Source organism: Mycoplana azooxidifex (assembly GCF_014196765.1).
GTDB classification, from domain to species: Bacteria; Pseudomonadota; Alphaproteobacteria; order Rhizobiales; family Rhizobiaceae; genus Mycoplana; species Mycoplana azooxidifex.
Genome location: NZ_JACIEE010000002.1, coordinates 166,612 through 223,733, shown reverse-complemented (window position 1 = coordinate 223,733; position 57,122 = coordinate 166,612). Strand labels below are relative to the sequence as shown.

48 protein-coding genes and 1 pseudogene (2 of these 49 only partly in view) are annotated in these 57,122 nt (G+C 65.7%); 23 read left to right on the top strand and 26 right to left on the bottom strand.

The genetic code is table 11. The annotated features are described in order from the left end of the window. Positions 1-748 carry the 5' portion of a fumarylacetoacetate hydrolase family protein gene (locus tag GGQ64_RS04500; protein ID WP_183799737.1) on the bottom strand. It extends 410 nt beyond the left edge of the window, so 748 of the gene's 1,158 nt are visible here — the first part of the coding sequence; it begins with the start codon at positions 746-748; the stop codon falls past the left edge of the window. A gap of 130 nt (positions 749-878) precedes the next feature. Here GGQ64_RS04500 and GGQ64_RS04495 point away from each other — a divergent pair, with 130 nt between their 5' ends. After that, the gene (locus tag GGQ64_RS04495; RefSeq protein ID WP_183799734.1) at positions 879-1,166 is read left to right on the top strand and encodes a hypothetical protein; all 288 of its coding nucleotides are present in this window, start codon (positions 879-881) and stop codon (positions 1,164-1,166) included. Between the two features lie 285 nt (positions 1,167-1,451). Here GGQ64_RS04495 and GGQ64_RS04490 read toward each other — a convergent pair whose 3' ends face one another. The 6 genes from GGQ64_RS04490 to GGQ64_RS04465 form a co-directional block, all read right to left on the bottom strand. Then, the gene (locus tag GGQ64_RS04490) at positions 1,452-2,543 is read right to left on the bottom strand and encodes an ABC transporter ATP-binding protein (protein ID WP_183799731.1); all 1,092 of its coding nucleotides are present in this window, start codon (positions 2,541-2,543) and stop codon (positions 1,452-1,454) included. Between the two features lie 5 nt (positions 2,544-2,548). Beyond that, on the bottom strand, positions 2,549-3,382 hold the full coding sequence (locus GGQ64_RS04485) for a carbohydrate ABC transporter permease (protein WP_183799728.1): 834 nt from the start codon (positions 3,380-3,382) through the stop codon (positions 2,549-2,551). 4 nt (positions 3,383-3,386) lie between these two features. Beyond that, a complete protein-coding gene (locus tag GGQ64_RS04480; RefSeq protein WP_183799725.1) occupies positions 3,387-4,310 on the bottom strand; it encodes a carbohydrate ABC transporter permease in 924 nt (307 codons plus the stop codon). A 297-nt stretch (positions 4,311-4,607) separates the two neighbouring features. After that, entirely contained in the window at positions 4,608-5,867 is a 1,260-nt protein-coding gene (locus tag GGQ64_RS04475; RefSeq protein ID WP_183799722.1) for an ABC transporter substrate-binding protein, read from the bottom strand. A gap of 36 nt (positions 5,868-5,903) precedes the next feature. After that, complete coding sequence (locus GGQ64_RS04470) at positions 5,904-7,076, bottom strand: PLP-dependent transferase (protein WP_183799719.1); 1,173 nt, start codon at positions 7,074-7,076, stop codon at positions 5,904-5,906. Continuing rightward, positions 7,073-7,795: a FadR/GntR family transcriptional regulator gene (locus GGQ64_RS04465; protein WP_183799716.1), complete on the bottom strand. Its 723-nt coding sequence runs from the start codon at positions 7,793-7,795 to the stop codon at positions 7,073-7,075. Before GGQ64_RS04465 ends, GGQ64_RS04470 begins: the two co-directional genes overlap by 4 nt. Before the next feature lie 239 nt (positions 7,796-8,034). On the opposite strand from GGQ64_RS04465, the gene GGQ64_RS04460 reads away from it, so the two are divergent. From GGQ64_RS04460 to GGQ64_RS04450, 3 genes are all read left to right on the top strand, one after another. Then, positions 8,035-9,402, top strand: a complete 1,368-nt coding sequence (locus tag GGQ64_RS04460; RefSeq protein WP_183799714.1) for an FAD-binding oxidoreductase — start codon at positions 8,035-8,037, stop codon at positions 9,400-9,402. A 97-nt stretch (positions 9,403-9,499) separates the two neighbouring features. Next, entirely contained in the window at positions 9,500-9,655 is a 156-nt protein-coding gene (locus GGQ64_RS04455) for a hypothetical protein (protein WP_183799711.1), read from the top strand. 141 nt (positions 9,656-9,796) lie between these two features. Further along, the gene (locus GGQ64_RS04450) at positions 9,797-10,543 is read left to right on the top strand and encodes an SDR family NAD(P)-dependent oxidoreductase (protein ID WP_183799708.1); all 747 of its coding nucleotides are present in this window, start codon (positions 9,797-9,799) and stop codon (positions 10,541-10,543) included. A 10-nt stretch (positions 10,544-10,553) separates the two neighbouring features. Here the strand turns inward: GGQ64_RS04450 and tsaA are convergent, their stop codons facing one another. Beyond that, a complete protein-coding gene (tsaA, locus tag GGQ64_RS04445; RefSeq protein ID WP_183799705.1) occupies positions 10,554-11,078 on the bottom strand; it encodes a tRNA (N6-threonylcarbamoyladenosine(37)-N6)-methyltransferase TrmO in 525 nt (174 codons plus the stop codon). A gap of 168 nt (positions 11,079-11,246) precedes the next feature. Here tsaA and modA point away from each other — a divergent pair, with 168 nt between their 5' ends. The 3 genes from modA to modC all read left to right on the top strand — a co-directional run bounded on the left by modA (position 11,247) and on the right by modC (position 13,950). Beyond that, entirely contained in the window at positions 11,247-12,041 is a 795-nt protein-coding gene (gene modA, locus GGQ64_RS04440) for a molybdate ABC transporter substrate-binding protein (RefSeq protein ID WP_183799702.1), read from the top strand. 134 nt (positions 12,042-12,175) lie between these two features. Then, complete coding sequence (gene modB / locus GGQ64_RS04435) at positions 12,176-12,877, top strand: molybdate ABC transporter permease subunit (protein ID WP_183799699.1); 702 nt, start codon at positions 12,176-12,178, stop codon at positions 12,875-12,877. Then, on the top strand, positions 12,874-13,950 hold the full coding sequence (modC, locus tag GGQ64_RS04430) for a molybdenum ABC transporter ATP-binding protein (RefSeq protein ID WP_183799696.1): 1,077 nt from the start codon (positions 12,874-12,876) through the stop codon (positions 13,948-13,950). The genes modB and modC overlap by 4 nt, the downstream gene beginning before the upstream one ends. Here the strand turns inward: modC and GGQ64_RS04425 are convergent. Continuing rightward, positions 13,922-14,332: a winged helix-turn-helix domain-containing protein gene (locus GGQ64_RS04425; protein ID WP_183799693.1), complete on the bottom strand. Its 411-nt coding sequence runs from the start codon at positions 14,330-14,332 to the stop codon at positions 13,922-13,924. The genes modC and GGQ64_RS04425 overlap by 29 nt on opposite strands. A 245-nt stretch (positions 14,333-14,577) precedes the next feature. Between GGQ64_RS04425 and GGQ64_RS04420 the strand changes: the two are divergent. Further along, positions 14,578-15,794: pseudogene (locus tag GGQ64_RS04420) on the top strand (TIGR03862 family flavoprotein). Between the two features lie 242 nt (positions 15,795-16,036). Then, positions 16,037-16,741, top strand: coding sequence for a helix-turn-helix domain-containing protein (locus GGQ64_RS28165; protein WP_183799690.1), 705 nt, complete (start codon positions 16,037-16,039; stop codon positions 16,739-16,741). 33 nt (positions 16,742-16,774) lie between these two features. Here the strand turns inward: GGQ64_RS28165 and GGQ64_RS04410 are convergent, their stop codons facing one another. The 5 genes from GGQ64_RS04410 to GGQ64_RS04390 all read right to left on the bottom strand — a co-directional run bounded on the left by GGQ64_RS04410 (position 16,775) and on the right by GGQ64_RS04390 (position 25,883). After that, on the bottom strand, positions 16,775-18,106 hold the full coding sequence (locus GGQ64_RS04410; RefSeq protein ID WP_183799688.1) for an NAD(P)/FAD-dependent oxidoreductase: 1,332 nt from the start codon (positions 18,104-18,106) through the stop codon (positions 16,775-16,777). Between the two features lie 387 nt (positions 18,107-18,493). Further along, positions 18,494-20,881, bottom strand: a complete 2,388-nt coding sequence (locus tag GGQ64_RS04405; RefSeq protein ID WP_183799685.1) for a phosphoketolase family protein — start codon at positions 20,879-20,881, stop codon at positions 18,494-18,496. A gap of 61 nt (positions 20,882-20,942) precedes the next feature. Next, positions 20,943-22,055, bottom strand: a complete 1,113-nt coding sequence (locus tag GGQ64_RS04400) for an ABC transporter permease (RefSeq protein ID WP_183799682.1) — start codon at positions 22,053-22,055, stop codon at positions 20,943-20,945. A gap of 1 nt (position 22,056) precedes the next feature. Further along, positions 22,057-24,825: a ribosome-associated ATPase/putative transporter RbbA gene (gene rbbA / locus GGQ64_RS04395; protein WP_183799679.1), complete on the bottom strand. Its 2,769-nt coding sequence runs from the start codon at positions 24,823-24,825 to the stop codon at positions 22,057-22,059. Next, the gene (locus tag GGQ64_RS04390; protein WP_183799676.1) at positions 24,822-25,883 is read right to left on the bottom strand and encodes an HlyD family secretion protein; all 1,062 of its coding nucleotides are present in this window, start codon (positions 25,881-25,883) and stop codon (positions 24,822-24,824) included. The genes rbbA and GGQ64_RS04390 overlap by 4 nt, the downstream gene beginning before the upstream one ends. 290 nt (positions 25,884-26,173) lie before the next feature. On the opposite strand from GGQ64_RS04390, the gene GGQ64_RS04385 reads away from it, so the two are divergent. Next, positions 26,174-26,554, top strand: a complete 381-nt coding sequence (locus tag GGQ64_RS04385; RefSeq protein WP_183799672.1) for a hypothetical protein — start codon at positions 26,174-26,176, stop codon at positions 26,552-26,554. A 96-nt stretch (positions 26,555-26,650) separates the two neighbouring features. Here the strand turns inward: GGQ64_RS04385 and GGQ64_RS04380 are convergent, their stop codons facing one another. Then, positions 26,651-26,911 carry a hypothetical protein gene (locus GGQ64_RS04380; RefSeq protein ID WP_183799669.1) on the bottom strand — a complete coding sequence of 87 codons (261 nt, stop codon included), beginning with the start codon at positions 26,909-26,911 and terminating at the stop codon, positions 26,651-26,653. A 507-nt stretch (positions 26,912-27,418) separates the two neighbouring features. On the opposite strand from GGQ64_RS04380, the gene GGQ64_RS04375 reads away from it, so the two are divergent. The 3 genes from GGQ64_RS04375 (at position 27,419) to GGQ64_RS04365 (ending at position 32,537) form a co-directional block, all read left to right on the top strand. Next, positions 27,419-29,368: a PrkA family serine protein kinase gene (locus GGQ64_RS04375; protein WP_183799667.1), complete on the top strand. Its 1,950-nt coding sequence runs from the start codon at positions 27,419-27,421 to the stop codon at positions 29,366-29,368. Between the two features lie 299 nt (positions 29,369-29,667). Further along, positions 29,668-30,981 (top strand): YeaH/YhbH family protein, encoded by a 1,314-nt coding sequence (locus GGQ64_RS04370; RefSeq protein ID WP_183799665.1) that lies wholly within the window; start codon positions 29,668-29,670, stop codon positions 30,979-30,981. Positions 30,982-30,992: 11 nt separating this feature from the next. After that, a complete protein-coding gene (locus GGQ64_RS04365; RefSeq protein ID WP_183799663.1) occupies positions 30,993-32,537 on the top strand; it encodes a SpoVR family protein in 1,545 nt (514 codons plus the stop codon). Between the two features lie 117 nt (positions 32,538-32,654). Here the strand turns inward: GGQ64_RS04365 and GGQ64_RS04360 are convergent, their stop codons facing one another. From GGQ64_RS04360 to xdhC, 6 genes are all read right to left on the bottom strand, one after another. Continuing rightward, on the bottom strand, positions 32,655-33,242 hold the full coding sequence (locus GGQ64_RS04360; RefSeq protein WP_183799661.1) for a DnaJ domain-containing protein: 588 nt from the start codon (positions 33,240-33,242) through the stop codon (positions 32,655-32,657). A 286-nt stretch (positions 33,243-33,528) separates the two neighbouring features. Then, positions 33,529-35,742, bottom strand: a complete 2,214-nt coding sequence (locus tag GGQ64_RS04355) for a cellulose synthase (RefSeq protein WP_210300142.1) — start codon at positions 35,740-35,742, stop codon at positions 33,529-33,531. A gap of 155 nt (positions 35,743-35,897) precedes the next feature. Continuing rightward, the gene (locus GGQ64_RS04350) at positions 35,898-38,297 is read right to left on the bottom strand and encodes a cellulose biosynthesis cyclic di-GMP-binding regulatory protein BcsB (protein ID WP_183799659.1); all 2,400 of its coding nucleotides are present in this window, start codon (positions 38,295-38,297) and stop codon (positions 35,898-35,900) included. Continuing rightward, a complete protein-coding gene (gene bcsA, locus GGQ64_RS04345) occupies positions 38,294-40,504 on the bottom strand; it encodes a UDP-forming cellulose synthase catalytic subunit (RefSeq protein ID WP_183799656.1) in 2,211 nt (736 codons plus the stop codon). Before bcsA ends, GGQ64_RS04350 begins: the two co-directional genes overlap by 4 nt. An 88-nt stretch (positions 40,505-40,592) precedes the next feature. Beyond that, positions 40,593-41,552, bottom strand: a complete 960-nt coding sequence (bcsN, locus tag GGQ64_RS04340) for a cellulose biosynthesis protein BcsN (protein ID WP_183799653.1) — start codon at positions 41,550-41,552, stop codon at positions 40,593-40,595. Positions 41,553-41,670: 118 nt separating this feature from the next. After that, entirely contained in the window at positions 41,671-42,534 is an 864-nt protein-coding gene (xdhC, locus tag GGQ64_RS04335) for a xanthine dehydrogenase accessory protein XdhC (protein ID WP_183799650.1), read from the bottom strand. Between the two features lie 175 nt (positions 42,535-42,709). Here xdhC and GGQ64_RS04330 point away from each other — a divergent pair, with 175 nt between their 5' ends. The 7 genes from GGQ64_RS04330 (at position 42,710) to mnhG (ending at position 49,798) form a co-directional block, all read left to right on the top strand. Then, the gene (locus GGQ64_RS04330; protein WP_183799647.1) at positions 42,710-43,534 is read left to right on the top strand and encodes a bifunctional allantoicase/(S)-ureidoglycine aminohydrolase; all 825 of its coding nucleotides are present in this window, start codon (positions 42,710-42,712) and stop codon (positions 43,532-43,534) included. Between the two features lie 230 nt (positions 43,535-43,764). Then, positions 43,765-46,674, top strand: coding sequence for a monovalent cation/H+ antiporter subunit A (locus GGQ64_RS04325; RefSeq protein WP_183799644.1), 2,910 nt, complete (start codon positions 43,765-43,767; stop codon positions 46,672-46,674). Beyond that, positions 46,674-47,012: a Na+/H+ antiporter subunit C gene (locus GGQ64_RS04320; protein WP_183799642.1), complete on the top strand. Its 339-nt coding sequence runs from the start codon at positions 46,674-46,676 to the stop codon at positions 47,010-47,012. Before GGQ64_RS04325 ends, GGQ64_RS04320 begins: the two co-directional genes overlap by 1 nt. Next, a complete protein-coding gene (locus tag GGQ64_RS04315) occupies positions 47,009-48,649 on the top strand; it encodes a monovalent cation/H+ antiporter subunit D (RefSeq protein ID WP_183799639.1) in 1,641 nt (546 codons plus the stop codon). Before GGQ64_RS04320 ends, GGQ64_RS04315 begins: the two co-directional genes overlap by 4 nt. A gap of 2 nt (positions 48,650-48,651) precedes the next feature. Next, complete coding sequence (locus GGQ64_RS04310) at positions 48,652-49,128, top strand: Na+/H+ antiporter subunit E (protein WP_183800832.1); 477 nt, start codon at positions 48,652-48,654, stop codon at positions 49,126-49,128. Next, complete coding sequence (locus GGQ64_RS04305; protein ID WP_183799636.1) at positions 49,125-49,406, top strand: K+/H+ antiporter subunit F; 282 nt, start codon at positions 49,125-49,127, stop codon at positions 49,404-49,406. The genes GGQ64_RS04310 and GGQ64_RS04305 overlap by 4 nt, the downstream gene beginning before the upstream one ends. Then, positions 49,403-49,798 (top strand): monovalent cation/H(+) antiporter subunit G, encoded by a 396-nt coding sequence (gene mnhG, locus GGQ64_RS04300; protein ID WP_183799633.1) that lies wholly within the window; start codon positions 49,403-49,405, stop codon positions 49,796-49,798. The genes GGQ64_RS04305 and mnhG overlap by 4 nt, the downstream gene beginning before the upstream one ends. 26 nt (positions 49,799-49,824) lie before the next feature. On the opposite strand, the gene GGQ64_RS04295 is transcribed toward mnhG, so the two are convergent. From GGQ64_RS04295 to rfbF, 5 genes are read right to left on the bottom strand one after another with little or no spacing between them, the layout of a single operon-like run. Next, positions 49,825-51,075, bottom strand: a complete 1,251-nt coding sequence (locus tag GGQ64_RS04295; RefSeq protein ID WP_183799630.1) for a glycosyltransferase family 2 protein — start codon at positions 51,073-51,075, stop codon at positions 49,825-49,827. Then, entirely contained in the window at positions 51,072-51,614 is a 543-nt protein-coding gene (rfbC, locus tag GGQ64_RS04290; RefSeq protein WP_183799628.1) for a dTDP-4-dehydrorhamnose 3,5-epimerase, read from the bottom strand. The genes GGQ64_RS04295 and rfbC overlap by 4 nt, the downstream gene beginning before the upstream one ends. After that, positions 51,611-52,843, bottom strand: a complete 1,233-nt coding sequence (locus GGQ64_RS04285; protein ID WP_183799625.1) for a class I SAM-dependent methyltransferase — start codon at positions 52,841-52,843, stop codon at positions 51,611-51,613. Before GGQ64_RS04285 ends, rfbC begins: the two co-directional genes overlap by 4 nt. Beyond that, a complete protein-coding gene (rfbG, locus tag GGQ64_RS04280) occupies positions 52,840-53,901 on the bottom strand; it encodes a CDP-glucose 4,6-dehydratase (protein ID WP_183800827.1) in 1,062 nt (353 codons plus the stop codon). The genes GGQ64_RS04285 and rfbG overlap by 4 nt, the downstream gene beginning before the upstream one ends. Next, positions 53,892-54,665 (bottom strand): glucose-1-phosphate cytidylyltransferase, encoded by a 774-nt coding sequence (rfbF, locus tag GGQ64_RS04275; RefSeq protein ID WP_183799622.1) that lies wholly within the window; start codon positions 54,663-54,665, stop codon positions 53,892-53,894. Before rfbF ends, rfbG begins: the two co-directional genes overlap by 10 nt. A 253-nt stretch (positions 54,666-54,918) precedes the next feature. On the opposite strand from rfbF, the gene GGQ64_RS04270 reads away from it, so the two are divergent. The 3 genes in view from GGQ64_RS04270 to GGQ64_RS04265 are tightly spaced (at most 5 nt apart) and all read left to right on the top strand, a layout consistent with a single transcriptional unit that may run on beyond the window. Next, a complete protein-coding gene (locus GGQ64_RS04270) occupies positions 54,919-55,950 on the top strand; it encodes a class I SAM-dependent methyltransferase (RefSeq protein ID WP_183799618.1) in 1,032 nt (343 codons plus the stop codon). Between the two features lie 2 nt (positions 55,951-55,952). Beyond that, positions 55,953-56,720, top strand: coding sequence for a cephalosporin hydroxylase family protein (locus GGQ64_RS27550; protein WP_210300141.1), 768 nt, complete (start codon positions 55,953-55,955; stop codon positions 56,718-56,720). A 5-nt stretch (positions 56,721-56,725) separates the two neighbouring features. Beyond that, positions 56,726-57,122 carry the 5' portion of an NAD-dependent epimerase/dehydratase family protein gene (locus GGQ64_RS04265; protein WP_343059413.1) on the top strand. The gene runs 458 nt beyond the window's last position, so the window shows 397 of its 855 coding nt (coding positions 1-397); its start codon is at positions 56,726-56,728; the stop codon falls past the right edge of the window.

Here is a 57,122-nt window from a genome sequence, read left to right as displayed (position 1 = left end):
CAGAGGCGTTGTTGTCCTTCGCCTTGCCGAGCAGCAGCGCCGAGCGGCCCTCGATGTCGCGCAGGTTGACGTCGTTGCCAAGCGTTGCCCCCTTGACCTGGCCATGGCTGTCGACCGCGAGTACGATCTCCGGCTCGGGATTGTTCCACCTGGAGACCGGATGCAGCCCGACCGAGGCGCCCCAGCCGACGGCGGAGAGCACCGGCGCCTTGGTGAAGACTTCGGCGTCCGGGCCGATGCCGACCTCAAGATACTGCGACCAGACGCCCTCCTCGATCAGCGCCGCCTTGACCTTGACGGCGGCGTCCGAGCCGGCCTTGAGATCGCGCAGGCTGTCGCCGATGATGGCGGTGACGCGCTCGCGGATCTTGAGCGCCAACGCCGGATTGCCGGCGGCCTTCTCCTCGATGACGCGCTCGATCATCGAGCGGGCAAAGGTGACGCCGCAGGCCTTGACCGCCTGAAGGTCGCACGGGGCGAGAAGGTGGACGCGCGAAAGTTCGCCGGCGCCTTCGACGGACTGCTCGAGCACCGCTGCCAGCGGTGCCACGGCCTCGCCGGCCGCGGCGCGGGCATGGGCGACCGGATCGTCCATTTCCAGAAGATCGCGCATCGTCGGCACCGCCTTGGTGGTGATGTCGAACAGCGTGCCGTCACGGACGACGAAGAGCGACGGGCCCATGTGTTCCGGCCGCCAGACCCGCCCGACGAAGGTGCCACGATCGAAGGTGCCTGCGGATGTCGCCATGTTGCTCTCCTCCCTGATTGCGGCTTCCTTTGTGCCGAAGAGGGGCGCGAGGGGCAAGAGGCGTAGCAGACAGATTGCAACTCATCGCCAAACTGCTTGTACTGACACCATCCATGGATAAATTCACAGCATGATCGAAAACAACAGGATTGAAGTTCTCGCCTTGCGTCAGATTGGTTGGGACCATTGGGACCCGATCGGCATTCGGCAATTTGGGGATCTGGCTTGGCAAAATGAAGCTGCCGACGAGTACGACCATTATTTGCTCCACGCCGCGCGCATGATCCAGGCCGGTTCGACACTGGAAGCGGCGACGGAGTATCTTGAGCGGATCATCACCGAACATATGGGGTTGGGAGCCCATCGCAACGCTTCACTTCAAACGATCGATGCCATCGCTGCATATTTGCGATCCTGACTTAGCTCAAGGGTGACGAATTGCAAAACCTCGCGCGTGATCGCCCCTCACCCTGACACACCGCACAAGCGGGGCGAGGGAATGGTAAGGGCGCAACGGCCTCCCTTCTTCTCTCCTCGGGGAGAAGGTGGCGCGTAGCGCCGGATGAGTGGGCATTGGGGCACGGTGCGTGCGCCCCCCTCATCGCCTCACTGCGTTCGGCACTTCTCCCCGGTGGGGAGAAGAGGGCGTGTGCGGTGACGATTGCGGCCTACAGTCTCCGCTCGATGGCGACGATGCGGTTCTTCAATCCGCCCGGTCGCCCTTTTCATCGAACACATGCAGGTACTTCCGCGGGAAATCGACGCGCACCTTCGGGCCGGCGGAGAGCGCGTCGCGGTCGAGCGTGAATATCTTGAAGGGCAGGCCGTGCAGGGACAGGTGGAGGATGATGCCGAAGCCTGTCGGTTCGACCAGGTCGACGCTCGCCTCCAGCATGCCGGTGTCGCTGATGACGACGTGTTCGGGGCGGATGCCGAGCGTGACGGCTGCGTCCGGCTGGATGTCGGTGCGCCTGGCGACCGGGACGACGGTGCCGTCGGAGAGGCGGATGCCGGCGCCCTCGCTTGCGCCCTTTCCATCGCCCTCAGCCGACACGACATAGCGGCCCTCGAGGAAATTCATGCCCGGCGAGCCGATGAAGCCGGCAACGAAGAGGTTGGCGGGGGTGTCGTAGAGCTCCAGCGGCGAGCCGACCTGCTGGACGATACCGCCATGCATGGCGACGATGCGGTCGGCGAGCGTCATCGCCTCGATCTGGTCATGCGTGACGTAGATCGAGGTGGCCTTGAGGTCGGCGTGCAGCTTCTTGATCTCGGCGCGCATCTGCTCGCGCAGGCGGGCGTCGAGGTTGGAGAGCGGCTCGTCGAACAGGAAGGCCTTCGGCTGGCGGACGATGGCGCGGCCCATGGCGACGCGCTGGCGCTGGCCGCCGGACAGCGCCTTCGGGCGCCGCTCCAGCAGCGGATCGAGGCCGAGCTTGGTGGCGGCAGCGCCGACGGCGCTGGCGATCTTCTCCTTCGCCGTCTTCCTGAGGCGCAGGCTGTAGCTCATGTTGTCGGCGACAGACATGTGCGGGTAGAGCGCATAGGACTGGAACACCATGGCGATGTCGCGGTCCTTCGGCGCCAGATCGTTGACGCGGTTGCCGGAGATGCGGATCTCGCCGGAGGTCACCTCCTCCAGTCCCGCGATCATGCGCAACAGCGTGGACTTGCCGCAGCCGGACGGGCCGACGAGGACGATGAATTCTCCGTCCTTGATGGTGAGGTCAACACCGTGCAGGACGGGGAACGGTCCGTAGCTCTTGCGGACGCTTTCGATATCGATGGAAGCCATGGCCATTATCCCTTGACCGCGCCGGCCGTGAGGCCCTGCACGAGATAGCGCTGGATGAGAAGGAAGAAGAGGCAGGCCGGGATCAGCGCGAGCACGCCGGCAGCCATCATCTGCCCGAAATCGACGGAGAACTTGGAGACGAAAGTCAGGAGCCCTACCGGGAACGTCGCAGCATCATTGCCGGAGATCAGCATCAGCGCGAACAGCAGCTCGCTCCAGGCAGCGGTGAAGACGAAGCCCAAGGTGGCGGCGATGCCCGGTAGCGTCAGCGGCAGGATGATCTGGCGAAAGGCCACGAACTGGGTGGCGCCGTCGATCATCGCCGCCTCCTCCAGGTCCTTCGGGATGCCGTCGAAGAACGACTGCATCAGGAAGGTGGCGAAGGGCACGTTGAAGGCGGAATAGACGATGACGAGGCCGGTCAGGCTGTTGGTCAGGCCCAGCGGCGAGAGCATCCTGAAGATCGGCGCCACCAGCATGACCAGCGGGAACATCTGGGTGATCAGCATGAGTGCCACGATCCAGTATTTCGCCTTGAAGGAGAAGCGCGACAGCGCATAGCCGGACAGGGAGGCGAGGATCGTGACGACGATGGCGGTGGCGCCCGAGACGATCAGGCTGTTCTTGAAGAAGGTCGGGAAGGCGCTGTGGGCGATGACGAAATCGAAATGCTCGAAGGTCGTGCGCGACGGCCACATGCGCACGCCCTCGCTGTAGAGCAGGTCGTTCGGCGTCACCGACACCTTCAGCAGCCAGAACAGCGGGAACAGCGCGAAGACCACATAGACGAGGATCGCTCCGCGATGGGCTCCGGTGAGGAGAAGCTTGCCGGGTCTCATGATATCAGCCCTTGTTCAGCATGGTCTGGCGCAAAAGCACGATCAGCATCGAATAGACCAGCAACAGCACGAGCAGCACGAGCGCGATCGCCGAGGCATAGCCGAAATCGAGCCGCTTGAAGGCCTGGGTGAAGATGTAGCTGGCGACGATCTGGGTGCGGTCGGCCGGCCCGCCATTGGTCATGACGACGATCAGGTCGGCGAAATTGGAGATCCAGACGGTGCGCAACAGCACGGTGATGGCGATGGTCGGCGCGAGGAACGGCAGGGTGATCGACATGAAGCGCTGGACCGGGCCGGCGCCGTCGATGCTGGCGGCCTCGTAAAGATCGCGCGGGATCGCCTGCAGGGCGGCAAGCAAGGTGATAGCGAAGAAGGGAATGCCCCACCAGACGTTGGCCACGATCGGCCCCCACATGGCGAGATGCGGATCGGAGAGGATGTTGTGAGGCTCATCGAGCAGGCCGAGTGCGTAAAGCCAGTGCGGCAGCGGGCCGATCACCGGATTGAACAGCCAGGCCCAGTTGAGGCCAGCGAGGAAGCTCGGCACCGCCCAGGGCAGGAAGACCAGCGCCTGAACGAGGCCGCGGCCGTAGAACGGCTTGTCGAGCAGGAGCGCCAGGATCAGGCCGAAGGTGAACTGGAAGAACACCGAGGCGCCGGTCCACCACAGCGTGTTGCGCAATGCGCCGAAGAAGGCGTCGTCCTGGCTCAGCGCGCGGAAATGGTCGAGCCCGATGAAGCCGCCGGAGAACGGATTCAGGAGCTGGATATCCCGGAAGGCATAGGAGATGCCGACGACGAGCGGCACGAGCATGACCGCGACGATCAGGATCAGCGCCGGCGCGCTATAGAGATAGGGCTCCGAAGCATCCGCGATCCGCTTCCTGAGCGGCGGCCGGTTCTGCTTCATCGATTGGTGCATCATCGAAGGTCGTTCCGTTGGAGTGTGGTGCCGGCGCCGTCCGAAGACCTTACGGCGCGTGGCATGTAGACAGAAACCCCTCCCCACCCTCCCCGCAAGGGGGAGGGCTTAACCCAGCCTCTCCACCAAAGCTCCAGTCGGGGCATACGGGTGGGGCTGGCTTTTCTCCCCCCTTGTGGGGGAGATGGCCGGCAGGCCAGAGGGGGCGTTGCCATATGCGATCGCCCTCCCGCTTGCGGGGCGAGGGCCAGGGTGAGGGACATGCGCATCTCCGCAGGGGTGATGCGCATGTCCGCCCGCCTACTTCTTGGCGAGATGCTTCTGCTGCGCCTTGGTCAGGTAGTCGGCCCACTGGTCGGCCAGCTCCTGCGGCGTGATCTCGCCGAGCAGCGCCTTCTGCGAGGTCTGGATCACCAGCGAATCCTTGAAGAAGGCGAACTCTTCCAGGTAGGTCGGCATGACGGTCGGGACCGCGTCCTTGTCCTCCAGCTCGGCGAACCAGCCCTTGAACTGCTCGCTGGCATAGAAGGGATCCTTCTCGGCAGACGTGTGGACCGGCAGCGCTCCGGTCCGCTTGTTCCACTCGACGTTGCCTTCCGGGCCTTCCAGTTGCTCGATCAGCTTCCAGGAGAGGTCCTTGTTCTCGCTGGCCGCCATCATCGACCAGCCGGCGAAGCCGATGGTCGGGAAGGTCTTGCCGTCCGGGCCCTTCGGCATGGTCATGATGCCGTAGTCCTCGGCCTTCATCCGCTCGGCGATCGCGATCAGTGCGTCCGGGTCCTGATCGAGGAAGGCGCAGGTGCCGCTGTAGAAGCCTGCGACGATCTCGTTGAAGCCCCAGTTGACGCTGTCCTTGGGCGCATAGCCGTTCTTGTAGAGGTCGATCAGCCAGGTGAGGCCCTTCACCCAGCCTTCGCTGTTCATGGTCGAGGTGCCGTCCTCGTTGAAGAACTTGTTGTCGCCGGCCATGGTGGCGCCGAACATCATCCAGCCGTTCAGGCCGCCCGGGCCGCCGCGCAGGCAGTAGCCGGATTTTCCGGGAAGTGCCGAGACCTTCTTCGCGGCTTCGGCGAACTCGTCCATCGTCTTCGGCGGCTCGCCGACGCCGGCTTCTTCCAGCAGCTTCTTGTTGTAGAACATCGCCCGCAGATAGAAGCCGTAGGGCAGCATGTAGGCGGTGTCGTTGACGTCGCGGCCGAGTTCGAGGGCGCGGCCGGTCAGGCTGGTGGTGTGCTCCCACTTGGAGAGATAGGGCTCGAGGCTCTCCAGCATGCCGTTGTTGGCATAGAGCGACAGCCAGGTGTCGGGCATCTCCATGACGTCGGGGATCTCGCCGGCGGAGACCATGGTGGCGAACTTCTGGAAGGCCTCGCCCCAGGGCAGCGAGATGATCTCGACCTTGGTGCCCGGGTTGGCCGCCTCGAACTTGCCGACGATCGATTTCAGCGTCTCGGTGCGTTCGGGGCTGGTGATCACCTCGACGAGCTTGAGCGTCGTGTCGGCCAGGGCCGTTCCCGACATCATCGCGGCGAACAATGCGGCAGTCAGTAGTCTTTTCATGGTCGCTCCCCCTTTTGGGCTTTGGTTTACTGCTCTTTAGTCTTGGGACGCGGCGGCGATCGCCGCCTCCAGATCACTCCACAGGGCCTCGGTTCCTTCGAGGCCGACATGGAGACGCACGGACCGCGGATGGATGCCGAAGGCATGCGCGGAATTGGGTTGGGCCTTCTGCTGCAGCACGACCTGGCCCGGCACGATCAGGCTCTCGTGCCCGCCCCAGCTGACGCCGAGCTTGAACAGGTCCAGCGTGTCGGCGAAGGCGCGGATGTCGATGCCCTCGCGGAAGACGAAGGAGAACAGGCCGGAGGTTCCGGTCAGTCCCGGCGGCAGGCGATTGGCGAGTGCCGGATGCTGCACGCTTTCCACGATATCCAGTGCCTGCAGGCGGCGGGCGATCTCGAGGCCCGAGGCCTCGTGCGCCTTCATGCGGATCGGCAGCGTGCGCAGGCCGCGCACCAGAAGCCAGGCATCGAAGGGCGAGAGCTTGCCGCCGAGATAGGGATAGGCTTCGGCGCGGATGCGGGCGATCAGTTCCTTCGAACCGGTGACGACGCCGGCGACGACGTCGCTGTGGCCGCCGAGATATTTCGAGGCCGAATGCAGGACGAGGTCGACGCCGAGCGTCAGCGGCCGCTGGAAGACCGGGCTCGCCCAGCTGTTGTCGATCATCGAGACGATGCCGTGGCGCTTCGCAAGGGCCGCCAGCGCGCCGACGTCGTGGGCGTCCATCACCCAGCTCGTCGGGCTTTCCATGTAGAACAGCTTCGCTCCGGGAAGGGCGCGGGCGACCTCCTCCTCGTCGCGGCCATCGACATAGGTCACCTCGATCTTCATCCGCTTCAGGATGGTGCCGAACAGGCGGAAGGCGTCGGGATAGACGTGCTTGACGGCGACGATGCGGTCGCCCGGCTCGACAAAGGAAAGCACGGTGGACGAGATCGCGGCCATGCCGCTGGCAAAGCCCATCGCGTCCTCGCCGCCCTCCAGCTTCGCCAGCATGTCCTCGAAGGCGCGCACGGTAGGGTTCAGCCCGCGGGTATAGATCGGCCGGACGATCTCGCCGCGATAGGCCGACACCATTTCGTCATAGGAGGGGAAGGTGAAGAGCGAGGTCTGCACGATCGGCGGCACCACGGCCTCGAAGGCATTGCTCTCGTCATGCGCGACGATGAGGGAGGCGAGCTCGAACGGATCGGAGCCGTTGATCATTGGGACATTTCCTTGATGTCTTCCTCGACCACGTCGAGAATCTTGAGCGTTTCGCGCCGGGCGGCCTCGGTGTCCTGGGCTGCGATCGCGTTGAAGAGCGTGCGGTGAAAGGGAAATGAGCGACGGGCGAAATCCGGCCGGTCGAAGGGTTCGTCCCAGAAGCGCTCGAACGCCTCGCGCATCTGCTCGAGAAGCTGGCGGAACAGCGGATTGTGGGTCGCCTCGTAGATGGCAAGGTGGAAGGCCAGGTCTTCGGGCCCGGAGGTGCCCTTGGCGAGATGCACCCGCTCCATCGCGTCGAGCTTCTCCTCGATGACGACCAGGTCACCGGCGGTGCGGCGGCGTGCGGCCACCATGTTGGCCTCGCATTCGATGCCGCGGCGGACCTCCAGCGTCTGCAGCAGCGCGTCGCGCAGGTGGACGGCATCGAAGGACAGCGGCATGTGGATCGTCGCGGTCGTGACCGGCTTCAGCAGGTAGGTGCCGCTGCCCTTGCGGGTCTCCATCACGCCAAGCGCCTGGAAATGGCGGATGACCTCACGGATCGTCGAACGGCCGACCGCCAGCGCCGACATCAACTCGCGCTCGGCCGGAAGCCGGTCGCCGGCCTTCAGGTTTGCCTGGCCGATATAGGCGGCAAGCGCCTCGGTCACCTGGCGCGCCCGATCCATCGGCGGCAGCGGCATGATGGCCGCCCTGGCATCCATTCTCGCCGTCATGCGGCCTTTTCCCCTGTCGTGTCAGCTTCTCAAATTGGTCTGACATCTGATCATTATGGAGGCACATTGCTCGGAGTCAAGGGCGTCTGGAAATTTCCTTCCATCTGTGAAATCATCTACATTTCAGACACTTGCGGTTGGTGCACCATTCTCGATCGCTCGGGCCGTGCCGTTGCATTCGGCGCGGTCGCCGGATAAATCAAGTCCATCCGCCGAGCGCACCGCACAGGGAAGCCGACATGAGCGTCATCGAAGAACTCAAGACCGCGCTGGGGCCGGACCTGGTGCTGACCGGCACCGCGATCGGCGATCGCTACCGGAGCGACGAGAGCCTGACGGGACGGGTCCTGCCGCTTGCCGTCATCCGCCCCAGGACGGTCGAAGAAGTTTCGACTGCGCTGCGCATCTGCCATGCGCATGGACAGCCGGTCATCCCGCAGGGCGGGCTGACGGGGCTCGCCGGCGGCGCCAATGCCGCGGGCGGCGAAATCGCCATTTCGCTGGAGAACCTTGCCGGGATCGAGGAGATCGACACTGCGGCGGGGACGATGACGGTCAAGGCCGGGACCGTGCTGGAGACCGCGCAGAACGCGGCGGCGGAGGCCGGCATGCTTCTGCCGATCGACCTCGGCGCGCGGGGAAGTTGCCAGATCGGCGGCACCATCTCCACCAATGCCGGCGGCATCCGGGTGATCCGACACGGCGTGACGCGCGACAACGTGCTGGGCCTGGAAGTCGTGCTCGCCGACGGCACCGTGCTGTCGATGCTGAACAAGATGACGAAGAACAACACCGGCTACGACCTGCGCCAGTTCTTCATCGGCGCGGAGGGAACGCTCGGCATCGTCACCCGCGCCGTCCTGAGACTGAAGCCGTCGATACCCGGTCGCCAGACGGCGCTTGCGGCACTTCAGAGCTACGAGGCGGTCGTCGCATTTCTCAACAAGGCGCAGCGCGGCCTCGCCGCCCTCTCCGCCTTCGAGGCCATGTGGCAAAGCTATGTCGGCTTCAATGCGCGCGCGGCCGGGGTGAAGCTGTTCGACGCCGAGCACCCCTTCCTGGTCATCGTCGAACAGGACGACGACGGTTCGGATGCGGCGCGCGAGCGCTTCGAGGCATTCCTCGGCGAGGCGCTCGAGGAGGAACTGATCGTTGACGCGCTGATCGCCCAGTCGGAGAAGGATGTGCTGCGCTTCTGGTCGGTTCGCGAGGGCCACATGATGGGGCAGCTTCTGCCGTCGCTGGTCAATCTCGACGTCAGCCTGCCGATCGGCGAGATCGGGCGCTTTGCCGAGGCGTGCGAGGCGGCACTGCTGCAGCGCTTCCCCGCCGCCCATGTCTCCTTCTTCGGCCATGTCGGCGACAGCAACCTGCACATCGCCGTTTCGGTCGGCGAGGCATCTGAGGACGACCTGCATACGATCGACGAGATCGCCTATGACCTGGTGCGGCGCTTCAACGGCTCGATTTCCGCAGAGCACGGCATCGGCACCTTGAAGCGGCCCTATCTCGACCGCTCGCGCAGCCCGGAGGAGCTTTCAGCCATGCGGCTGATCAAGCAGGCGCTCGATCCGAAGGGGATCCTCAACCCCGGCAAGGTGATCTGAGGAAAACGGGTGGCGGAGAAGCGGCGCTCACCAATAAGCTGTATCAGCGGAACCTAAAGCTGCGTGCCCCGTTTCCGGCCCACGAAAGGTAGGGTTCATGCCGGCACGGATATTGCTGATCGTTCTCCTGGTCATGGTCGTCTCGATCCTGAGCATCGTCGTATTGCAGCAGACGACGGGTTCCGGCAGCGATACGCCGCCGCCCGAGGGAGAACTCCTGTCTAACCCTTCAAAGATGGCGCACGAGTTGTAGTCGCTCTTGCGTGACACGCGACTGCTCGGACGCGCATCTTTCTTCGTTCCCATTTTCGGGCGACATGCTCTAGGAAGGCAGCATGCGGGGGGCGCGGGGGCGCCAACCGACCGACAGACCGGCCAACATGCGAGGGTTCAGATGATCGACGGCAAACGACGTATTCTCGTGACGGGCGCAACCCGCGGGCTGGGGCTGGAGATCGCCCGCGCCTTTGCGCGAGAGGGAGCCGCGGTCGCCCTCAACGGTCGCGACCGGGACCTGCTCGAGACCCATGCGGCGCAATTGCGCAACGAGGGCTGCGCGGTCTCGGCGCTCTCCGGCGACCTCTCCGCCGACGCGGAAGGCATCGTGCGGCAGGCCGCCGACATGCTGGGCGGCCTGGACGTGGTCGTGCACGCGGCGAGCCTGCGCGACCGCCGCCCGACCGAGGCACTGGACGGGGCGGCATTCGCAGCCCTGCTCGACGTGAACCTGACGGCAGCCTATCGGCTGGCGCGGGCGGCGCTTCCGCTGTTGCGGCAATCGGCGGCGGGGCGGCTGATCTTCGTGACTTCGATCGCAGCAAGGATCGCGCGCGCACCGGACGCGGCCTACACCGCCTCGAAGGGAGGGCTGGAGGCCCTGACCCGCTCGCTCGCCGTCGAATTCGGCTCGGACAATCTGACGGTGAACGCGATCGCGCCCGGCTGGTTCGTCACCGATCCGAACCGGGCCATGGCGGAAGACGCGCGGGTGCAGGCCTATGTCGACGTCCGCATCCCGCTCAAGCGCTGGGGCCGGCCGGAGGAACTGGCGCCGGCTGCCCTCTTCCTCGCCTCCCCGGCTGCAAGTTTCGTCAACGGCATCACGCTGACGGTCGACGGCGGCATGTCGGCGCAGATGTGAGGAACGGGCCTCACGCCTTCTGGCAGTATTTTACGCCTTTCGGCTCGCCCGTCTCGAAATCACCCGGCTGCGGCGGTGCGATCGGCTTGAACAGCGAGCGGTCGGGCTTCAGGTCGAGCAGCGGCGTGCCGTCGAGGCAGTCGAGGCCGCGCACCAGCAAGACATTGCCCTCGATGCCATCGAGGACCACGATCGAAGTGCCGATCGGATTGGGGCGAACCGGAGAGCGCAGCGAGAAGGTCCCGTGCACCTTGCCGCTGCTAGCCGGGCTCTGCAGCACGAGGTCGCGCCGCGACCGGTCCAGCCAGTAGAGCACTTCCAGCCGCTCGAACGCCTCCACGCCAGCAAGTGCGGGCACCCATGGCGCGAAGATCTCGATCCGGCACTGCGGCCCGTCGTGGCGGCCCTGGCGCGGGCACAGCAGCCGCGAATTCCAGGGCGTGCGGATGCGGCCTATGAAGGTCAGCCCCGCATCCACCGGTTCCGGCGGCGTTACCGCGACCTCGTTTTCCCGGATCTCGTTTTCCCGAACCATCCCGCACTCCTGTCGTCCCGAGGCAGACCTGTCCCTCGTATTTATGTCGGTGCAATGTCGCGGGCGGGCGGGCTTTGCGCAAGCGATATATTTCTACGAACATAACACTAGCCAACAGCCTGATGGCGTTATATTCCTTGGGATATCTCGCACAACAGGAGCACAGACATGGAGTTCAAACGTCGTCATCTGGCGAGGGCCGCGCTCGCCTCCTTCGCCCTGGCCTGGCTGGGCGCCGCCGCCATGAACACGCCGGCGTCGGCCGCCGATAAGGTCACCGTCTTCGCGGCCGCCAGCCTGAAGAACGCCCTCGACGCTGCGAATGCGGCCTGGGAGAAGGAAAAGGCGACGGAAACGACGGTTTCCTATGCGGCAAGCTCCGCGCTCGCCAAGCAGATCGAGGCCGGCGCGCCGGCCGACGTCTTCATCTCCGCCGACCTCGCCTGGATGGACTACGTCGCGGAGAAGAAGCTGATCAAGGACGACACGCGCTCGAACCTGCTCGGCAACCGCATCGTGCTCGTCGCCCCGAAGGACGCAGCCAAGCCGGTCGAGATCAAGGAAGGCTTCGACCTTTCCGCCCTCGTCGGCGACGGCAGGCTCGCCATGGGTGCTGTTGACAGCGTACCGGCCGGCAAATACGGCAAGGCCGCCCTGGAGAAACTCGGCGCCTGGTCGTCGGTCGAGAGCAAGGTCGCCGGCGCGGAAAGCGTGCGCGCGGCGCTGGCGCTGGTTTCCCGCGGCGAGGCGCCCTATGGCATCGTCTACCAGACGGACGCCGCAGCCGACCCGGGTGTCACGGCCGTCGGCACCTTCCCGGAAGACAGCCATCCGCCGATCATCTATCCGATCGCGATCCTGACGGAATCGAAGAGCGCCGACGCTGCCGCCTATCTCGACTTCCTGAAGTCGGATAAGGCAGCCCCCTTCTTCACCGAGCAGGGCTTCACCATCCTGAAGTGATCCCGCATCGTTGCCGCGCCGCGCGTCCTTCACGGTGCACGGCGTTTTCTTTAGGGATGTTGCGCTACCCTGCCCTTCTTTCCGCATTCCGGCCGGTGGCTTCGGCACCCGGCAAGATCGTGAGTTGACCCGAATTGGACTGGCTGGCCTTAAGTGAAGAGGAAGTGACGGCGATCCGGCTCAGCCTGCTGGTGTCCACCGTCGCGGTCGCCGCCAGCCTGCCCTTCGGCATCCTCGTCGCACTCGCGCTGTCGCGCGGCCGCTTCTTCGGCAAGTCGATCCTGAACGGCATCGTCCACCTGCCGCTGATCCTGCCGCCCGTCGTTACCGGCTTCCTGCTGCTGATCCTGTTCGGCCGCAAGGGGCCGATCGGCGCCTTCCTCGACCAGTATTTCGGCATCGTCTTCTCGTTTCGCTGGACGGGGGCAGCACTCGCCTGCGCGGTGATGGGCTTTCCGCTGCTGGTCCGTTCGATCCGGCTATCGCTCGATGCCGTCGACCGCAAGCTCGAGGACGCGGCCGGCACGCTCGGCGCCAATCCGGCCTGGGTGTTCCTCACCGTGACCCTGCCGCTGATCCTGCCCGGCGTGATCGCCGGGATGATCCTGTCCTTTGCCAAGTCGATGGGAGAATTCGGGGCGACGATCACCTTCGTCTCCAACATTCCAGGCGAGACGCAGACGCTGTCGGCGGCGATCTACACCTTCACCCAGGTGCCGGGCGGCGACCTCGGCGCGATGCGGCTGACGATCGTCGCGATCGCGATCTCGATGGCGGCCCTGCTCGCCTCCGAATTCATGGCGCACCTGATCGGCAAGCGGGTGAACTTCGAATGACGCTCTCCGTCCAGGTCCGCCACCGGCTCGGCGACTTTCATCTCGATGCGGGCTTCGAGGCGGAGGGGGGCGTCACCGCCCTGTTCGGCCGCTCCGGTTCCGGCAAGACCTCGCTCGTGCGCGCGATCGCCGGCCTGATCCGCCCCGACGAAGGCCGCATCGCGCTGGACGGCGACGTTCTGGTCGACAGCAAACGCGGCGTCTTCGTGCCGAAGCACCTCCGCCGCTTCGGCACTGTGTTCCAGGAGGCGCGGCTGTTTCCGCACCTGACCGTCAAGGGCAACCTGACCTACGGCCGTTGGTTCGCGCCGCGCGACGCCGTGCCGGAGCGCTTCGACCGCGTGGTAAACCTTCTCGGCATCGGCCATCTGCTGGAGCGGCGGCCGGCAAACCTTTCCGGCGGCGAACGGCAGCGCGTCGCGATCGGCCGGGCGCTGCTCTCCGCACCAAGACTCCTTTTGATGGACGAGCCGCTCGCAGCCCTCGACGACGAACGCAAGGCCGAGATCCTGCCCTATCTGGAACGGCTGCGTGACGAGACGAACGTGCCGATCGTCTATGTCAGCCATGCCGTCCACGAGGTGGCGCAACTCGCCGACCGGGTCGTGGTGCTGCGCGACGGCAAGGTCGAGGCGATCGGGCCGGTATCGGACGTGCTCAGCGGCCCGAGCCTGCCGACCGCCGCCAATCGCCGCGAGGCGGGCAGCGTGCTCGCCGGCGTGGTCGAGGCCTTCGATCCGCCGCACCGGCTGGCGACGGTGCGCCTGAAGAGCAACATGATCCATGTGCCGAACGCCACGGTCGAGGCGGGAAAGATCGTGCGGCTGCACATTCCCGCCCGCGACGTGATGCTTGCGACCAGCCGACCGGAAGGCCTCAGCGCGCTGAACATCCTGGAGGGCACGATCGAGGCGATCACCGCTGACGACGAGGGGATGATCACCGTCCGGATCGGCTGCGGCGGCGACATCGTCCACGCCCGGGTGACGGCGCTCTCCGGAGAGCGGCTGGCACTTAGGCCCGGCAAGACCGTCTTTGCCATCATCAAGACGGTCGCGCTGGACCTTCACTAGCCTCGGCCTGCTTTTCGCGGACGCCCGGCGACAGGTTGGCCCGCAGCCAATCAAGATCGTCGCCGATCGCGGCCCTCGCCTTGGCCTCCATCTCCCGAAACCGGGCCAGCAGTTCCTCGCCAAAGGCCGTGACGACGGCGCCGCCGCCCTGTTTGCCGCCGCGCTGGGATTCCACGACCGCGCTGGAAAACATGCGGTTCATCGTGTCGACAAGGAGCCAGGCGCGGCGGTAGGACATGTCCATCGACCGGCCGGCGGCGGAGATGGAACCGGTCTCCCGGATCCGGGCCAGCAGCATCATCTTGCCGCGCCCGAGTCGGTCCTCGCGCGAGAAATCGATCCGCAGATTGACAGCAACGTCATCCGGGGCGCTCGTTGTCATCGCATACCTTCCCTTCGGCTTCCCGGCCACGCCAAAGCGCGTGCCGCGCTTTAGGCCCTTGATTCTGCGCATGTCGTGATCGCAAAATCGCAGCACACTTTTGCGCGACATGCTCTAGCCCATGGCCGACGCGTTGCAAACGCGCATTCGCGGCGTCCACAATCCGATTCGACCACGGATCAGACTTGCGCCATCGCGGCACGCAAGCCAAGAGTGCCTCGACGATAACGGAGACGACCGACGGAATGGAACGAGACGAGATCGCGGTGATCGGCGGCGGACCCGCAGGCCTTGCCGCTGCCGAGGCGCTGTCGGCGGCGGGGCGGCGGGTCGCGCGGTGTACGAGGCGATGCCGACGGTCGCGCGCAAGTTCCTGCTTGCCGGAAAGTCCGGCCTCAACATCACCCATTCCGAGCCGTTTTCCCGCTTCGCCGGACGCTTCGGCGCGGCGTCCGGGCGGCTCGGGCCGGCGCTTGCGGCATTCACGCCGACCGATGTGCGCGACTGGGCAGCCGGGCTCGACGTGGAGACCTTCGTGGGCACCTCGGGCCGGGTCTTTCCGACGGCGATGAAGGCCTCGCCGTTGCTGCGGTCGTGGTTGCGCCGGCTGGAGCAACAGGGCGCGAAGATCCATACGCGCCATCGCTGGGTCGGCTTCGATGGCAACGCGGTCGTGTTCGAGACCCAGGAGGGGCGCAAGACCGTCTCCTGCCGCGCGGTCCTGCTTGCGCTTGGCGGTGCGAGCTGGCCGCGGCTCGGCTCGGACGCCTCGTGGGTGGACACGCTGCGCGAGCGGGGCGTGCCCGTCGTGCCCTTCCGCCCCGCCAATTGCGGTTTCGACGTCGCCTGGAGCGAGGGCTTCACCGAGCGCTTTGCCGGCGAGCCGCTCAAGGGGACAACCGCGACATCGGACGCCGGCACGCTCCCCGGTGAATTCGTCGTCTCCCGGCACGGGATCGAGGGCAGCCTCGTCTATGCGCATGCCTCAGCACTCCGCGATCGGATCGAGGCTGAAGGAGCCGCGAGCCTCGTTCTCGATCTCGCACCGGGGCGGGAGGCGGCCCGGATCGCGCGGGATCTCGCCCGGCAGGGGACCAAGGCCAGCTTCGCCAACCGGCTGCGCAAGGGTGCAGGACTTGCCGGCGTCAAGGCCGGTCTCCTGCGCGAACTCGTGCCCGATGCCGGGCGACATGCGCCCGACGAGCTGGCGCGGCTGATCAAGGCGCTGCCGGTGCCGCTGCTGCGGCCCCGGCCCATCGCCGAGGCGATCTCGTCCGCCGGGGGCATCGACTGGAAGGGGATCGACGGGACCTTCATGCTGACCGCGATGCCGGGCGTCTTCGCCGCGGGCGAAATGCTCGACTGGGAGGCGCCCACGGGCGGCTATCTCCTGACCGCCTGCCTCGCCACCGGCCGCGCCGCAGCGCGCGGCATTTCGCATTGGCTCGAAAGCACATCCTAGGGTAGGCACGCGGCGGCGCGGAGACCTCGGAGGCGGGGTTCGGAAGAATATCCGGCACGCGCCAAAATCCATCCGGATCGTTCTCCTTGACGTGCCGCAGTCGAACGTCCCGTCACTTTCCCGTCCCGGGACAACAAAATTGTATTGTTATGGCACATAACGTACTTAACAAGCAATTAATGCGGATTTAAACCTGCGATAATTAGTGATACAAATAGATCCAGCACATGCTGGGGCTAAGCGTGACTGAAAAAGACAATGCGACCACCTTTGCGGGCAATCGCGTCCTTGCCGCGTTGCGGCCGGATGCACGCGACTTCCTGCTCGCACGGGGCGACATACGACCGATACTTGCGGGCGATACCGTTTTCGACGACGGCGCGCCGCTGACCCATATCGTCTTCCCGCTGGAGGGGGTGATATCCTACGTCACGGATATCGCCAGCGGCAGGAACGTGGAGAAGGCGTCGCTCGGGCGCGAGGGCGCACTCGGGCTGGCCGTGGTGCTCGGCGGCAGCAAGGCGCTCGGCCGCTCCGTCGTACAGGTCCCCGGCCGGGCGCTGTGGATCGCGGTGGCGGAGTTCGAACTGGCGCTTCACCGGTTCGATGGGATGCGGGCGGCGATGTACGGCTATGTCAGCGCCTTCATCGAGCAACTGATGGAACAGGCCGCCTGCAACAGCCGGCACACGGCCGAGCAGCGCGTCTCGCGGTGGCTGCTGCAGGCGCACGACCGCATGCCGGGCGACGAGTTCCACATCACCCAGGAGGCCGTGTCGCAACTGCTGGCGCTGCGGCGGGCGACGGTCAACGCCGTCTGCACCGACCTGATGGATGCCGGCGCCATCGCCTATAACCGCGGCCGGCTGATCGTGCGCAACCGCCATGTGCTGCACGGGCGCTCGTGCTGCTGCTACGACCGGATGCGACGCGCCATCGAGGCGTGACCGCGGCTGCGCGCGTCCTTGAGCGCTGCGCGATCAGAAACCGCTGACCAGCTCTATCTTCGAGCCGTCCGTGAAGCGCGACAGGCGGAAGTCCCTGGGGTCCACGATCGGGGTGTCGCCGGTGACGAGGTCGGCCATCAGCCGTCCCGCGCCCGGTCCGATGCCGAAGCCGTGACCGGAGAAACCCGTGGCGATGTGGAAGCCGCGGATGCTGTCGACGGCGGAAATCACCGGCACTGCATCGGGGGTGACGTCGATCATGCCGCCCCAGCGCTGCGCGACCTGCGCCCTGTCGAACACCGGGAAGGCGCGCCGCAGGTTGGCGAGCGCATTGTCCGCCATCTTCCTCGACGGCACGGGATCGAGGACGCGGCAATATTCGAACGGGCTTGGCTCGTCCAGCGCCCAGCCACTCGCGATCCGCGCCTCGTCGAAGAAGCGCCAGCCGGCGCGAAACTTCAGGGAGCGCCATTCCTTCTTCAGGGCCGGTATGAAATCGCGGGCGAAGCGGAACGACTTCGGCACGATGTCGACGATGTTCTCGTGGCCGGAGGCGACCGTATAGCCGCCGTCCTGGCGCTTGCGGAAGGCAAAGCCGGAGGCCCACATCGTCTGTTCGGGCGCGCCGTCCAGCGGCCCGGTCCGAATGACCGAGTTCAGCACCTTCAATTGCGGCAGGTGGATGCCGAGCGTGCCGGCGAACAGGCTGGACCAGGCGCCGCCGGCGAGCACGACCGCCTTGCAGGCGATGGCGCCGCGCTCGGTGACGACTCCGGAGATGGCGCCCGCGGCCGTCTCGATGCCGCGCACGGCGCATTCGGTGAGGATCGCAGCACCATTGGCCCTTGCCGCCTCGGCGATCGCCGGTGCCGCCTTCTGCGGCTCGGCACGGGCATCGGTCGGCGTGTAGAGCGCGCCCTTCAGCTTCATCGTCGTGCCCGGATACATGTCGCTGAATTCGGCGCCGCCCAGCATGCGCGCCTCGATGTCGTAGCCCTCGAGGTTCTTGATCCAGCGGCTGTGGTCGGCGAATTCCTGGTCGTTCGACGAGGTGAAGATGATGCCGGCGCGCTTGAAGCCGGTGTCGCGGCCGGTGCGCTGGTCGAGCGTGTCCCAGATACGCAGCGATTGCGCCATCAGCGGCACCTCGCGCGGATCGCGGCAGGCGATCCGGACCCAGCCCCAGTTGCGGCTCGACTGCTCCTGCGCGATCCCGCCCTTCTCGCACAGGGCGACACGCAGGCCCCGCTCGGAAAGCTCCAGCGCGGTCGACGCGCCGATGATGCCGCCGCCGATCACGACGACATCGACCTCCTTCGGCAGTTCGGGATCACCGTGGACGGGGGCGACAAAGGGACCGGGCATGTTGGGGAGATTCTCCGGTTAGGCTTGCGGATGGAAAGGCGATGCCTTCGCTCGTCCCGCAGTCGCGCCGCGATGTCAAGCGCGATGGCAGCGCGGCTGCGATGACGAGGAGGCGGGACGTCCGGGGCCGCCTCAGTCTTTTGAACTTGTTCTCGTCGGGAACTTCCCTTTCTTCCGTCACCCCGGACTTGATCCGGGGTCCAGTAGCGTCGCGTCTGCGGCGCGGAAAGTGCTTTATCGCGCAAGGACTTGCGCGCGCTGGATGCCGGATCGGGTCCGGCATGACGGGTCCCTTTGGTGGCCTTCTCGAAGAGACATAGCGCCCGGAACGGGGGCTTCGTCAGTGGCCTGAGGCGGGGCAGCCAGGCCCCTCCCCTATTCCTAACCCTACCGATTCCAGACCCAGTCGCGGATCTCCGGCATGTCGTCGCCATAGGCGCGGACATAGTGGTGGTGCGCGTCGAGCCTGCCCTGCAGTTCGGCCACCACCTCCGGCGCGCGCGCCTCCAGCCCCGGCACCCACTTTAGGGCGGCCAGCGCCAGGTGGTAGCGGTCCAGCTCGTTCATGACGGTCATGTCGAAGGGTGTCGTCGTCGTGCCCTCGTCGACGAAGCCGTGCACGTGAATGTTGTCGTGGTTGGTCCGCTTGTAGGTCAGCCGGTGGATCAGGTAGGGATAGCCGTGGTAGGCGAAGACCACCGGCCGGTCTTTCGTGAACAGGGCGTCGAAGGCTGCATCGTCGAGGCCGTGCGGGTGGCGATACTGCGGCTGCAGCGCCAAGAGGTCGACCACGTTGACGACGCGGATCTTCAGGTCGGGCACATGTTCGCGCAGAAGATCGACCGCCGCCAGCGTCTCCATGGTCGGCACGTCGCCGGCGCAGGCCATGACCACGTCCGGCTCGCCACCCTCGTCGTTGCTGGCCCAGTCCCACTTGCCCATGCCCGCCTCGCAATGGCGGATCGCCTCGTCCATCGAGAGCCATTGCGGCTCGGGCTGCTTGCCGGCGACGATGACGTTGATCCGGTCGTAGGTCTTCAGGCAATGGTCGCCGACCCACAGGAGCGTGTTGGCGTCCGGCGGCAGGTAGATGCGGACGATATCGGCCTTCTTGTTGGCGACGAGATCGATGAAGCCGGGATCCTGGTGGCTGAGGCCGTTGTGGTCCTGCCGCCAGACATGGGAGGTGAGAAGGTAGGTCAGCGACGACACCGGCTTGCGCCAGGGCAGCTCGCGCGAGACCTGCAGCCACTTGGCGTGCTGGTTGAACATGGAATCGATGATGTGGATGAAGGCTTCGTAGCAAGAGAAGAAGCCGTGCCGGCCGGTGAGCAGGTAGCCCTCCAGCCAGCCCTGGCAGAGATGCTCGCTCAGCACCTCCATGACGCGCCCGTCCGGCGAGAGATGGACGTCGTAGGGGCGGATATCCTCCATCCAGACGCGGCTCGTCGCCTGGAAGACATCGCCGAGGCGGTTCGATTCCGTCTCGTCGGGGCCGAAGACGCGGAAGTTCGCATGCTTCTCGTTCAGCCGCATCACGTCGCGCAGGTAGGTGCCGAGCACCTTGGTCGACTGGCCTCCCTTTCGCCCCGGGCCTTCGACGGCGATGGCATAGTCGCGGAAGTCGGGCACCTCCAGCTCGCGCCGCAACAGGCCGCCATTGGCATGCGGGTTCGCCCCCATGCGACGGGTACCTTCCGGCACCAGCGCCCGCAACTCGTCCTTCAACTTTCCGGATGCATCGAACAGGTCCTCCGGGTCGTAGCTGCGCATCCAGTCCTCGAGGATTTTGCGGTGCGCATCGTCGCCGCGGCAATTGGAGACGGGGACCTGGTGCGAGCGCCAGAAGTCCTCCACCTTCAGGCCGTCCACCTCCTTCGGCCCGGTCCAGCCCTTGGGGCTGCGCAGCACGATCATCGGCCAGCGCGGGCAAGCATGCCCCGCCCTGCCCGCACGCGCGTCGGCCTGGATGCCGGCGATCGTATCGAACGCCTCGTCCAGCACCTCGGCCATGCGGGCATGCATCTTCTGCGGCTCGTGCCCCTCGACGAAGAAGGGCTGGTAGCCGTAGCCGGTAAAGAGGCTCCTCAGGTCCTCGTCGCCCATGCGGGCGAGGACGGTGGGGTTTGCGATCTTGTAGCCGTTGAGATGCAGGATCGGCAGCACCGCGCCGTCGCGGGCGGCATTGAGGAACTTGTGCGACTGCCAGCTGCCGGAAAGCGGACCCGTCTCCGCCTCACCGTCACCGATGACGCAGGCGACGACGAGATCGGGATTGTCGAAGGCGGCGCCATAGGCATGGACCAGCGCATAGCCGAGCTCACCGCCCTCGTGGATGGAGCCCGGCGTCTCCGGCGCCACATGGCTCGGCACGCCGCCGGGGAAGGAGAACTGCTTGAAGAGCTTCTGCATGCCCTTCTCGCCTTCGGCGATCTCGGGATAGATCTCGCTGTAGGTGCCCTCCAGATAGGTGTTGGCGACCATGCCCGGCCCGCCATGGCCGGGGCCGCAGACATAGATGACATCGGCGTCGCGGGCGCGGATGATGCGGTTCAAGTGTGCGTAGATGAAGTTCAGGCCCGGCGTCGTGCCCCAGTGCCCGAGCAGGCGCGGCTTGATGTGTTCGGCCTTCAGCGGCTCGCGCAGCAGCGGATTGTCGAGCAGGTAGATCTGCCCGACCGACAGATAGTTCGCCGCACGCCAGTAGCGGTCGATCAGGGCGGTCTCGGCGGCGTCCAGCGGTTGCCTTTGAGGTCCGGTGGTCTTCGGTGTCATCGAATGTCTCCTCATCTACCGGTATCGGAAAAGGCGAACGGTCCGCTTGCGGCCATGCCTCCTAGCGCAGGAACTGCCGGAAGCGGCGCAGCGAGAAAAAGAAGAAGACAGCCCCGATCACCGACAGTGCCAGGAACTGCGGCCATACGACCGAGATCCCTGCCCCGCGAAACAGGATCGACTGGGCGAGGATGACGAAATGCGTGTTCGGTGCCGCAAGCATCAGCGTCTGGATGAATTCCGGCATGCTCTCGCGCGGCGTCATCGCGCCGGAAAGAACTTGCAAGGGAAGGAGCACGAGCATCAGCAGCAGGCCGAACTGCGGCATGGTGCCGGCGACGGTGGCGAGGAAGATACCCATGCAGGTGGTGGCGAAGAGCTGCAGCGCGGTCCCCGCCAGGAAGAGCGCGAACGAACCCTGCAGCGGAACGTCGAGGATGAGGCGCACGACGACGAGAAGCGAGAGCGCGGAGGCGACGAGGACGACGAGCCCCATCGACCAGATCTTGCTGACCATGATCTCCGTCGGGGTGACCGGCATCACCAGCAGGTGTTCGATCGTGCCGTGCTCGCGCTCGCGGATCAGCGCCGCGCCCGTCAGGATGATCGACAGCATGGTGATGGAGGTGATGACGTTGGAGATCGGCATGAACCAGCCCTTGTCGAGCTGTGGGTTGAAGGCCGCGCGCAGCACGAGATCGACGGGGACGTCGGCCGTGCCGCGATGGCGGTTCAGATACTCGTCGATCTCGCCGGAGACGATCGACTGTACGTAGCCGCCGCCGGAAAACGCCTGCGACATGCGCGTGGCATCGATGTTGAGCTGGATCGAAGGCGACCGGCCAGCCAGCAGGTCGCGCTGGAAGTTCGGCGGGATGTCGAGTGCGAAGGTATCGAGGCCGGCGTCCATGCGGCTGTCCATCTCCGCCTGGTCGATCAGCTTCGGCACGGAGAAGAGCGGCGGGTAGAAGGCCGTTATGATGCGCGAGGACACCGGGGATTCGTCCTCGTCGACGATCGCGATCGCCGCATGGTTCAGCGTCTCGGGCGTCGCGTTGGAGGCGGAATAGATCGACAGCGAGAAGGAATAGACGATGAGGATCAGGAGCACCGGGTCGCGCGCCAGCCCCCACAGTTCCTTGATCCCCAGCCGGTAGATATTGGCGAGCTTCATGTCACGTCGCCTGCTTCTTGAGGAAGGCGGCACCGAGCCCGAGCAGCACGGGAATCGCGATCAGGAGCGGCACGAAGGAAGGAGCGAGGTCGGCGAAGCCCAGCGCCTTGGAGAACGAGCCGCGCGAGATGGTGACGAAATAGGTGGTCGGGAAGATGTTGCCGATGAAGGCGCCGAACCCCTGTAGAGACGACACCGGATCGATCATGCCGGAATACTGGACGGCCGGAACGAGGGTGAGCAGCGCCGTGCCGAAGATCGCAGCGATCTGGCTGTTGATGAACGTCGAGATGACCAGCCCCATGCTGGTCGTGACGATGACATAGAGAAGCGCCGCCGTCCCGAAGACCAGGAAGCTTCCCGTGAACGGCACGCGGAAGACGAAGATGGCAAAGGCGGTCAGCATGACGACGTTGAGGGCGGCGAGGACGACATAGGGCAGTTGCTTGCCCAGCAGGAACTCGAAGCGGGTCACCGGCGTCACGTAGAAATTGATGATCGAGCCCAGTTCCTTCTCGCGCACCACGCTCAAGACGGTCAGCATGGAGGGGATCATCAGCAGCAGGATCGGCATGATCGCCGGCACGATCGCCACCACGCTCTGGACGTCGGGATTGTAGCGGTAGCGGATCTCGATGGCGTAGCTCCCGGCGGACGCAGCACTGCCGTAGAGCTCGCGGGCCTTCTGCGCCAGCCAGGTCGCGTGCATGCCCTGCACGTAGCCGCGCACCGTCTCGGCGCGCGTCGGCATGGCGCCATCGATCCAGGCGCTGACCTCGGCGTTCTCGCCCCGCGCGACGTCCCGGCCGAAACCCGGCGGGATCTCGATCGCCAGGCTGATCTCCCCGCTGCGCAGGCGCCGGTCCATGTCGTTGTAGTCGGTGATCGGCGGCTTCTCGATGAAGTAGCGGGATCCGGCGATCTGCAGCGTGTAGTCGCGGCTGATCGTCGTGTCGTCGCGGTCGAGGACGGCGAAGGTCAGGTCCTCCACGTCGAGATTGATGCCGTAGCCGACGACGAACATCATGACGAGGCTGCCGATCAGGGCCAGCGTCGCGCGGATGGGATCGCGCCTGAGCTCCAGCGTCTCCCGCCGCGTATAGGCGAACATGCGCCCGAAATCGAAAAAGCGTTTGGCGCGCGCCTGCGCAGCGGCGGCATCGGAGGCAAGGTCCGCCGGCGGCGCGGAGGCGCCGGCCGCCGCCGTGCCGGTCTCGCCGATCGCGTCTTCGAGATATTCCACGAAGGCCTGCTCGAGGTTGTCCGCCTTGCGCATCTTCACGATGTTTTCCGGCGTATCGCTGACCAGCACCTTGCCGGCATGCATCAGCGAGATGCGGTCGCAGAGGGCCGCCTCGTTCATGAAGTGCGTGGAGACGAAGATCGTCACGTCGTCCTTGCGCGACAGGTCGGCCAGGATGTTCCAGAAGCCGTCGCGGGCGACGGGATCGACGCCGGAGGTGGGCTCGTCGAGGATCAGGATCTCCGGCGAATGGACCATGGCGACGGCGAGCGAAAGGCGCTGGCGGATGCCGAGCGGCAGGGCATCGGGCATGGCGTCCATCACGTCCGTCAGATCGAAGCGCCTTGCCATCTCGGCGATGCGATCGGGAATGGCCGCCTCCGGCATCTCGAACAGGCGGGCGTGCAGCTCGAGGTTCTGCCGGACCGACAGCTCCGTGTAGAGCGAGAAGGCCTGCGACATGTAGCCGATGCGCCGGCGCACGGCCATGTCCTTCGGGTCCACCTCGTGGCCGAACAGGCGCGCCGTGCCCTCGCTCGCCGGCAGGAGCCCGGTCAGCATCTTCATCGTTGTCGTCTTGCCGCAGCCGTTGGAACCGAGGAAGCCGAAGATCTCGCCACGGGGGATGCGGAAGCTGACGTCGCTGACGGCGGTGAAGTCGCCGAAGCGCATCGTCAGGTGTTCCGCCTCGATCGCGATGTCCTCGTCCGCGCCGGCGTTTCGCGGCGGGATCGAAAGCTCGACATGGCCGCGGCGCTTCTCCTCCGGCAGAAGCGCCACGAAGGCGGCGTCGAGGTTGGTGGTGCCGGTTCGCTCGAGCAGTTCCGCCGGCGTCCCCGTCGCAAGCACCCTGCCCGCGTCCATCGCCACCAACCAGTCGAAGCGTGCGGCCTCCTCCATATAGGCGGTGGAGACGATCACGCTCATGCCCGGCCGGTCCTTGCGGATCTGATCGATCAGTTCCCAGAACTGCCGCCGCGACAATGGGTCGACGCCGGTGGTCGGTTCGTCGAGGATCAGAAGGTCGGGATCGTGGATCAGCGCGCAGCAGAGGCCGAGTTTCTGCTTCATGCCGCCGGAGAGCTTTCCGGCCGGGCGATCGGCGAAGGGACCAAGGCCGGTGCTTTGCAGAAGGGAGCCGATACGCGCCTTGCGCTCCTGCGCGCCCTGCCCGAACAGGCCGCCGAAGAAATCGGCATTCTCGAACACCGACAGCGTCGGGTAGAGGTTCTTGCCGAGCCCCTGCGGCATGAAGGCGATGCGCGGCGAGGTCAGGCGGCGGTGGCGGCTGTCGGCGATATCGCCGCCGAGCACCTCTACATGCCCGCCTTGCATCGCACGCGCGCCGGCGATCAGCGACAGCAGGCTCGACTTGCCGACGCCGTCGGGGCCGATCAGTCCGACCATGCAGCCGGCGGGGATGTCGAGCGTGATGCCGCCCAGCGCGCGCGTCTTGCCGTAGGACAGGCCCACGTCGCTGATCCGCGCGACGATCGCCGCGTCTGCTCCGACGCGCGCGGTGCTCATTTCACGACGTTTCCGAGCCAATCCGGCCACTCGGCGTCGGGGGCGACCTTGACGTAGGCCATGCCCGGAAGCCCGGTCTTCACCTGCTTGATGTATCTTTCCAGCAGCTCCGGCTCGATGCGCGCCTTGACGCGGAACATCAACTTCAGCCGCTCCTCCTGCGTCTCGACGGTCTTGGGCGTGAACTGGGCGACGTCGGCGACGAACGTGGCCTTGGCCGGCACGACATATTGCGGGATCGCATCGAGTACGAGGCGGACCTCGCTGCCGAGGGCGACGCGGCCGGCATCTTCGGTCGGCAGGAAGAAGGTCATCGACACATCGGTCAGGTCGACGAGGTTGAGAACCCGGCCGCCGGCGGACAGCACTTCGCCGGGCTGCGCCACCCGATACTGGACGCGTCCGCGCCGGGGGGAGCGCAGCACGCTGTCGTCGAGATCGGCATCGATGCTCTCGATCGCCGCATCGGCCGCCTCCACGGCCGCCTTGGCATCGATCACCTGCGCCTTGGCGCTGCTGACGGCAGCCTCGGCTGCGGCCTGCTGGGCCCTGGCAGCCGCCACGGTCGCGACCGCGGCCTGATAGTTCGCCCGGTCGTCGTCCAGAACCTGCTGCGACACGGTGTTGCTCTTCCGGAGTTGTTCGGAGCGATCGCGGCGCGTCTCGGCGGCGTTCAGCTCGGCCTCGCGCTGTTCGATCAGGGCGCTCGCCGCCTCCAGTTGCGCCTGCTGCTGCCTGACGAGACTGTCGGCCGTCTCGACGCCGACCTTCGCCCGCGCGAGCTCGGCCTCTGCCTGCCGCCTGCGGGCGACCAGCTGGGCGGTGTCCATGCGCGCCAGTTCCTGACCGGCCTCGACGAAATCGCCCTCGTTGACGAAAATCTCGGCAATGCGCCCGGCGATCTTGGAGGAGATGTCGATCTCGACAGCCTCTATGCGGCCGTTGCCGCTGGCGATGCCCGCGGGCAGGCCCGATCCGCGCAGCGTGGTCCAGGCGTAGTAGCTCCCCACTACCAGGACAGCCAGCACGGCTGCGACGATCCACCCTTTCCTGGTCATCCGGCGAAGTCCTCCAAGTTCACAAGTGACCTATCGGGCGGCGCGCTCCTCGACCTTGATCTTTGTCAACGGCCGGTGGACGGGGTCGATAGTAGGAACAGCATGCGGGAGTGGCAACCGAATTGTGCAGCAACCGAAGCCGGGCGCCGAAGATGATCTCGTCGGGCAACGGCGGCAACGGGACAGAAGAAAGCGCCGCGCGGACAATCCGTTGGTCGGTTCCAGCGGGGCTGCGGAACCCGCCCCCTCGCCTGCACGTTCCATCCTGACGATCACGGGAGAACAGGAACATGCAGATCATCGAAGCACTGGTTCATGCGGAAATGGGCGGCAAGCGCGGCTATACCGTCGAGTTCGTCACAAATACCGGAGAGGTCGTCAGCGCCCAGCTTGCGCCCGACGACGAGGGCGGCCTCAACAGGACCAATGCGGTCGACCGGGCCCTGGCGCTGCTGCGCCGGATCGCCTCAAGCGAAGTTCGGCAGGCCGACGGCGAGGCCGCACGGGCGCGACCCGTCCGAAGCGCCCGGGGCTCCGGCGACACGGAGACGATGGAAGAGGAACTGGACGAGGGACTGGAGGCAACCTTTCCTGCCAGCGATCCGGTCTCGGTGACCTCCAGCACGATCGCCGGCCGCGCCGGGCCAGCCAAATCCGGCAAGAAACGTTGAAGGATGGCAAGCCCTGCGTGAGGCACGGCCGGGTTCAACCCCGGCCGTGCTTCTGCTTTCCGGTATCCGTCGGGGGTACGAGCGAGCGGCATTTGCTCAAGCCTTGAACGAGGACGCTCCGGGCGCGGAAAGTCCGTCGTTACGGCGCAACCGTCGCAACTGCTTCACGAGCGTGCGGGCTCCCGAGGCGTGGGCGGACGAGAGGGCGGAGCTGCCGGCGATCGTCGCGAGCACGTTTTCCGCCTCTTCGGCCGAAACGATGCCTCGCGTGGCGAGGTCGCCGATGAGAAGGATCAGCGCGCTCTCCACCGCCAGCGACCGCCGCTCAACCTCTTTCTGGTTCGAATTTTCCTGCATCTGACTTGTCTCCTTGCGTCGCTAGGTCAACGACATCTCGCGGCAATGGTTCCGCCCGTTTTCGACCCTCGACGGCATATCGACCGGTGGCGAATTTTTTCACAGAGGCGGAGCCGGGCGAAACCGTCGTCAGGGCGCTGGCGCGCCGACCGGCGGAGAGATGGCGGGCATTTTCAGGATCGTTCCCGGATACCGGTACGGCCGGGGTGCGCATAAATGTCGCAGGTCGAATCAATCTTCCGGGCGCGGTTGGCAAGGTCCGAAAAGACGTGTTCAATGCTCTTCATGGCCGTTCGCACTGAGTCTCTGCTCAAGAACCCTGGCTGCCAGAAATGCTTCGCCTCCGACGAGACGGATGCCTCGGTCCCTGCGACCCTCGATCACGCAAATCACCCGGAATGCCAATTATGTGAAAGGAACATTCATCCATGAAATCCGTTTTCCTGTATAATGATTCCACAGGCATTGATTCCATCCGACTTCAGCCGGTTGTCTCGGGAGACAAACATGCAAAGGGGTGAATCCGACGTCTTCAATCTGTTCTCTGAGATCTACTCCAGCACTGCGCACGAGGAGATGTCTCTTCAGGAATATCTCCTAGCGTGCCGAGATGACAAAAGCATGTACGCCACCGCCCAGGAGCGGATGGTCGATGCCATCGGCGAGCCAACCCTGATCGATACCAGCGCCGACGAACGGCTCGGGCGCATCTACTCCAACCGTACCATCAAGATCTATCCGGCGTTCTCCGAATTCTACGGCATGGAGGACACGATCGAGCGGATCGTCGGCTACTTCCGCTATGCGGCGCAGGGCCTGGAGGAGCGCAAGCAGATCCTCTACCTGCTCGGCCCGGTCGGCGGCGGCAAGTCGTCTCTGGCCGAACGGCTGAAGAAGCTGATGGAAGTGAAGCCGATCTACACGCTGATGGTGGACGGCAAGGTCAGCCCTGTCTTCGAGAGCCCGCTCGGGCTCTTTCATCCGGATCGCATGGCCGATCTTCTCGAAGACAAGTACGGCATTGCCCGCCGCCGCCTGACCGGGCTGATTTCGCCCTGGGCGGCAAAGCGGCTGGACGAGATCGGCGGCGACATCTCCAAGTTCAGCGTCGTCAAGATGCTGCCGTCGCGGCTCAGGCAGATCGCGATCGCCAAGACCGAACCAGGCGACGAGAACAACCAGGACGTCTCCGCGCTGGTCGGCAAGGTCGATATCCGCCAGCTCGAGAATTTCAGCCAGGCCGATCCGGACGCCTACTCCTACTCGGGCGGTCTCAACCGGACGACACAGGGACTGCTGGAATTCGTCGAGATGTTCAAGGCGCCGATCAAGGTGCTGCATCCGCTTTTGACGGCGACCCAGGAAGGCAACTACAACGGCACGGAGAACTTCGGCGCCTTCCCCTATCAGGGCATCGTGCTGGCGCACTCCAACGAGTCCGAGTGGCTGCAGTTCAAGAATAACAAGAACAACGAGGCCTTCCTCGACCGCATTCTGGTGGTCAAGGTACCCTACTGCCTGCGCGTCACCGAGGAGCGGCAGATCTACGAGAAGCTCCTGCGCGAAAGCGAACTCGCCAAGAACCCCTGCGCGCCGGAAGTGCTGGAAACGCTCAGCCGCTTCACCGTCTCGACAAGGCTCGCCCAGCACGAGAACTCCTCGCTCTACACCAAGATGCGGGTCTATGACGGCGAGAACCTGAAGGACGTCGATCCCAAGGCGAAGTCGGTTCAGGAATACCGCGACGCCGCCGGCGTCGACGAGGGCATGACGGGCGTCAGCACCCGCTTCGCCTTCAAGGTGTTGTCGGAGACCTTCAACTACGACACGAAGGAAGTGGCCGCGGACCCGGTCCACCTGATGTACATCCTCGAGCAGGCGATCCGACGGGAACAGTATCCGAAGGAGACCGAGGCCGCCTATCTCGACTTCATCCGCTCCGAACTCGCCAGCCGCTATGCGGAGTTCATCGGCCACGAGATCCAGAAGGCCTACCTGGAATCCTACAGCGAGTACGGCCAGAACCTGTTCGACCGCTACATCGCCTATGCCGACGCGTGGCTGGAAGACCAGGACTTCAAGGATCCCGACACCGGCCAGATCCTCAACCGGCAGATCCTCGACAGCGAGTTGTCGCAGATCGAAAAGCCGGCCGGCATCGCCAACCCGAAGGACTTCCGCAACGAGGTGGTGAAGTTCACGCTGCGGGCGCGGGCGAAGAACAGCGGCCGCAATCCTTCCTGGACCAGCTACGAGAAGCTTCGAGAGGTGATCGAGAAGCGGATGTTCGGCCAGGTGGAGGATCTGCTGCCGGTGATCAGCTTCGGCTCGAAGAAGGACAGCGCCACCGAGAAGCAGCACGCCGAATTCATCAGCCGCATGATCGATCGCGGTTATACCAAGCGGCAGGTCCGCCGGCTGGTCGACTGGTACATGCGCGTCAACAAGGCCGGCTGACGCTCAAGCGAGCGGTCCGGGGGTGCGTGCCATCCCCTGCCCGCGACCGGTATGCACTCCTCCCGGAGGGACTTCGGAAATGGCGGCAATCCTCGCCAGCGCAGATGGCCGTCGCAGCATCCGGGCCGGCCTCCAGCGGCGGCAGGCATTCCCCTCCGAAACCCGCCATAAATTGCCTGAAATGGCGGTCCACTGTGCAGACGGCTTGTTCATCCGGACGCTGTGCGCCATCCTTGCGTGCAAGCGGACGGCGCGAGGCAGCAGCCATGAATGACAACCACGATCCGGGGCGCTGAGGCATGCCGAATTTCATCGACCGGCGTCTGAATCCGAAAGACAAGAGCATTGGCAACCGGCAGCGCTTCCTGAAACGGGCGCGCGAGGAGTTGAAGCGTGCCGTCAAGGAGCAGGTGAAGGCGATTGGGATCGCCGATGTCGGCGGCGGGCAGAACGTCTCGATGCCGACGCGCGGCGTGGGCGAGCCGACCTTCCAGCCGGCCGGCGATACCGGCGACCGGGAGCGGGTGCTTCCCGGCAACCGCGAGTTCTCGCCGGGCGACCGGCTGCGCAAGCCGCAGGGCGGCGCCGGCGGCAAGGGCGGCGCCGGCACGGGCGAGGACGAGGACGACTTCCAGTTCTCGCTGTCGCAGGACGAGGTGCTGGACCTGTTCTTCGAGGACCTCGAACTGCCCGACATGGTCAAGCTGTCGCTGAAGGAGACGCTGACGTTCAAGCCGCGGCGCGCGGGCTATTCGGTGGCCGGGTCGCCGACCAACATCAACGTCGCCAAGACCATGCGCAACAGCCATGGCAGGCGTATCGCGCTGAGGCGGCCGAAGCAGTCCGAGGTCGACGCGCTCGCGGCCGAGATCGCCGAGTTGGAGAAGAAGGCCAAGCCGGGCCCGAAGGACAAGGAACAGCTCGCCATGCTGCAGGCGGAGCTGGATTGGCTGGAACGGCGGCGGCGCCGCGTCCCTTTCATCGATACCGTCGACATCCGCTTCAACCGCTTCGAGCAGCAGCCGCTTCCGAATGCCAATGCGGTGATGTTCTGCCTGATGGACGTCTCCGCCTCGATGGGCGAGCGCGAGAAGGACCTTGCCAAGCGCTTCTTCGTGCTCCTGCACATGTTCCTCAGGCGCCGCTACGAGCGAATCGAGATCGTCTTCATTCGCCATACGGACGAGGCCCGCGAGGTCGACGAGGAAACCTTCTTCTACAGCACGCAGAGCGGCGGGACGATGGTCTCCACCGCGCTGGAGGAGATGCAGCGCGTCATCGAGGCACGCTATCCGGCAAGCGAATGGAACATCTATGCCGCCCAGGCCTCCGACGGCGACAACATCTCCGGCGATTCCGAGCGCTGCGTGGCGCTGCTGTCGGCGGTGATGAAATACTGCCAGTACTACGCCTATGTGGAGATCATCGACGAACGCGAAAGCGAGATCTTCGCGCGCACGGACAACGGCACCTCGCTCTGGCGCGCCTACCGGACGGTCGATGGCGGCTGGCCCAATTTCCAGATGACGCGGATCGCCAAGCCGGGCGACATCTACCCGGTCTTCCGCAAGCTCTTCGCCAAGCAGCCGACGCTGCGCCAGCCGCGCAAGTAAAGGGAGCCGCCATGACGAAGAGCGCCGGAAAGCTGCTGTTCGACGGGTCCGACTGGAATTTCGACACCCTGTCGCGCACCTATGATGCGATCGAGGAGATCGCGCTCGGCGAATTGAAGCTCGACATCTATCCGAACCAGATGGAGATCATCTCGTCGGAACAGATGCTGGATGCCTATTCGTCCGTCGGCATGCCGCTGATGTACCAGCACTGGTCGTTCGGCAAGCGCTTCGTGTTCGAGGACCATCTCTACCGCAAGGGCCGCCGCGGGCTTGCCTACGAACTGGTGATCAACTCCAATCCCTGCATCGTCTATCTGATGGAGGAGAACACGATGGCGATGCAGGCGCTGGTGACCGCGCATGCCGCCTTCGGCCACAACCACTTCTTCAAGAACAACTACCTGTTCCGGCAATGGACCGACGCCAGCGCGATCCTGAGCTACATGGAGTTCGCCAAGAAATACATCACCAAGTGCGAGGAGCGGCACGGAACGGCCGCCGTCGAGGCGATCCTGGATTCGGCCCATGCGATCATGGACCAGGGCGTTTTCCGCTATCGCCGGCCGCCGCGGCTGTCCTCGGAGAAGGAGCGGGAGCGGGCGCGCGAGCGGCTGGAATACGAGGAGCAGACCTTCAACGACCTTTGGCGCACGCTGCCGACACCGGCGTCACCGAAAGAGAGGGCGGAAGCCGAGCGCGACGCCTCGGAGCGCAAGAAGGCGCTGAACCTGCCGGAAGAGAACCTGCTCTACTTCCTGGAGAAGACGAGCCTGATCCTGGAGCCTTGGCAGCGGGAGCTTCTGCGCATCGTGCGGGTGATCGCGCAGTATTTCTATCCGCAGCGGCAGACCAAGGTGATGAACGAGGGCTGCGCCACCTTCACGCACCATACGATCATGAACCGGCTGTTCGAGAAGGACCTGGTCAGCGAAGGCACGATGCTGGAGGTGCTGCACAGCCACGCCAACGTCGTGTTCCAACCGGGTTTCGACGATCCCCGCTACCACGGCATGAACCCCTATGCGCTGGGGTTCGCGATGATGCAGGACATCCAGCGGATCTGCACGGAGCCGACCGCGGAGGACAAGGACTGGTTCCCCGAGATCGCCGGCAATGGCGACTGGCGCGCGACGCTCCTCGACGCCTGGGCGAACCACCGCGACGAATCCTTCATCCTGCAGTATCTGAGCCCGGCGATGATCCGCAAGTTCCGGCTGTTCCTCCTGACCGACAGCTCCGGCGACAACTATCTCGAAGTCGCCTCGATCCACAACGAGCGCGGCTACCAGGCCGTGCGCGCAGCGCTTGCTCGCAGCTACGACATCGGCGCCAACCAGCAGGACATCCAGGTGGTCGACGTGGACCTGCTGGGCGACCGCCAACTCCGGCTGCAGCACAACGTCAAGAACGGCGTGCTTCTGGAGGAGGCCAGCCGCGACGCGACCCTGCGCCACATCCGTCATCTCTGGGGCTACGACGTCAGCCTCGTGGGCGTGGACGCCGAGAGCGGCGAAGAGCTCTACGAATACTCGACGGACGGCGACATGCTCTAATGCACGTCGCAATCTTTCAGATTTGCTCCCGTGCTTTTCGCTCTTTGCGCATGTCGTCGTCGCAAAACCGCTGCACACTTTTGCGCGACATGCTGTAGAGCAGCCGCCCGTTTCCGGCTACTCGGCGGCGTTGCGGGTCTCGATCTCGACCTCGACGTCGTAGGAATAGCCGTCCAGCATGCCATAGGCCTGCTCGATGTCCTTGATCTGCGCCTCGGCCTTCTCGATCGCGTCGGCGATCGCGTCGCTGCGGGCGCGCAGCATGCTGCCGAACACGTCCGCGGACGGGCGCTTGCCGACACGGTCCATGTGATTGCGGATGCGGGCGCGGTGACGCTCCATCTCCATGATGTGGAAGCGCGCATTGACGATCTCGTTCGTCAGCTTGCGCCGGATGGTGGCGATGGGGTCGAAGCTGCCGGGCTCGCGCTCGTCGAGGATCACCTCGTTGATCAGCTTCTCCAGCACCATCAGGCCCTTCAGGTCCTTGGTGTCGGCAAGCTCGGGATCATAGCCGGTGTCGTCATAGACCTTGCGGCGGACGGGATCGAGCAGGAGTTCGTAGGCCGCCTTCAGCCGTGCGAAGGTTTCGACGTCGCCGCCGGAATCGGGATGGGCGGTCTTGGCGCGGCGGCGGTAGGCAGCCTTGATGGAGGCCGTGTTGGCATCGCGCGCGACGCCGATGATGTCATAGGGATCGATCACAGTTTCATCCGTCTTCGGCAGGTTCGACGATGGCTGCGCCTCTCCTAAAGGCTGTCGGCACCGGCCTCAACCCCGCAGAACGCATCATGCCCAATTCCTTGGTCAACCACCATGGCCGGGTTCCCTGCACCGCCACGTTTCCAGCGCGAGGATCATAGACGAAATCCGGCATTCCTATGGTCGAGCAGTGCAAGATCGGCGCCCCGTCGATCTCATCCACCGAATTCGGATGCGCCGGCGCCCTGTCCGCAGCCCCTGCAGGTGCCGAGCCCTCGCGGCGTCGCGATCAGTGGGGGCGCGTGCCCTGGTCGCGCATGTCGCCGAGTGCCCGCACGGCATCACGCTGGCCGGTCGCGGCCAGGGTCTCGAAGATCCGCCTGGCGTCGCCCGTGCGGTTCAGGCCCTTGTAGGCATAGCCGCGCAGGACCATGAGATCGGCGCGCTCGGTGCGCAACTGCGCCAGTTGGTCGAGGAAGAGGATGGTTTCGCGGAAGCGGCCGGCGTCGAAGGCGGCAACGGCGCGGTCCGACAGGATGGCCGCCTGCAGTTCCACCGCACGAGCGCGCGGCTGCTTCGCTTTTGTCGCGGCGACGGCGGCCTCCCTGAAGAGACCGGCGCGGATATAGGCGAGGCTCTGGCCGTAGGCCGCATCGCGCTGCACGTCCGGCGCCGTCGTGCGGAGTGCCGCGTCGAAGGCGGCGGCGGCCTCGAGCGGACGGTTCAGGTCCATCAGGCACCAGCCGCGCGCAAGGGCTGCCGCAGGCGCCAGCGTCTGCGGATCAAGGGTCGTCCTGCAGCCGGCGGCGGTGCGGGCGCGCACGGCCTGCCGGTCGCGCCGAACCGCACGCCCCTCGCCGACGGGGCGCACATAGGTCACGACACGCGGTTCGCCGGTACCCGCGGCCTGCAGCCGTGCCGTCGTCTCCGCGGCGCGACCCTTGCGGGTTTGCGCTTCCGGCTCGCCCACGCGCGCGATGCGCTCCGAGCGGCCCTGCCACAGCGCCTGCACGGCGCGCATCCCCGTCAGGTCCCGCAGCCTCAGCCGGGCGACGGCGAGGCCGTAGGCGGAGGGCTCGTCCTCCTCCTTCCAGTTCAGCGCCGACAGGAACCATTGCTCCGCCGTCTTCGGCTGGTCGAAGGCGAGCGCATACCAGCCGAACTGCTGGGCGCTGGCCGGATCCTTCTCCTTCAGCGTCGCAGCCGCCATTCGCTGGAGCACGTCGGCGGCGATGACCACGGGCGGATCGGTCGCAAGCGTGTTGGCGACGGCGGCGAGATAGGTGGCCTTCGTCTCGTCGGAGGTGTCGTACCAGCGATGCATGATCTCTTCGGCTTCCAGCGGCATCTTCCGGTCGATCAGGGCCAGCGCCAGGCCCTGCGAGGCCGAGGCCGTGTCCTCGATGCCGCGTGCCTTGCGGAACCAGCGCTCGGCCATCGGCATGTCGTCTCTGCGCAGCGCGTACCAGCCGAGCAGCAGCGCGTCCGAGGCAAGGCCCTCGCGCTCCACCAGCCGCTCGACCCGCTGGATGTAGGGCACGGCGATGGCGAGCTTGCCGTCCTCGTCCCCGGCCGCGACGAACCGGCGGGCGAGATCGTCGCGGATGCTCTCGAATTCGCGCGTTCCGTCGGGAAGGGTCTTCTCGAAGCCGAGCAGTTCCTGCATGTCGGCATAGCCGAGCAGGGCGGCGGCCTTCTGGATGGTCGCGATGCGCTCGGGTTCGTTGGTGCAGTTGCGCAGCACATAGGTATAGGCGTCGCGAGCACGCATCGCGCGGTCGGTGCCGGCGAACGCCTCGGCCACGCGCCAGAGGATATCGACGTCGCTGCAGGTCAGGAGGCTCGGCGTGTCCGCGGCGAGGCTGACCACCTCGACAAACCGTTTGGCATCCGAAGCGGCGATCAACTGGCTGCGCCGCTCGGCGATGGCGAGCCGGTCCAGCAGGTCGGCCGGCGGCGTCCAGCCGGGCTCTCGCACCTGCCGGTCGGCGATGGCGGTGCGGACATCAGCATAGCGCGCCTCGGAATAGAGCTGCCACATGCGCTCCAGTTGCTGGTCGGCGTTCTGTGGAACTGCGAGCGGATCGCGCGGCGGCGTCCAGTTCGGATAGAGCGCGCGCAGGCGGGCGATCTCGGCCTGAAGGCGGGCCGTATCGCCCTTGCTGGCAAAATAGCGAAGGGCGCTTTCGTCGACGACGGGCGCGGGTACCGGCTGCTGCTGGTCCTGGGTTTGCGCCTGAGCCTGGACCATCGGCTGCGCGGCCGCCGGCGCCTGCGGCCGGGGCCGATCCTGCGGCTGATGCCGGGCGACTTCGACTCCGTTCTCGCCGATCCTGCCGGTGCGCGACGTCGCGGCCGATGCGGAACCGTCCGGAACCACCGAGGCGGTCTGGTTCATCCTGTCGATGGCCTGGTCGAACAGATCGATCTCCGGCCGCAGCACGCCGACGACGCTGCTTGCCGCCGCTCCCACACATGCGATCGCCAGAACTACGGATCTCATCGTGATGCCGGTCTCCACCTGGAGCGTCCGCGACGGGGCACCGTCCCCGCGACGCTTCGCGCGCCGACGGCACGCGATTCCACCGGCAGGCGAGATATCGACAAAGCCAGACTATGGTTAACGATCGGTAAAGACGGCGGCTCCTGCCCCATCACCTACCTGCCCTTTCCGAAGCGACCGAGCAGCGAGAAGGTCACGAGCCCCAGCAAAACCGACAGGCAGGCCAGCAGCACGGCATAGGAGAGAATGTTGGTCGACAGCCAGTTCGCGGCGATCAGCCGGTAGTTCCAGAAGGAGAACGGCTGCGTCGGCAGGAAGGTGACGCGGGTCACCGGCCGCGATTCCATGGGGTTTTCGCCGATGCCGAACAGCGTCAGCGAGCCGGAGAGAAGCTCCCAGTTCGCGTTGCGCGCCAGGGCGGCGGCTCCGCTTTGCAGCTTTTCGGGCGTCGGCGCGGTGAGCACGAGCCACGCGCCGCCGCCGGACGGACCGATGCCCTGCGCCATCACCACGTTGGCGGTGTCGGGCGGCACGAACATCGCCTCGTCGCCCGGCCGGAACCGCAGCGAGCCCAGCGAAATGTCGAACGTCCGGTCCAGCCAGTCGCTGACGGCCACGAACGGCTTCTGCCAGGAACTGCTGCTGGTCTTCTGGCGCCACTCGTCCAGCATGTCGGCGTTGGCGTCTGCGGGCGCACCTTGAGCAGAGGTGCCCCAGATCTTGGCCGTCTCCTCGGAGAGATGGGTCTGCGCCAGGGCCACCGGCGGGATCTGCGATATCGGGCCGACGAAGATCGCGTTGCCCCCTCCCGTGGCGACGGCGGACGCCTTGGGCACGGTGCGGATCGGCCGTCCGGCCATGACGGCAAGCTGGCTGAGCAGCGTGGCCGTCGCCGACAGCGTCTGGTTGTCGATCCGCTCGACGATCAGGTCGACGGTCTCGCCCCCGCGGCCGTAGGGGAAGCCCGTGCCGGCCACGGCCGCGAGATTGGGAAGCTGGGCGATGCGGGCGAAGTCGCCGACACGGAACTCCGAGGTGTCGAACAGGGCGAAGCGCGACTCGCCGCCGGCGGTGGTGCCGGGCGAGCAGACCTGGTCGGCCCGGGTCTGCAGCACGGCCTCGATCTCGATCAGGTTGGCGCCGGGGCGGAAATGGCGCATCGTGAAGCGGATCGGAAGATGGCGCAGAACATCGCCGCCCGCCCTGGTGATCGGCACCGTCGAGGCGATGCTGCCGTTCACGTAGACGTCGATGTGGCTGCCGGGCAGCACGTCGCGCGAATAGGCCGCATCGAGCAGGATCCGGGCCTCGCCATAAGCATCCCCGTAGAAGTCGGAGGGAATGCCGACATAGAAGCCGGTGCGGAACCGGCGACCGCTGAATTCGGCCGACTTCAGGCCCAGCGCCGAGAACGGCAGGCGCGCGCTTCCGGTCAGAAGCGGCGTGTTCATGCCGGTCCAGCGCTGGGTCGCCAACACCGCCCGGGTGACGTTCTCCGGCCGGTCCACCGGCGCCAGGATGTTTTCGACCACGCTCTCGACGGACTGCCAGTTCGGGCCGGTCAGGACCAGAATCTGCGCGCCGGTGACGGGGCTCTCGATGAAGGCTGCGATGCCGCCCGAGCGCGCGCCATCGGGCAGCCTTGGCAGGATGCCCTCGAGCTCGGCCGCGGTCCCGACGACGACCGTCAGTTCGCCGGCCCCGGCTTTCGCGGGAAGGCTGGTGGAGACCTCGAACATCTGGTTGGGCATCGCAGCCAGCATGCCGAGCGCCTGCGACAGCCGGAGCAGCGGGGTCGTCGTCGCGGACTGCTCCAGTTTCGGCACGACGATGTTGAAGCGGGTCTGGCCAAGCGCATTGACGCCGATGGCGCGGATGTCGTCCAGCGTCGGCTGCGCGGTCATCTTCGCCGCATCGAATTCGAGATATGTCCGCTCGGGGACGACGTCCGACCAGAGCTCGTAAGTCGACTGCACCGTGCAATCGGTCCGGTGTCGCTGCGTGGCGCGGAAGCCGATCTTGTTCGTCCCCGGCCGCATCAGCCCATAGGGGATCTCGAAGCTCCTGTCCGACACGCCGCCCGGCGACTGGATCGGCCCCTCGCCGATCAGGGTGTCGTTGATGAAGACCGACAGCGTCGAGGCCTCGGGGGCCACGTAGATGCTGTTGCGGTAGCCGAAGTTCAGTTTCGAGGCCGCCTCGGCCTGTTCGGGCGTGAGGTAGACGGTCCATTCGCGATTGGCGAACTCACCGGCAAGACTGAGGCGATCGGACGGGATGACGAACATCCGCTGCCCGGCGGCCGCGTTCGCAGGCTGCGGCGGGGGGCTGCCTGGGATTGCCGGCGGTGCAGCCGGCGATGCCTGGGGGCTTTCCACCGGCGCGGGCGGCTGAACTGCGGAAGGCTGGCCCTCTACGGGGGGCGGACCCGGCTGCGGCGGGTTGCCGGTCGCGTCTTGCGATCGCTCGCCGCTCATGTCGAACGGCTGCTGCGCATATAGGGGGGCCGAAAGCGCGCAGGAGGCGATCAGCGCCGCGGCAAGGATGACCTTCATCGTGTGGCCTCGCTGGCGACACCCGAATTGGCCGCCCCCGCCTTGACCACCCCTGCCCCGGGCTTGGCGCTGCGAAGCAGATAGACGAGGCCGCGGCTCGTCTGGTAGAGCGCCACCCGCAGGAACCACAGCGTTCCGAACAGGATGCCCGGATTGCCGCGCCGGGCCAGCTGGAAATCGCTCCACTGGTTGGAATTCGCGAAGATGAGGTCGGCGACGAGGCTGTGGTGACGCGCGACGCAGGGCGTGAAGCGGCAGCCGATCGCGGTCAGATCGCCATGGCCCTCGACGTTGCGGACCAGCACCGGCAGCTCTTCCGGCTCGTCGCCGCCATAGGGCACGAAACGGATCACGGCATCCATGTCGAAGCCGACGTTCTGGCGGTCGATGCCGTAGACCTGGACCCGCGCCCCGTTCGCCGAGACGTTTTCGATCGTTGCGGGAAAGCTGCGGCCGTCCGTCACGAAATCGCAGCGGCGGCTGACCCGAACGCGACGGCTCGCAGACTTCTCGCCACGCTCGGAAACGACGCCGAGCGCACAGCCTGCAATGATCAGGTTGAGCAGGTTCCAGCCGCCGACGACCAGCGTCACGTCGGCCTTGAAGGGCTCGGCATAGAAGCGGTAGATGCTGACCAGAAGGGCGACCAGCAGCACGCCAAAGATGACGAAGAACGGCCGGCTGATCTCCGAAAGGCGGCTGACCAGGACCGTCTCGTCCTTGGCCGTCACCTTGAACGTCGGCTTGCGCGGGTTGAGCATCACCGAGACCACCGCCGGCAGCAGATGCACGCTCTGCACATACTCGTACAGCTCGGAAATCCAGGGCCAGCGGAACGTGCCGTAGAGGTAGTTCTGCATCATCATGTTCACCAGCATGTAGGCGAGCGTGTAGCCGAGGAACTCGCCACCCGACGCGGTGAAGATCTGCAGGTCGAAGAAGAGGTAGAACAGCGGCGCGATCAAAAACATCGTCCGCGGGAACGGGAAGAACCAGAACAGCGTCGATGACATGTAGCAGAGGCGCTGGGGGATCGACAGTCCGCGCTTGAACAGCGGAAAGCGGAACCGCAGGATCTGGATCATGCCCTGCGCCCAACGGCTGCGCTGGCCGATGAAGCTCGCGAAGGTGGCCGGCTGGAGACCGGCGATGAGCGGCTTGTCGACGTAGACGCTGTTCCAGCCGAGCGAATGCAGTGCGATCGCAGTCTCGCAGTCCTCGGTGATCGACACGCCGCTGAAGCCGTCGGTCTCCTTCAGCGCCCTGCGGCTGAGGACTGCGGCCGAGCCGCAGAAGAAGGCAGCGTTCCACTTGTCGAGCCCACGCTGGATGACGCCGTAGAACATCTCGTTCTCGCTCGGCATCTTCTCGAAGGTCTGGAGATTGCGCTCCAGCGGGTCCGGGTTGAGGAAGAAGTGCGGCGTCTGGACGAGGAAGAGCTTCGGATCGTCGTCGAAGTAGCCAACGGTCTCGCGGAGGAAATCGCGCGCGGGCGCATGGTCGGCGTCGAACACGGCGACGAGCTCACCGTCCGAATGGGCCAGGCCGTTGTTGAGATTGCCGGCCTTGGCGTGCTCGTTGCGGGCGCGGGTGAGATAGCGCACGCCGAGATCCTCGCAGAGCTGGCGCAGCGTGTCGTGGCGCGCAAGGGCGGCCTGCGCCTCCAGCACCTTGTGCGAATTCCGCTTCTGCTCGGTGCTGCCGTCGTCGAGAAGCCAGACCTGCAGCTTGTCGGCCGGATAGTCCATCGCCTTGGCGGCGGCCAGCGTGTTTGCCAGCAGCGCCTCGTCCTCGTTGTAGCTCGGAACGAAGACGTCCACCTTGGGAAAGAACTTGAGCTCGCCGGTACGCCCGGTGCGCGGCGAAAGCGGCATGGAGACGACGAAGAGGCTGAGCGCGAGCATGCCGACGCTGTACATCTCCGCCAGATAGAGCAGGAAACCGGGGATGAAGTTCTCAAGCTGGCTTACCGGGGGCAAGGTGCTGGTGGAGCGCCAGTAGACGTAGCGAAGGACGATCGCGGTGCCGAGCGCCAGCGCGATGAGGCGCCAGATGCCCTCGCCCTTGAGGATCTTGATGATCGCCATCAGCGCCACGATCGTGATGCTGGCGATCAGTTGCGTCTGCATGTTGATCGGCAGGGTAATCAGGGTAATGACGCACAGCGTGACCACTGCCCAGACTGCGACGGTGCCGATCCTGTTCATTCCCATTCCTTCGTGCGCGGGCAGTATCCTAGAATTAGCCTCTTCCCGTTAACGAAAAATTAGCCGGCGGGAATTTCGCGGACGGAGATCAATTGCAGTTGGCGGCGTCAATGCAGCCTGGCGACGGCACGACGACCGTTGCGCCGGGCGCTGCGGTCCGCGCACTCGTCCCGAAGGAAGGAACGGCCACGGGGGAAGGAACAGCCACAGTCTGGCGCGGCGGCTGTCCGCCTTCGCCGCCCACGGCATCCGTCGCAGCGCTGCGTTCGACCGCAACGCGCTGCACTCTCGGGGCGCTTGCGGCCGGGCGGGGAGCGTGCGTCGAAAGCTCGGCCGCAGCGGGCACGATCGGACTGGAATCCTCGCCCAGCGTCGGATCCACCGGGCGCGGCGGGCCATAGGGGTTCCAGCCCTGCGGCTCGAACGTGCCGTTGATGGTGTAGCCGTACATGACCGCCAGCAGATCGCGCTCGTCGGCGTCGCTGTCGCACAGCCGCGCACGGATCTGGATGTTGCCGCGGTTCTGGAAGAGGGTGCGCTCGTTGTCGCGGGCGCGCAGTTGCTGCCAGCCGTAGAGGCAGGAATCGCCGGTCGCGCTGCGCCCGTATGCATAGCCGAACGGGCCGTAATGGTTCTGCAGGTAGAACTGCGAGGTCTTCATCGCGACGCCCGGGATCTGCTCACGCATCTCCCCGGAAAGGTTGGCGGCGTGCACCGGGCGGAAGCCCAGCCTGTTCTCGCCGTCCAGCGCAGCTTCCATCGGCCCGAACATCTGGATGCTGAGGTAGTTCTGGCCGGGAATGGTCGACGAGGTGAAGAGGGAGACCTTCTGCTCCACCGCGTTGGCGTAGTTGCGCTGGACGACGTCGACGACGGCCGGGCCGCCGGCTGCGGGAACGATCAGCGCCTCGCTGTCGGAAACGATGCGGTTGGCGGCGGGCAGGCGCACGCCGTCCCGCGCCGCGCACCCGGCGAGCAGGGCTGCGGCCGCAAGCGCGGCGATGCCGGTCGTCGGCCAGAATTGTCTTACGCCGCAAGCCGTTGGCAAGAGCAACGCCCCCGAATCAGATCCGCGTTCCACACTCCGTGTATAGATCACAAGGAAAGGCTGATAAACCGGCGGGGCGAGCGGCAAAGGCAAAAAGCAGGCCGGGTCGGGCGACGCGTCAATCCAGGGAACGGAAGGCCGACCGCCTGCCGACCGGGGCGCGAGAGCGGGCTTTCGGGGCGAGCACCGCCGTCAGGATCTCGGCTGCCGCAAGGGCCGCGATCACCGCCGGGCGCTTGTCGTTAAGAGCCGCGCCGCCGATCGGACAGACGAGACGCTCGGCGAGTTCCGGATGGCCGGTCTCGCGCGACAGCCAGCTTCTGAAGGTCGCACGCTTCGTCTTCGAGCCGATCATGCCGACATAGGCGGCGTCGTCCCGCCGCAGCGCCTCGGCGGCGATGAGGAAGTCGAGCGCGTGATCGTGCGTCAGGACGACGAAGGCACTGCCGGCCGGGGCGTCGCGAACGACCGCCTCGGGCACGGCCGTCAGGCGGGTCTCGACGCCGGGGACATGGGCCGCCTTCAGCTCTTCGGCGCGAGCGTCCAGAAGGATCGTGCGGACGGGGGCGAGCGAGAGCGCAAGCGCCAGCGCGTTGCCCACATGCCCGGCGCCGAAGAGATGGACGCAAGGCCGCGCCGCGATCTCGCGGTCGCAGCGCTCGATCAGACGCGTAGCCAGTGCCGGCGTGACCCTTGCGAAGGCGAGGCCGACGCGGCCGCCGCAGCACTGGCCGATCTCGGGCCCGAGCGGAATGGACAGCGGCTCCGCCGCCTGCCCCTGCCGCAGCGCCCGGCGGGCATGGTCGATCGCCATGAACTCCAGCTGGCCGCCGCCGATGGTGGCGAAGCTGCGGTGCGGCGACACCAGCATCCAGGCGCCGGCTTCGCGCGGCGCCGAGCCATCCACCGCCGCGATTTCGACCAGCATGCAGTCGGTCTCGGCTTGCAGGAAGTCGCGGAGATCGTCGCGGGCGACAGGCATTGACCAAATCCTCGTCCTGCCGGCCCGACCCTTTGGGCACGTTAGACCGGCGATTTGCACAACGATGATAATGCGCAAGCACGATCGCCGACAACAAGGCGCTGCAATTTCGTCCCGCATGCGCTATCGATCGACAAATCATCATATGCAGGACCGCATTCGCAGGGAGACGAGCATGACCGATAGAACCTATGTCGCGCCGAAGGGCGGCGCCCCCCTGCAGACGCAGTTGCTGACCGGCCGCGCCGTCTTTACCGAAGCCTATGCCGTCATCCCCAGGGGGGTGATGATGGACATCGTCACGAGCTGCCTGCCGTTCTGGAACGACACCCGGCTGTGGGTGCTGGCGCGCCCGCTCTCCGGCTTTGCCGAGACGTTCTCGCAATACATCATGGAAGTCGCCCCCGGCGGCGGCAGCGAACGGCCGGAACTCGACCCGGCGGCCGAGGGCGTCCTGTTCGTGATGGAGGGCGAGGCGACGGTCGAACTCGACGGGCAGAGCCATGTGCTCTCTCCCGGCGGCTATGCCTACCTGCCTCCCGCCAGCGCCTGGCGCCTCTCCAACAAGGGGTCCGATCCGGCCCGGTTCCACTGGATCCGCAAGGCCTATGAAAAGGTCGACGGGCTGGACGTGCCCGAGGCGCTGTTCCTGAACGAGAAGGACATCGCACCGGCGCCGATGGCGCATACGGAAGGAAAGTGGGCAACGACGCGTTTCGTCGATCCGTCCGACCTGCGCCACGACATGCATGTCACGATCGTGACCCTTGAGCCCGGCGCGGTGATCCCCTTTGCCGAGACGCATGTGATGGAGCATGGGCTCTACGTGCTCGAAGGCAAGGCGGTCTACCGGCTGAACCAGGACTGGGTCGAGGTCGAGGCCGGCGACTTCATGTGGCTGCGCGCATTCTGCCCGCAGGCCTGCTATGCCGGCGGACCGGGCAGCTTCCGCTACCTGCTCTACAAGGACGTGAACCGGCACATGAAGCTCTCGCGATAGAGCAGCGTCCAGTCTGACGCCCGCCGCAATCGGGCGAAATGCGGCCGCGGTCGGGACGGGCTGGAAAAAACACGCCGCTGCGGACTGATTTGCCCCTTGCGCCGATTGCAACGAGCGCCTTGATCGGTAAATATAATTTTACAGCGCGCCGCACGCATTGGAATGCGGTCTGCGCTACACGCTATCCCATTCTCACGAAGAGGTTCCGATTCGATTCGATATGTTTGCTGATGCCTGAAAAATTACTGCTTCTTCTCTTATTTCTTCCTTTTGTCGGCAGCATCGTGACTGCCCTGCTTTGGCGTACCGCTGCCCGGACGCTTCCCGCCTGGCTTGCAGGCGGTGTCGCGCTCGCCGCCACGATCCTCACGGCGTTCTACTATCCGTCGGTGACGAACGGAAAGATCGTCCGGTTCGAGATCGCCTGGCTGCCCGAACTCGGGCTGAATTTCACGCTGCGGATGGACGGCTTCGCCTGGCTCTTCACCATGCTGGTGACCGGCATCGGCTTCCTGGTGGTCGTCTATGCCCGCTACTACATGTCGGCCGAGGATCCGATCCCGCGCTTCTTCTCGTTCCTGCTCGCCTTCATGGGGGCGATGCTCGGCATCGTGCTGTCCGGCAACATCATCCTGCTGGCGATCTTCTGGGAGCTGACCAGCATCTTCTCCTTCCTGCTGATCGGCTACTGGTACCACAACGCCAACGCCCGCGACGGCGCGCGCATGGCGCTGACGATCACCGGCATCGGCGGGTTCTGTCTGCTGGTCGGCTTCCTTCTGCTCGGGCATATCGTCGGCAGCTACGACCTCGACGAGATCCTGGCAGCCGGCGATTTGATCCAGCAACATTCGCTCTACCTGCCGGCGCTGGTCCTCATCCTCATGGGCGCGCTGACGAAGAGCGCGCAGTTCCCGTTCCATTTCTGGCTGCCGAACGCGATGGCAGCGCCCACCCCCGTCTCCGCCTACCTGCATTCGGCCACCATGGTGAAGGCCGGGGTGTTCCTGCTCGTCAGGCTCTGGCCGGCGCTTTCGGGCACGTTCGAATGGTTCTGGCTGGTCGGCATCGCGGGGATTTCCACCCTGGTGCTCGGCGCTTACTTCGCCATCTTCCAGCGCGACCTGAAGGGGCTGCTCGCCTATTCGACGATCAGCCATCTCGGCCTGATCACCACCATGCTCAGCCTCGGCAGCCCGCTTGCCGCGGTCGCCGCGATCTTCCACATTGTCAACCACGCCACCTTCAAGGCGTCGCTGTTCATGGCGGCCGGCATCATCGACCACGAGACCGGCACCCGCGACATGCAGAAGCTGTCCGGGCTGTTCCGCTTCATGCCCTACACCGCCACCCTCGCCATGGTGGCCTGCGCGGCGATGGCGGGCGTGCCTCTCCTGAACGGGTTTTTGTCGAAAGAGATGTTCTTCGCCGAAGCGGTGGAGACGCATGCGGATTCGATCCTGGACCGCGCGCTGCCCTATATCGCCACGCTTGCCGGCGCCTTCAGCGTTGCCTATTCGGTCCGCTTCATCCACACGGTCTTCTTCGGGCCGCCGCCGACCGACATTCCCAATCCGCACCCGCACGAGCCGCCGCGCTGGATGCGCTTCCCGGTCGAGTTCCTGGTCCTGGCCTGCCTGATCGTCGGCATCGTGCCGAGCCTGTCGATCGGGCCCTTCCTCAGCACGGCGGTGATCTCGGTGCTCGGGCCCGATACGCCGCAGTACAGCCTGCACGTCTGGCACGGCGTCACCCTGCCGCTCGTCATGAGCGTGATCGCGATGATCGGCGGCGTCGCGCTCTATTTCGCGCTGCACCGCTATCTCGCCCATGCCGAGGACGGGCCGCCGATCTTCCGCCACCTGCGCGGGCAGCGCATCTTCGAGCGCATCCTCGTGACCGTCTCCTGGAAGTGGGCGCGCTGGCTGGAGGCGAACCTCGGCACGCGGCGGCTGCAGCCGCAGTTGCGGCTGGTGGCCGGGATCAGCTTCCTCTCAGCCTTCGTGCCGCTCTATTTCTCGGGTTTCGAGGCAAAGCTGCCGCCTCTGACCGGGGTCGATCCCGCTTTCGCGATGATCTGGGCCATCGGCATGCTTTCGGCGCTGACCGCCGCGGTCGTCGCCAAGTATCACCGGCTCGCCGCCCTGCTGATGATCGGCGGCGCCGGCATCGTCACCTGCGTGACCTTCGCCTGGCTTTCGGCACCCGATCTCGCAATCACCCAGCTCCTGGTGGAAATCGTCACCACCGTGCTCCTGCTTCTCGGGCTGCGCTGGCTGCCCAAGCGCATGGGGAAAGTCGACGACAGCACCAGCTTCACCGCGCGGGTCAGACGCCTGCGCGACTTCGGGATCGCGGCCGCCTGCGGCATCGGCATGTCGGTCCTCGCCTATGCGGTGATGACGCTGCCGGTGCCCGACACCATCGCCAACTACTTCCTGGAGCATGCCTATGCGGAAGGCGGCGGCAGGAACGTCGTCAACGTCATCCTGGTCGATTTCCGCGGCTTCGACACCATGGGCGAGATCGCCGTCCTCGGCATTGTCGCGCTCACCGTCTTCGCACTGCTGCGCCGGTTCCGCCCGGCATCGGAGAGCATCGAGGTGCCCGAACAGCAGCGGATCCAGAACGCCTATGACCTGGACCAGCCGGAACGGCAGCAGGGCGACACGGTGCGCGACTACCTGCTCGTGCCTTCGGTCGTCATGCAATGGCTGTTCCCGGTCGTCATCACCTTCGCCATCTACCTGTTCATGCGCGGCCATGACCTGCCCGGCGGCGGGTTTGCCGCGGGTATCACCATGGCGATCGCCTTCCTGCTGCAGTATCTCGGCGGCGGCGCGCGCTGGGCGGAGGACCGATTGAGGATCCTGCCGCTGCGCTGGATCGGCCTGGGACTGCTGGTGGCGGTCGCGACCGGCGCCGGCTCGTGGTTCTTCGGCTACCCGTTCCTGACCTCGCACTCGCAATACCTGACGCTGCCGCTGATCGGAAAGGTCCCGGCGGCCACCGCGCTTCTGTTCGACCTCGGCGTGTTCGTCCTGGTCGTGGGCGCGACCGTGCTGATCCTGATTGCGATCGCCCACCAGTCGATCCGCACCTACCGGGTCAAGACCGCGCCGAAACCGGAGGACGCATGATGGAACTCATTCTCTCGCTCGGCATCGGTGTCATGACGGGTTCGGGCGTCTGGCTGATCCTTCGCCCGCGCACCTACCAGGTCATCATCGGCCTGTCGCTTCTGTCCTATGCCGTCAATCTCTTCATCTTCGGCGTGGGCGGATTGAAGGTGAACGCGCCCGCCATCCTCACCGACGGAGTCGCGGTCTCCGCCTATTCGGATCCCGTGCCGCAGGCGCTGGTGCTGACGGCGATCGTGATCGGCTTTGCCACCACGGCACTCTTCCTCGTGGTGTTGATAGCTTCCCGCGGGCTCACCGGCACCGACCACGTCGACGGTCGAGAGCAGTCGCAATGAACCTGGCCCAGCATCTCATCATTGCGCCGATCCTGATCCCGCTCGTCACGGGAGCGGCGTTGCTGCTGTTCGACGAGCGCCAGCGCACGCTGAAAGCCATGATCGGCCTTGCCTCCACCATCGCGATCTTTGCTGTGGCGATCGCGCTCTTCCGCTTCGCCGACCGCATCGACGGACCAGACATGGCGCAACAGGGCGTCTACCTGCTCGGCAACTGGGCCGCTCCGTTCGGGATCGTGCTCGTCGTCGACCGCCTCTCGGCGCTGATGCTGGTGCTGACGTCGACGCTGGCAATTCCGGCGCTGATCTTCGCGCTGGCGCGCTGGCACACGGCCGGTGTGCATTTCCACAGCCTGTTCCAGTTCCTGCTGATGGGGCTGAACGGCGCCTTCCTGACCGGCGACCTCTTCAACCTCTTCGTCTTCTTCGAGGTGATGCTCGCCGCATCCTACGGCCTGCTTCTGCACGGCTCGGGGCTCCTGCGCGTCAAGGCCGGCCTGCACTACATCGCCGTCAACCTGGCCGCCGCCCTGCTGTTCCTGATCGGGGTCAGCCTCATCTACGGGGTGACGGGCACGCTGAACATGGCCGACCTCGCGGTGCGCGTGGCCACCGTCGGGGCGGAGCAGCGGATGCTGCTCGAGGCCGGCGCCGGCATTCTCGGGGTCGCCTTCCTGATCAAGGCCGGCATGTGGCCGCTGAACTTCTGGCTTCCCCCGGCCTATACCGCCGCCTCCGCCCCGGTCGCCGGCATCTTCGCCATCATGAGCAAGGTCGGCATCTACGTCATCCTGCGGCTCACCCTGCTGGTGTTCGGCGAGGGAACGCCGTCGTCCGGCTTCGGCCTGCACGTCCTCTTGATCGGAGGGCTCGCCACCATCACCTTCGGCGCCATCGGCGTGCTTGCCTCGCAGGCGCTGGGGCGGCTTGCCGGCTTCTCCGTGCTCGTCTCCTCCGGCACGATGCTGACGGCCATCGGCATGGGCAGCGGCGGGATCACCACGGGCGCGCTGTTCTATCTCGTCAGCTCGACGCTGACGATCAGCGCCTTCTTCATGCTGATCGAGCTCGTCGAACGCGGACAGGATGCCGGCGCCAGCGTTCTCGCCGTGACGATGGAGGCGTATGGCGACGCGGACGCGGAGGACGAGGAGGAAGAGGGCGGCGGCGGATTCGCCATGCCGGGGACCATGGCCATGCTCGGCATCTGCTTTGCCGCCTGTGGCATCCTGCTTGCCGGCCTGCCGCCGCTGTCCGGCTTCGTCGCGAAGTTCGCCATGCTGTCGGCGATGCTGAACCCTGCGGGCGGCGAGAGCGTCGCCCCGGTGCCGGCCTACATCTGGTTCGTCGTCTTCCTGATCATCCTGTCGGGCCTTTCCGCCCTGATCGCCATGACGCGCTCGGGTATCCGGACCTTCTGGGCATCGCTGGAGGGTACTGCGCCGCGCGTGCTGGTGATCGAGATGGCGCCGGTGCTGATGCTGCTGTTCGCCACCATGGTCCTCACCGTCCAGGCCGGTCCGGTGATGCGCTACATGGACGCCACGACCGAGGCCCTCAGTGCCACGCACCACTATATCGACGCCGTGACCGGCGCCCGGCGCGTCGGCGCCCCCGGCCCGGAGGTGCAGCCGTGAGCGTGCTTCCCTATCCTCTGCTGTCGCTGTCGCTGGTGCTGATGTGGATGACGCTGAACAGCTTCACCATCGGCCACCTCCTCCTCGGCGGCATCATCGCGACATTTGCCTCCTGGGGCATGGCGGCGCTCCGCCCGCACAAGCCCCGCATCCGCCGCTGGCACCTCCTGCCCTATCTCATCGGCATCGTGCTCTACGACATCGTGCGCTCGAACATCGCCGTCGTCTCGATCATCTTGGCCGGGCGCAGCCACAGGCAACGGTCCGGTTTCCTGGCGATCCACCTGGACCTGAAGGACCAGACGGCGCTGGCCATTCTCGCCGTGATCGTGACCAGCACGCCCGGCACAGCCTGGCTGGAGTACAACTCCTCCGACGGCACGCTGCTGATCCACGTGCTCGATCTCGTCGAGGAACAGGAGTGGACCGACCTCGTCAAGAACCGCTACGAAAGGCTGCTGATGGAGATCTTCGAATGAGCGTCACCATCCTCTACTACGCGCTGACGGCGGCCCATGTGATGCTGTCGGTCGCGATGGCGCTCGCGCTGCTGCGCATGATCCGCGGGCCACGCGCCCAGGACCGGGTGCTGGGACTGGACACGCTCTACGTCAACTCCATGCTGCTGCTTTTGACCTTCGGCATCGGCAGCGGCAGGACCCTCTATTTCGAAGCGGCGCTGATCATCGGGCTGCTCGGCTTCGTCGCGACCGTGGCGCTGGCGAAATTCCTGATGCGCGGGGAGGTCATCGAATGAGCCAGGCCGCCGACCTGCCGCTGTGGGCGGCCATCGCCGTCTCCGCCTTCCTCCTGCTCGGTTCGGCGCTTGCGCTGATCGGCACGATCGGGCTGACGCGCCTGCCGACCTTCTACGAGCGCCTGCATGCGCCGACGCTCGGCACGAGCTGGGGCACAGGCGGCGTGGTGATGGCGTCGATGATCTTCTTCACCGTCACCGGCAGCCGCCCGGTCTTCCATGAGATCCTGATCGGCATCTTCGTCACGGTCACCACCCCGGTCACGCTGATGCTGCTCGCACAGGCCGCCCTTCACCGGGACCGCGCGGAAGGCGATGCGAACGTGCCGCCATCGGCGACCGCGGGAACGGGTGCCGGAAAAGAAGCGCCTGCCGCCGGGACCGCCGACTGACGCGTCCGGCTCGAACTGCAGCCGGATCAGACCACGATGCCGCGGACGAGGTCCGCTTCGCTGAAGACGAGCCCCGACCGGAAGCCCTGCTTCACCAGAAGCTCGCGGCGGGCGGACGTGGACGTGACGACGGCGGCGGCATCGACCATGCCTGCAACCGGGCCTTCCTCGGGCATCGCGACGACCTCGATCGAGGCATCGAGCCCGAGTTCGTGCAGTACCCTCGTCACGGTCTGGGGATCCGGGAAACCGTCGAGAACGAGATAGCGCAAGCCCGACGTCGCATTGACCTTGCGGGCCAGGACTTGGAGGCTCGCCATCACCGGCAACTGTTCCTTCAGCCTCTGGACGTCGGGATGCTTGTCGAGACCGGCAAGGCAGATGCGCGTGTAAAGTTCATAGGCCTTGACGAACTCCTTCCTGGCCGCCCAGAGCCGCATGGCGACACTCATGCGGATCGCCGTGAACTCGCCGCAGGCCTGGGCCAGCTTCATCCGCCGGTCGCCGGACAGGTCGAGCTGCCCCCGCCTCTCGCCGAGGTAGATGAGATATTCGAGGCCGCCGCGATAGCGGTCCCAGGCGGTCATGGTTTCCTCATGGCCCATCTGTTCGCGATGCAGCGCGATCGGGCTGTTGGTGACGGAGCGGTAGAACGGCTTGTCCAGGAAGGCGACCGCGCCCATATCCAGCGCCTGCGCCAGATAGGAAAAGGCCCAGTAGCAGAATTCGCGCGGCACGATCACCGCGCGGAGCACCTCGGTGCGGTAGACCGCGATCTCCGGGAATACGTGACCATCGAGGATGAAGGCCAGGAGCGGCCCGAACTTGCGCTGCTCGAACCGGCGCGGCTTGTCCACGGAATAAAAGAGCCGCTCGTCCTTGCCCGTGACCGCGTCATGCAGGTGCCAGGGCGCGTGGCAGACGACCACGGCGGGGTTGGCGTCGAGATATTCGATCGTCGCGCGCAGCCCGTCGAAGGCGAGCAGGTCGTCGTCGGCAAGATACATCGCATAGAGGCCGGCGGCATTCTGGAAGGCATTGGCGAGGTTCGGCCAGCCGCCGCCGTTCACCTCGCGCCGGACGTAGCGGATCGGCAGGCCCTGCGCTGCGAACGCTTCCACCACGGCACCGGTCTCGTCGGTCGAGGCATTGTCGGAGATCACCAGCTCATAGGAGAAGCCCAGGCTCTTCTCTTTCAGGAAGCTCTCCAGCAGATGGCGAAGATAGGGCGCGCGGTTGTAGGTCGGTATGCAGATGCTGAGCTTGACGTCATTCATGCGTCGTTCCCTTGGGTGAAATAGGGGCACGTCGCGTCCCTGTCGTTCATGCTGGTCGGCGTGATCGGCCATGCGATCGCGAAAGCCGGATCGTCCCAGCGCACGCAGCGTGCGAGATCGGCAACGTAGGGAGCCGACATCTGGTAGAAGACCTCGCACTCGTCCTCGAGGGTGAGCAGCCCATGGGCGCAGCCTTCGGGGATGTAGAAGGCGTTCTTCCGCCGCCAGTCGAGTTCGACCGCATCCCATGCGAGATAGGTGCCGGAGCCGGGGCGCAGGTCGACGGCAACGTCGAAGACCCGGCCGCGGGTGGCGCGCACCAGCTTGGCCTCCCCCTGCGGAGCCGCCTGGTAGTGCAGGCCGCGCAGGGTTCCGCGAACGGCGCTGTAGGACGCGTTGCACTGCGGAAAGTGCGTGGCGAGGCCGTGGGCGGCGAAGGTCTCGGCGCAGAACGTCCGCGCGAAGGTCCCGCGCTCGTCGCCGTGCCCGTCGATATCGATGAAGAATGCACCGGCGATGCGGCTCGGGGCAAACCTCATGTCAGCACGGTGAGCTCGGGGACGGCGATGACGTAGCGTCCGCCCCATGCCGAGATATCGTTGTTGGCGACGATCTCCGCGCTGATGTTCCAGGGCAGGATGAGCACGTAGTCAGGCTGCGTCTCGGCCAGCCTTTCGGGGGAATGGATCGGCAGCCGGCTGCCCGGCAGGAGATGGCCCTGCTTGTGGGGGCTGCGATCGACGACGTAGGCGATCAGGTCGGTGCCGATGCCGCAGAAGTTGAGGAGCGTATTGCCCTTCGCCGCCGCCCCGTAGGCCGCCACGCTGCGGCCTTCCGCCCTCGCCTTGCGGAGGAAGGCGAGCAAGCCTTCCCGCACCGGGACGATGGCCTCCTGGAAGGCGTGGTAGCGTGCGACATCGGCCAAGCCTGCCTCGCGCTCGTCGTTGCCCACCTTCTCGACCCCTTCAGTCGGCCTGTAGGCCGTGGAGCTCTTGCGGGCCGCCGTCACCCGCAGGCTGCCGCCATGGGTCGGCAGTTCCTCGACGTCGACCACGACGAGCCCGTGCCGTGCCAGCACGTTCTCCACCGCGAGCAGCGACAGATAGTAGAAGTGCTCGTGGTAGATCGTGTCGAACTGCACGTTCTCGATCAGTCGCAGCAGATGCGGGAACTCAAAGCTGACGACGCCGTCGGGCTTGAGCACGATCGCCATGCCGCCAACGAAATCGTTGATGTCCGGCACGTGCGCGAGGACGTTGTTGCCGACGACGAGATCGGCAAGAAGGCCTCTTGCTGCGAGGTCCGCCGCGGTCTCGCGGCCGAAGAAGCGGCACTCGGTCGGAACGCCCGCCTCACGGGCGACGCTCGCGACGTTCTGGGCGGGCTCGATCCCGAGCGAGGGAATGCCGCGGGCGACGAAGTGGCGCAAGAGATAGCCGTCGTTGCTGGCGACCTCGATCACCTGGGATTTGTCAGACAGCCCGAAGCGCGCGATCGCCAGCTCTGCGAAGCGGCGGGCATGCTCGACCCAGCTGTCGCTGAAGGAGGAGAAGTAGGCATAGTCGCTGAAGATGTCTTCCGGCGAGGCGAAGGCATCGGCCTGCACCAACCAGCACTCGGAGCAAACGAAGGCCCGCAGCGGATAGGAAGCGTCGGGGGAACCGGCGTCGGTGGGCCGGACGTAGGAATTTGCCAACGGCGTGACGCCCAGGTCGGCAAAGACATGGACGAGCGGGGCATTGCAGAAGCGGCACAGCCTATCGGTCATGCAAGCAGTCCTTCGTATTCGGAAATCTGGCCGAGCGTGAACGCGCGCATGTCCGCGCCGGCGCGCCAGGCCTTGTACCAGGCGCAGGTCCAGTCGACTGTGCGGCGGAGATCGAGGCGCGGCCGCCAGCCGATCGTCGTCGCGGCGAGCGTGGAATCGAGCGTCAGCTGTGCCGCCTCCGGCGGGTGGGCGCCTTCGGCCCGCCGCCAGCCGTGGCCGGCATCCCAGATCCGCGCGAGTTCCTCGGCAAGCTGCGACACGGTTGCGACGTTGTTCGGGTCGGGGCCGAAGTTCAGGGTGTCCGGATGCGTCCCGCCTCTTTCATGAAGGGCCTGCGCGAACGTCAGGTAGCCCGACAGGGGCTCGAGCACATGCTGCCAGGGGCGCGTCGCGTCGGGGTAGCGCAGGCTCACCGCCTCGCCCGCGCAGAAGGCGCGCACCATGTCCGGAACCAGACGGTCCTCCGACCAGTCGCCGCCGCCGATGACATTGCCGGACCGCGCCGTCGCAAGGCCGATGCCTGCCCCGTCCATGAAGCTCGCGCGATAGCTCCGGCAGAGCAGCTCGACGCAGGCCTTGGAATTGCTGTAGGGGTCCTTTCCGCCGAGCGTGTCTCCCTCGCGGTAGGGCACGCCCGTCCCTGTCTCGGCGTAGACCTTGTCGGTGGTGACGACGAGGACCGTCTTGACCGAGCCCGCCGCCAGCGCCGCATCCAGCAGGTTGATGGTTCCGGTGACATTGGCCGCATAGGTCTCGGCGGGCAACCGATAGGAGCGTCGTACGAGCGGCTGGGCGGCCAGATGGAAGACGATCTCCGGCGCGAAGGCTTCCACCCGGCGCGCCAGTTGCTGCGCATCGCAGATGTCCGCCCTGTGGTGGCGCCGGCCGACCCATGGTCCGGCGAGCGCGTAGAGGGAGGGTGCCTGGTCCGGATCGAGCGCGATGCCGCAGACCTCGGCGCCGAGGCGCTCGAGCCAGAGGGTGAGCCATGTTCCCTTGAAACCGGTATGGCCGGTGACGAGGACACGCCTGCCCTTCCAGAACGCCTTCAATTCCACATCTTCCACGGCGCCCGCCCCGAGTTCCACAGATCCTCCAGCAACATGCGCTCGCGCAGCGTGTCCATCGGCTGCCAGAAGCCGTCATGGCGGTAGGCGACCAGTTCGCGGCTCTCGACGAGGGCGCCCAGCGGCTCGCCCTCCCAGACCGTCATGTCGCCGTCAATGAGGTCGATGACGGAGGGATCGAGCACGAAGAAGCCGCCGTTGATGCGCTGGCCGTCGCCGTGCGGTTTCTCGGTGAACCGTGTCACGAGGTCGCCTTCGATGCGGGCGGCGCCGAAGCGCCCGGGCGGCGTCACCGCGCACATCGTCGCCTTGCGGCCGTGGCTGCGGTGGAAGGCGATTTCGGCGGCGATGTCGATGTCGCCGACGCCGTCGCCATAGGTCAGGCAGAACGGCTCGTCCGGATCCAGGTATTCACGGATGCGGCGAATGCGGCCGCCGGTCATGGAGTGGAGACCGGTATCGACGACGGTGACGCGCCAGGGCGGGCATTCGCGATGGTGGTACTCGATCCTGTTCGTGCCGAGCTCTATCGACACGTCGCTGTGATGAAGGATCAGGTTAACGAAGTACTCCTTGATCATGTAGCTCTTGTAGCCGGCGCAGATGATGAAGTCCGTCAGGCCATGATGGGAGTAGATGTTCATGATGTGCCAGAGGATCGGCTTCTCGCCGATCTCCACCAGCGGCTTGGGGCGCACGATCGTTTCTTCGGCAAGGCGAGATCCGAGGCCGCCGGCGAGTATCACAACTTTCATTCGCAATATCCTGCCGCGCGCCGCTATCGGCTGCGTTCAGCGCATCCGAGCAAGTAACTTTCAAATGTTGCGCGAGGCTTGCCTGGCCGTTTGCCGGTAACTTCCATCGGCAAGAGCAGTTGATCTATGTTCTGACAGACCGATTCGCCGGTTGGATGCACCGCACGGGTGGAGGCTGCCGGCGAGGCGCCGGAGCCGGGGATTGAACCAACTTGTCGCGCCGCCATTGCAGAACCAGCGAGATTGCCGCCTGATGAAGAGAGCCTTGTACAGCCAGTCCCGCCTGCCGCTCCTGCAGAACCAGATGTTTGAAACTGCCCAGGATGCAACGATCTGCGCCGTGGGCGATGTCGAGCTGGTGGAAGACCTTGAAAGCGGGCTGATCTACAATGCCGCGTTCGATCCTTCGCTCCTCACCTATACGAACGACTATCAGAACGAACAGGGATACAGCACAATCTTCAAGGAACACCTTGAATCGGTCTCAGCCATCATATTCGACCATATGGACACTTCGAGCCTGGTCGAGGTCGGATGCGGCAAGGGCCGGTTTCTGGAGCTTCTGGCGTCCCGGGGGGCGCAGGTTCACGGATACGACCCGACCTATGAGGGCGACAATCCACGCATCGTCAGGGAGTTCTTCGGCCCGAATGCCAAGATCAGGGCTTCCGGACTGATCATGCGCCATGTGCTGGAGCACATCCAGAACCCCTTCGAATTTCTCGAAATGCTTGCGGCGGCCAACGGCGGCAAGGGGCTGATCTACATCGAAGTTCCCTGCTTCGACTGGATATGCAGGAACAAGACCTGGTACGATGTCTTCTACGAGCATGTGAATTATTTCCGCATGTCCGATTTCCACCGGATGTTCGGGCGGGTGCTTTTCGCCGAGCGCGTCTTCGGCGAACAGTACCTGGCGGTCGTCGCCGATCTCGAAAGCCTCAGGAAGCCGGAGTTCGATCCTGCAGACCGAGCGAACCTGCCTGTCGATTTCGCCCCGGCGGTCCGCGCCAATGAGACCGGGAGACCCAAGGTCATCTGGGGCGGCGCCTCGAAAGGAGTCATCTATTCGATCTTCTGCGCACGCTCGGGCATCAAGATCGACACGGTGGTGGACATCAGCCCTTCCAAGCAGGGCAAGTACCTGGCGGTGACCGGCCACAAGGTTCAGGCGCCGGACGTCCTGAACGCGCTCGGCCCTTCGGACATCTACATCATGAATCCAAACTACAAGTCAGAGATCGTCGCCCATGCCGGTCCCCAACACAATTACATGGAGATATGACAATGAGCGAGTTTGATCAGGAGATCCGCGCTCGCGTCCGGGACATGACCGACGACGCGGCTCTGGCAGGCTCTGCGCAGGCATTCCTGGCACAGTCGATCGCCAGCAAATATTCCTACAACTTCCACTGGCTCGGGCGGCCGATCATCCAGTATCCGCAGGATATCGTCGCCTTGCAGGAAATCATCTGGGCGACGCGGCCCGATCTCATCATCGAGACCGGCATCGCCCATGGCGGCTCGCTCGTGCTCAGCGCCTCGATGCTGGCATTGCTGGATCTGTGCGACGGCGCGAGCCCGAAGGCAGACGGATCTGGGGCCCGTCGTCCCCGCAGCGTCGTCGGCATCGATATCGACATCCGCCCGCATAATCGCAAGGCGATCGAGGAGCATCCGCTGGCGGACCGCATCACATTGCTGCAGGGGTCCAGCATTGCCTCGGACATCGTCGATGCCGTGCGTGCCGAAGCTGCGCCCTTCGAGCGCGTCATGGTGATGCTCGACAGCAATCACACGCACGATCACGTGTTGGCCGAACTGAACGCCTATGCCGATCTCGTCACGCCCGGGTGCTACTGCATCGTCTACGACACCGTGATCGAGGATCTCGACGCAGATTCCTTTTCCAACAGACCATGGGGGCCCGGCGACAACCCCCGCACGGCCGCGCTGGCGTTCCTGAAGTCCAATCCGGCCTTCGCTGCGGATCTCGATATCGATACGCGGCTGCAGATATCGGTTGCACGCCACGGCTATCTCAAGCGGCTCTGACGGCTGTGGCCACGGTTCTACTCACCGGCGCCACCGGCTTTGTCGGCCGCCAGGTTCACAGGCGGCTCGTGGCCTTGGGATACGACGTCCGCGTCGTCGTGCGGGCGGGCACGGCTTCGAGGCTGGACGTTGCGGTCGAAAAAGGAAGCCTCATCGAAACGGACGACCTCTTCGCGCAGGACCCTGCCTGGTGGAAGAATGCGTGTGCCGGCGTCGACACGGTCGTCCATTGCGCCTGGTATGTGGAGCAGGGACGCTACCTCGATGCGCCGGAGAACGCCCGATGCACGGCCGGTACCTTTGCACTGGCGCAGGGAGCCTGCGACGCCGGCGTTTCCCACTTCGTCGGTATCGGCACATGCATGGAATACCGGCTTCCCGGCGATCGTCTGACCGTTCAGG

Excerpts from the sequence above, each read along its gene's own strand:
- GGQ64_RS04495 (WP_183799734.1), top strand. The coding sequence starts at position 879 with ATGATCGAAAACAACAGGATTGAAGTTCTCGCCTTGCGTCAGATTGGT.
- GGQ64_RS04490 (WP_183799731.1), bottom strand. The coding sequence starts at position 2,543 with ATGGCTTCCATCGATATCGAAAGCGTCCGCAAGAGCTACGGACCGTTC.
- GGQ64_RS04485 (WP_183799728.1), bottom strand. The coding sequence starts at position 3,382 with ATGAGACCCGGCAAGCTTCTCCTCACCGGAGCCCATCGCGGAGCGATC.
- GGQ64_RS04480 (WP_183799725.1), bottom strand. The coding sequence starts at position 4,310 with ATGATGCACCAATCGATGAAGCAGAACCGGCCGCCGCTCAGGAAGCGG.
- GGQ64_RS04475 (WP_183799722.1), bottom strand. The coding sequence starts at position 5,867 with ATGAAAAGACTACTGACTGCCGCATTGTTCGCCGCGATGATGTCGGGA.
- GGQ64_RS04470 (WP_183799719.1), bottom strand. The coding sequence starts at position 7,076 with ATGATCAACGGCTCCGATCCGTTCGAGCTCGCCTCCCTCATCGTCGCG.
- GGQ64_RS04465 (WP_183799716.1), bottom strand. The coding sequence starts at position 7,795 with ATGACGGCGAGAATGGATGCCAGGGCGGCCATCATGCCGCTGCCGCCG.
- GGQ64_RS04460 (WP_183799714.1), top strand. The coding sequence starts at position 8,035 with ATGAGCGTCATCGAAGAACTCAAGACCGCGCTGGGGCCGGACCTGGTG.
- GGQ64_RS04455 (WP_183799711.1), top strand. The coding sequence starts at position 9,500 with ATGCCGGCACGGATATTGCTGATCGTTCTCCTGGTCATGGTCGTCTCG.
- GGQ64_RS04450 (WP_183799708.1), top strand. The coding sequence starts at position 9,797 with ATGATCGACGGCAAACGACGTATTCTCGTGACGGGCGCAACCCGCGGG.
- tsaA (WP_183799705.1), bottom strand. The coding sequence starts at position 11,078 with ATGGTTCGGGAAAACGAGATCCGGGAAAACGAGGTCGCGGTAACGCCG.
- modA (WP_183799702.1), top strand. The coding sequence starts at position 11,247 with ATGGAGTTCAAACGTCGTCATCTGGCGAGGGCCGCGCTCGCCTCCTTC.
- modC (WP_183799696.1), top strand. The coding sequence starts at position 12,874 with ATGACGCTCTCCGTCCAGGTCCGCCACCGGCTCGGCGACTTTCATCTC.
- GGQ64_RS04425 (WP_183799693.1), bottom strand. The coding sequence starts at position 14,332 with ATGACAACGAGCGCCCCGGATGACGTTGCTGTCAATCTGCGGATCGAT.
- GGQ64_RS04410 (WP_183799688.1), bottom strand. The coding sequence starts at position 18,106 with ATGCCCGGTCCCTTTGTCGCCCCCGTCCACGGTGATCCCGAACTGCCG.
- GGQ64_RS04405 (WP_183799685.1), bottom strand. The coding sequence starts at position 20,881 with ATGACACCGAAGACCACCGGACCTCAAAGGCAACCGCTGGACGCCGCC.
- GGQ64_RS04400 (WP_183799682.1), bottom strand. The coding sequence starts at position 22,055 with ATGAAGCTCGCCAATATCTACCGGCTGGGGATCAAGGAACTGTGGGGG.
- rbbA (WP_183799679.1), bottom strand. The coding sequence starts at position 24,825 with ATGAGCACCGCGCGCGTCGGAGCAGACGCGGCGATCGTCGCGCGGATC.
- GGQ64_RS04390 (WP_183799676.1), bottom strand. The coding sequence starts at position 25,883 with ATGACCAGGAAAGGGTGGATCGTCGCAGCCGTGCTGGCTGTCCTGGTA.
- GGQ64_RS04385 (WP_183799672.1), top strand. The coding sequence starts at position 26,174 with ATGCAGATCATCGAAGCACTGGTTCATGCGGAAATGGGCGGCAAGCGC.
- GGQ64_RS04380 (WP_183799669.1), bottom strand. The coding sequence starts at position 26,911 with ATGCAGGAAAATTCGAACCAGAAAGAGGTTGAGCGGCGGTCGCTGGCG.
- GGQ64_RS04375 (WP_183799667.1), top strand. The coding sequence starts at position 27,419 with ATGCAAAGGGGTGAATCCGACGTCTTCAATCTGTTCTCTGAGATCTAC.
- GGQ64_RS04370 (WP_183799665.1), top strand. The coding sequence starts at position 29,668 with ATGCCGAATTTCATCGACCGGCGTCTGAATCCGAAAGACAAGAGCATT.
- GGQ64_RS04365 (WP_183799663.1), top strand. The coding sequence starts at position 30,993 with ATGACGAAGAGCGCCGGAAAGCTGCTGTTCGACGGGTCCGACTGGAAT.
- GGQ64_RS04355 (WP_210300142.1), bottom strand. The coding sequence starts at position 35,742 with ATGAGATCCGTAGTTCTGGCGATCGCATGTGTGGGAGCGGCGGCAAGC.
- GGQ64_RS04350 (WP_183799659.1), bottom strand. The coding sequence starts at position 38,297 with ATGAAGGTCATCCTTGCCGCGGCGCTGATCGCCTCCTGCGCGCTTTCG.
- bcsA (WP_183799656.1), bottom strand. The coding sequence starts at position 40,504 with ATGAACAGGATCGGCACCGTCGCAGTCTGGGCAGTGGTCACGCTGTGC.
- xdhC (WP_183799650.1), bottom strand. The coding sequence starts at position 42,534 with ATGCCTGTCGCCCGCGACGATCTCCGCGACTTCCTGCAAGCCGAGACC.
- GGQ64_RS04330 (WP_183799647.1), top strand. The coding sequence starts at position 42,710 with ATGACCGATAGAACCTATGTCGCGCCGAAGGGCGGCGCCCCCCTGCAG.
- GGQ64_RS04325 (WP_183799644.1), top strand. The coding sequence starts at position 43,765 with ATGCCTGAAAAATTACTGCTTCTTCTCTTATTTCTTCCTTTTGTCGGC.
- GGQ64_RS04320 (WP_183799642.1), top strand. The coding sequence starts at position 46,674 with ATGGAACTCATTCTCTCGCTCGGCATCGGTGTCATGACGGGTTCGGGC.
- GGQ64_RS04315 (WP_183799639.1), top strand. The coding sequence starts at position 47,009 with ATGAACCTGGCCCAGCATCTCATCATTGCGCCGATCCTGATCCCGCTC.
- GGQ64_RS04305 (WP_183799636.1), top strand. The coding sequence starts at position 49,125 with ATGAGCGTCACCATCCTCTACTACGCGCTGACGGCGGCCCATGTGATG.
- mnhG (WP_183799633.1), top strand. The coding sequence starts at position 49,403 with ATGAGCCAGGCCGCCGACCTGCCGCTGTGGGCGGCCATCGCCGTCTCC.
- GGQ64_RS04295 (WP_183799630.1), bottom strand. The coding sequence starts at position 51,075 with ATGAATGACGTCAAGCTCAGCATCTGCATACCGACCTACAACCGCGCG.
- rfbC (WP_183799628.1), bottom strand. The coding sequence starts at position 51,614 with ATGAGGTTTGCCCCGAGCCGCATCGCCGGTGCATTCTTCATCGATATC.
- GGQ64_RS04285 (WP_183799625.1), bottom strand. The coding sequence starts at position 52,843 with ATGACCGATAGGCTGTGCCGCTTCTGCAATGCCCCGCTCGTCCATGTC.
- rfbF (WP_183799622.1), bottom strand. The coding sequence starts at position 54,665 with ATGAAAGTTGTGATACTCGCCGGCGGCCTCGGATCTCGCCTTGCCGAA.
- GGQ64_RS04270 (WP_183799618.1), top strand. The coding sequence starts at position 54,919 with ATGAAGAGAGCCTTGTACAGCCAGTCCCGCCTGCCGCTCCTGCAGAAC.
- GGQ64_RS27550 (WP_210300141.1), top strand. The coding sequence starts at position 55,953 with ATGAGCGAGTTTGATCAGGAGATCCGCGCTCGCGTCCGGGACATGACC.